The sequence below is a fragment of the Bordetella tumulicola genome (assembly GCF_965138755.1).
Taxonomy (GTDB): Bacteria; Pseudomonadota; Gammaproteobacteria; order Burkholderiales; family Burkholderiaceae_B; genus Bordetella_A; species Bordetella_A tumulicola.
The window spans coordinates 137,521-195,191 of the sequence record NZ_CBCSFP010000005.1 but is presented as its reverse complement, the minus strand read 5'-3'; the positions used below and the strand labels follow the sequence as shown (position 1 = coordinate 195,191).

49 protein-coding genes, 1 other RNA gene and 3 pseudogenes are annotated in these 57,671 nt (G+C 58.8%); 15 read left to right on the top strand and 38 right to left on the bottom strand.

All coding sequences use genetic code 11. The annotated features are described in order from the left end of the window. The first annotated feature begins 236 nt into the window (after window positions 1-236). On the top strand, window positions 237-2,357 hold the full coding sequence (locus tag ACNAZS_RS15080) for an NHL repeat-containing protein (RefSeq protein ID WP_415790676.1): 2,121 nt from the start codon (window positions 237-239) through the stop codon (window positions 2,355-2,357). Between the two features lie 75 nt (window positions 2,358-2,432). Here ACNAZS_RS15080 and ACNAZS_RS15075 read toward each other — a convergent pair whose 3' ends face one another. The 8 genes from ACNAZS_RS15075 to ACNAZS_RS15040 form a co-directional block, all read right to left on the bottom strand. After that, a complete protein-coding gene (locus ACNAZS_RS15075) occupies window positions 2,433-2,687 on the bottom strand; it encodes a hypothetical protein (protein WP_415790674.1) in 255 nt (84 codons plus the stop codon). Window positions 2,688-2,870: 183 nt separating this feature from the next. Then, window positions 2,871-3,521, bottom strand: coding sequence for a 3-oxoacid CoA-transferase subunit B (locus ACNAZS_RS15070; RefSeq protein ID WP_415790672.1), 651 nt, complete (start codon window positions 3,519-3,521; stop codon window positions 2,871-2,873). Window positions 3,522-3,528: 7 nt separating this feature from the next. After that, on the bottom strand, window positions 3,529-4,209 hold the full coding sequence (locus ACNAZS_RS15065; RefSeq protein ID WP_415790670.1) for a 3-oxoacid CoA-transferase subunit A: 681 nt from the start codon (window positions 4,207-4,209) through the stop codon (window positions 3,529-3,531). A 39-nt stretch (window positions 4,210-4,248) separates the two neighbouring features. After that, a complete protein-coding gene (locus ACNAZS_RS15060; RefSeq protein ID WP_415790668.1) occupies window positions 4,249-5,031 on the bottom strand; it encodes an SDR family oxidoreductase in 783 nt (260 codons plus the stop codon). Between the two features lie 19 nt (window positions 5,032-5,050). Further along, window positions 5,051-6,229, bottom strand: coding sequence for an acetyl-CoA C-acyltransferase (locus tag ACNAZS_RS15055; RefSeq protein WP_415790666.1), 1,179 nt, complete (start codon window positions 6,227-6,229; stop codon window positions 5,051-5,053). A gap of 26 nt (window positions 6,230-6,255) precedes the next feature. Further along, window positions 6,256-8,343: a 3-hydroxyacyl-CoA dehydrogenase NAD-binding domain-containing protein gene (locus tag ACNAZS_RS15050; protein WP_415790664.1), complete on the bottom strand. Its 2,088-nt coding sequence runs from the start codon at window positions 8,341-8,343 to the stop codon at window positions 6,256-6,258. 79 nt (window positions 8,344-8,422) lie between these two features. Further along, entirely contained in the window at window positions 8,423-9,235 is an 813-nt protein-coding gene (locus tag ACNAZS_RS15045) for an IclR family transcriptional regulator (RefSeq protein WP_415790662.1), read from the bottom strand. An 18-nt stretch (window positions 9,236-9,253) separates the two neighbouring features. Then, window positions 9,254-10,210, bottom strand: a complete 957-nt coding sequence (locus ACNAZS_RS15040) for a tripartite tricarboxylate transporter substrate binding protein (protein WP_415790660.1) — start codon at window positions 10,208-10,210, stop codon at window positions 9,254-9,256. Between the two features lie 229 nt (window positions 10,211-10,439). Between ACNAZS_RS15040 and ACNAZS_RS15035 the strand changes: the two genes are divergently transcribed. Next, a complete protein-coding gene (locus tag ACNAZS_RS15035; protein WP_415790658.1) occupies window positions 10,440-12,245 on the top strand; it encodes an acyl-CoA dehydrogenase in 1,806 nt (601 codons plus the stop codon). 100 nt (window positions 12,246-12,345) lie between these two features. On the opposite strand, the gene ssrA is transcribed toward ACNAZS_RS15035, so the two are convergent. Both ssrA and ACNAZS_RS15025 read right to left on the bottom strand, forming a co-directional pair. Next, window positions 12,346-12,733, bottom strand: a transfer-messenger RNA (tmRNA) gene (gene ssrA, locus ACNAZS_RS15030). A gap of 42 nt (window positions 12,734-12,775) precedes the next feature. Beyond that, a complete protein-coding gene (locus tag ACNAZS_RS15025; RefSeq protein ID WP_415790656.1) occupies window positions 12,776-13,771 on the bottom strand; it encodes a LysR substrate-binding domain-containing protein in 996 nt (331 codons plus the stop codon). A 284-nt stretch (window positions 13,772-14,055) separates the two neighbouring features. On the opposite strand from ACNAZS_RS15025, the gene ACNAZS_RS15020 reads away from it, so the two are divergent. The 3 genes from ACNAZS_RS15020 (at window position 14,056) to ACNAZS_RS15010 (ending at window position 17,447) form a co-directional block, all read left to right on the top strand. Continuing rightward, window positions 14,056-15,894 (top strand): gamma-glutamyltransferase family protein, encoded by a 1,839-nt coding sequence (locus ACNAZS_RS15020; RefSeq protein WP_415790654.1) that lies wholly within the window; start codon window positions 14,056-14,058, stop codon window positions 15,892-15,894. 87 nt (window positions 15,895-15,981) lie between these two features. After that, window positions 15,982-16,953 (top strand): Bug family tripartite tricarboxylate transporter substrate binding protein, encoded by a 972-nt coding sequence (locus tag ACNAZS_RS15015; protein ID WP_415790652.1) that lies wholly within the window; start codon window positions 15,982-15,984, stop codon window positions 16,951-16,953. Beyond that, the gene (locus tag ACNAZS_RS15010) at window positions 16,950-17,447 is read left to right on the top strand and encodes a GAF domain-containing protein (RefSeq protein WP_415790650.1); all 498 of its coding nucleotides are present in this window, start codon (window positions 16,950-16,952) and stop codon (window positions 17,445-17,447) included. Before ACNAZS_RS15015 ends, ACNAZS_RS15010 begins: the two co-directional genes overlap by 4 nt. Window positions 17,448-17,522: 75 nt before the next feature. On the opposite strand, the gene ACNAZS_RS15005 is transcribed toward ACNAZS_RS15010, so the two are convergent. The 8 genes from ACNAZS_RS15005 to ACNAZS_RS14970 form a co-directional block, all read right to left on the bottom strand. After that, window positions 17,523-18,233: an SDR family NAD(P)-dependent oxidoreductase gene (locus ACNAZS_RS15005; protein WP_415790648.1), complete on the bottom strand. Its 711-nt coding sequence runs from the start codon at window positions 18,231-18,233 to the stop codon at window positions 17,523-17,525. Window positions 18,234-18,235: 2 nt separating this feature from the next. Next, on the bottom strand, window positions 18,236-19,270 hold the full coding sequence (locus ACNAZS_RS15000) for a histone deacetylase family protein (protein WP_415790646.1): 1,035 nt from the start codon (window positions 19,268-19,270) through the stop codon (window positions 18,236-18,238). A 35-nt stretch (window positions 19,271-19,305) separates the two neighbouring features. Next, window positions 19,306-20,949 carry a dipeptide ABC transporter ATP-binding protein gene (locus ACNAZS_RS14995; protein ID WP_415790644.1) on the bottom strand — a complete coding sequence of 548 codons (1,644 nt, stop codon included), beginning with the start codon at window positions 20,947-20,949 and terminating at the stop codon, window positions 19,306-19,308. Next, entirely contained in the window at window positions 20,912-21,748 is an 837-nt protein-coding gene (locus ACNAZS_RS14990) for an ABC transporter permease (RefSeq protein ID WP_415790642.1), read from the bottom strand. Before ACNAZS_RS14990 ends, ACNAZS_RS14995 begins: the two co-directional genes overlap by 38 nt. After that, entirely contained in the window at window positions 21,745-22,722 is a 978-nt protein-coding gene (locus ACNAZS_RS14985) for an ABC transporter permease (RefSeq protein WP_415790640.1), read from the bottom strand. The genes ACNAZS_RS14990 and ACNAZS_RS14985 overlap by 4 nt, the downstream gene beginning before the upstream one ends. Before the next feature lie 10 nt (window positions 22,723-22,732). Then, window positions 22,733-24,328: an ABC transporter substrate-binding protein gene (locus tag ACNAZS_RS14980; RefSeq protein WP_415790638.1), complete on the bottom strand. Its 1,596-nt coding sequence runs from the start codon at window positions 24,326-24,328 to the stop codon at window positions 22,733-22,735. 50 nt (window positions 24,329-24,378) lie between these two features. Next, window positions 24,379-25,674, bottom strand: a complete 1,296-nt coding sequence (locus ACNAZS_RS14975) for an aspartate aminotransferase family protein (protein WP_415790636.1) — start codon at window positions 25,672-25,674, stop codon at window positions 24,379-24,381. 65 nt (window positions 25,675-25,739) lie between these two features. Continuing rightward, window positions 25,740-26,801, bottom strand: a complete 1,062-nt coding sequence (locus ACNAZS_RS14970) for a phosphotransferase (protein ID WP_415790634.1) — start codon at window positions 26,799-26,801, stop codon at window positions 25,740-25,742. 299 nt (window positions 26,802-27,100) lie between these two features. Between ACNAZS_RS14970 and ACNAZS_RS14965 the strand changes: the two genes are divergently transcribed. Both ACNAZS_RS14965 and ACNAZS_RS14960 read left to right on the top strand, forming a co-directional pair. Further along, complete coding sequence (locus ACNAZS_RS14965; protein ID WP_415790632.1) at window positions 27,101-27,784, top strand: GntR family transcriptional regulator; 684 nt, start codon at window positions 27,101-27,103, stop codon at window positions 27,782-27,784. Window positions 27,785-27,880: 96 nt separating this feature from the next. Continuing rightward, window positions 27,881-28,789 carry a D-hexose-6-phosphate mutarotase gene (locus ACNAZS_RS14960; RefSeq protein ID WP_415790630.1) on the top strand — a complete coding sequence of 303 codons (909 nt, stop codon included), beginning with the start codon at window positions 27,881-27,883 and terminating at the stop codon, window positions 28,787-28,789. Window positions 28,790-28,799: 10 nt separating this feature from the next. Here ACNAZS_RS14960 and ACNAZS_RS14955 read toward each other — a convergent pair whose 3' ends face one another. The 3 genes from ACNAZS_RS14955 to ACNAZS_RS14945 all read right to left on the bottom strand — a co-directional run bounded on the left by ACNAZS_RS14955 (window position 28,800) and on the right by ACNAZS_RS14945 (window position 32,418). Continuing rightward, on the bottom strand, window positions 28,800-30,074 hold the full coding sequence (locus ACNAZS_RS14955; RefSeq protein WP_415790926.1) for a lytic murein transglycosylase: 1,275 nt from the start codon (window positions 30,072-30,074) through the stop codon (window positions 28,800-28,802). A gap of 94 nt (window positions 30,075-30,168) precedes the next feature. Then, window positions 30,169-31,152, bottom strand: a complete 984-nt coding sequence (locus ACNAZS_RS14950) for a Bug family tripartite tricarboxylate transporter substrate binding protein (RefSeq protein WP_415790628.1) — start codon at window positions 31,150-31,152, stop codon at window positions 30,169-30,171. A 63-nt stretch (window positions 31,153-31,215) separates the two neighbouring features. Then, complete coding sequence (locus ACNAZS_RS14945) at window positions 31,216-32,418, bottom strand: pyridoxal phosphate-dependent aminotransferase (protein WP_415790626.1); 1,203 nt, start codon at window positions 32,416-32,418, stop codon at window positions 31,216-31,218. 172 nt (window positions 32,419-32,590) lie between these two features. Here ACNAZS_RS14945 and ACNAZS_RS14940 point away from each other — a divergent pair, with 172 nt between their 5' ends. Further along, a complete protein-coding gene (locus ACNAZS_RS14940) occupies window positions 32,591-33,535 on the top strand; it encodes a LysR family transcriptional regulator (protein ID WP_415790624.1) in 945 nt (314 codons plus the stop codon). Between the two features lie 33 nt (window positions 33,536-33,568). Here the strand turns inward: ACNAZS_RS14940 and ACNAZS_RS14935 are convergent. Then, a pseudogene (locus tag ACNAZS_RS14935) lies at window positions 33,569-34,213 on the bottom strand (ferritin-like domain-containing protein); the annotation flags it as partial. Window position 34,214: 1 nt separating this feature from the next. Beyond that, window positions 34,215-34,348 (bottom strand): annotated as a pseudogene (locus tag ACNAZS_RS14930) (DUF455 domain-containing protein); the annotation flags it as partial. A 111-nt stretch (window positions 34,349-34,459) separates the two neighbouring features. Between ACNAZS_RS14930 and ACNAZS_RS14925 the strand changes: the two are divergent. From ACNAZS_RS14925 to ACNAZS_RS14910, 4 genes and pseudogenes are all read left to right on the top strand, one after another. Next, complete coding sequence (locus tag ACNAZS_RS14925) at window positions 34,460-35,593, top strand: GNAT family N-acetyltransferase (protein WP_415790622.1); 1,134 nt, start codon at window positions 34,460-34,462, stop codon at window positions 35,591-35,593. 191 nt (window positions 35,594-35,784) lie between these two features. Next, the gene (locus tag ACNAZS_RS14920) at window positions 35,785-35,985 is read left to right on the top strand and encodes a CsbD family protein (protein WP_415790620.1); all 201 of its coding nucleotides are present in this window, start codon (window positions 35,785-35,787) and stop codon (window positions 35,983-35,985) included. Between the two features lie 43 nt (window positions 35,986-36,028). After that, complete coding sequence (locus tag ACNAZS_RS14915; RefSeq protein ID WP_415790618.1) at window positions 36,029-36,193, top strand: DUF1328 domain-containing protein; 165 nt, start codon at window positions 36,029-36,031, stop codon at window positions 36,191-36,193. A gap of 72 nt (window positions 36,194-36,265) precedes the next feature. Beyond that, window positions 36,266-36,604, top strand: a pseudogene (locus ACNAZS_RS14910) (BON domain-containing protein); the annotation flags it as partial. 238 nt (window positions 36,605-36,842) lie between these two features. Here ACNAZS_RS14910 and ACNAZS_RS14905 read toward each other — a convergent pair. The 9 genes from ACNAZS_RS14905 to ACNAZS_RS14865 all read right to left on the bottom strand — a co-directional run bounded on the left by ACNAZS_RS14905 (window position 36,843) and on the right by ACNAZS_RS14865 (window position 45,144). Continuing rightward, window positions 36,843-38,222, bottom strand: coding sequence for a 4Fe-4S binding protein (locus ACNAZS_RS14905; RefSeq protein WP_415790616.1), 1,380 nt, complete (start codon window positions 38,220-38,222; stop codon window positions 36,843-36,845). Between the two features lie 58 nt (window positions 38,223-38,280). Further along, window positions 38,281-39,117 (bottom strand): FTR1 family iron permease, encoded by an 837-nt coding sequence (locus tag ACNAZS_RS14900; RefSeq protein ID WP_415790614.1) that lies wholly within the window; start codon window positions 39,115-39,117, stop codon window positions 38,281-38,283. 12 nt (window positions 39,118-39,129) lie between these two features. Then, on the bottom strand, window positions 39,130-39,489 hold the full coding sequence (locus ACNAZS_RS14895) for a cupredoxin domain-containing protein (protein WP_415790612.1): 360 nt from the start codon (window positions 39,487-39,489) through the stop codon (window positions 39,130-39,132). Next, window positions 39,489-40,025, bottom strand: a complete 537-nt coding sequence (locus tag ACNAZS_RS14890) for an iron transporter (protein ID WP_415790610.1) — start codon at window positions 40,023-40,025, stop codon at window positions 39,489-39,491. Before ACNAZS_RS14890 ends, ACNAZS_RS14895 begins: the two co-directional genes overlap by 1 nt. Window positions 40,026-40,148: 123 nt before the next feature. Next, window positions 40,149-40,721: a polyhydroxyalkanoate synthesis repressor PhaR gene (gene phaR / locus ACNAZS_RS14885; RefSeq protein ID WP_415790608.1), complete on the bottom strand. Its 573-nt coding sequence runs from the start codon at window positions 40,719-40,721 to the stop codon at window positions 40,149-40,151. 98 nt (window positions 40,722-40,819) lie between these two features. Then, a complete protein-coding gene (gene phbB, locus ACNAZS_RS14880) occupies window positions 40,820-41,557 on the bottom strand; it encodes an acetoacetyl-CoA reductase (RefSeq protein WP_415790606.1) in 738 nt (245 codons plus the stop codon). A gap of 74 nt (window positions 41,558-41,631) precedes the next feature. Beyond that, window positions 41,632-43,254, bottom strand: coding sequence for a class I poly(R)-hydroxyalkanoic acid synthase (phaC, locus tag ACNAZS_RS14875; RefSeq protein ID WP_415790604.1), 1,623 nt, complete (start codon window positions 43,252-43,254; stop codon window positions 41,632-41,634). Between the two features lie 142 nt (window positions 43,255-43,396). Beyond that, the gene (pgeF, locus tag ACNAZS_RS14870; protein WP_415790602.1) at window positions 43,397-44,182 is read right to left on the bottom strand and encodes a peptidoglycan editing factor PgeF; all 786 of its coding nucleotides are present in this window, start codon (window positions 44,180-44,182) and stop codon (window positions 43,397-43,399) included. Next, window positions 44,170-45,144 carry an RluA family pseudouridine synthase gene (locus tag ACNAZS_RS14865; protein WP_415790600.1) on the bottom strand — a complete coding sequence of 325 codons (975 nt, stop codon included), beginning with the start codon at window positions 45,142-45,144 and terminating at the stop codon, window positions 44,170-44,172. The genes pgeF and ACNAZS_RS14865 overlap by 13 nt, the downstream gene beginning before the upstream one ends. Before the next feature lie 102 nt (window positions 45,145-45,246). On the opposite strand from ACNAZS_RS14865, the gene ACNAZS_RS14860 reads away from it, so the two are divergent. Further along, window positions 45,247-46,047: an outer membrane protein assembly factor BamD gene (locus ACNAZS_RS14860; RefSeq protein WP_415790924.1), complete on the top strand. Its 801-nt coding sequence runs from the start codon at window positions 45,247-45,249 to the stop codon at window positions 46,045-46,047. A 54-nt stretch (window positions 46,048-46,101) separates the two neighbouring features. Here the strand turns inward: ACNAZS_RS14860 and ACNAZS_RS14855 are convergent, their stop codons facing one another. Next, on the bottom strand, window positions 46,102-48,222 hold the full coding sequence (locus ACNAZS_RS14855; protein WP_415790598.1) for an ATP-dependent DNA helicase: 2,121 nt from the start codon (window positions 48,220-48,222) through the stop codon (window positions 46,102-46,104). Window positions 48,223-48,363: 141 nt separating this feature from the next. On the opposite strand from ACNAZS_RS14855, the gene tex reads away from it, so the two are divergent. Together tex and ACNAZS_RS14845 are read left to right on the top strand one after the other, a co-directional pair. Beyond that, the gene (gene tex, locus ACNAZS_RS14850) at window positions 48,364-50,757 is read left to right on the top strand and encodes an RNA-binding transcriptional accessory protein Tex (RefSeq protein ID WP_415790596.1); all 2,394 of its coding nucleotides are present in this window, start codon (window positions 48,364-48,366) and stop codon (window positions 50,755-50,757) included. Between the two features lie 65 nt (window positions 50,758-50,822). Continuing rightward, window positions 50,823-52,172 carry a tryptophan--tRNA ligase gene (locus ACNAZS_RS14845; protein ID WP_415790594.1) on the top strand — a complete coding sequence of 450 codons (1,350 nt, stop codon included), beginning with the start codon at window positions 50,823-50,825 and terminating at the stop codon, window positions 52,170-52,172. A gap of 122 nt (window positions 52,173-52,294) precedes the next feature. Here the strand turns inward: ACNAZS_RS14845 and ACNAZS_RS14840 are convergent, their stop codons facing one another. The 5 genes from ACNAZS_RS14840 to lpdA all read right to left on the bottom strand — a co-directional run bounded on the left by ACNAZS_RS14840 (window position 52,295) and on the right by lpdA (window position 57,312). Further along, window positions 52,295-52,618: a DUF3325 domain-containing protein gene (locus ACNAZS_RS14840; protein ID WP_415790592.1), complete on the bottom strand. Its 324-nt coding sequence runs from the start codon at window positions 52,616-52,618 to the stop codon at window positions 52,295-52,297. Beyond that, window positions 52,618-54,303, bottom strand: coding sequence for a PepSY-associated TM helix domain-containing protein (locus tag ACNAZS_RS14835; RefSeq protein WP_415790590.1), 1,686 nt, complete (start codon window positions 54,301-54,303; stop codon window positions 52,618-52,620). Before ACNAZS_RS14835 ends, ACNAZS_RS14840 begins: the two co-directional genes overlap by 1 nt. After that, the gene (locus ACNAZS_RS14830; RefSeq protein WP_415790588.1) at window positions 54,300-54,605 is read right to left on the bottom strand and encodes a DUF3649 domain-containing protein; all 306 of its coding nucleotides are present in this window, start codon (window positions 54,603-54,605) and stop codon (window positions 54,300-54,302) included. The genes ACNAZS_RS14835 and ACNAZS_RS14830 overlap by 4 nt, the downstream gene beginning before the upstream one ends. A 105-nt stretch (window positions 54,606-54,710) precedes the next feature. Continuing rightward, a complete protein-coding gene (zapE, locus tag ACNAZS_RS14825; RefSeq protein ID WP_415790586.1) occupies window positions 54,711-55,802 on the bottom strand; it encodes a cell division protein ZapE in 1,092 nt (363 codons plus the stop codon). A gap of 82 nt (window positions 55,803-55,884) precedes the next feature. Beyond that, entirely contained in the window at window positions 55,885-57,312 is a 1,428-nt protein-coding gene (lpdA, locus tag ACNAZS_RS14820; RefSeq protein ID WP_415790584.1) for a dihydrolipoyl dehydrogenase, read from the bottom strand. Window positions 57,313-57,671: the final 359 nt, after the last annotated feature.

Here is a 57,671-nt window from a genome sequence, read left to right as displayed (position 1 = left end):
CACCGGCAAAATAATCATCTATTTTATAAAAATAATAAATTGATGAAAATCTAGCGTTTCCCCGTCGTTGCGCAGACACCAAAGAGAAAATCGGGCAAATAAAATTTAGGCCTATCATTTCGTCGATTCCATATGCATTTTCGTCGAAAAAAACTGGATAAATCGGTGCCGTTCAAGTAGCTTTCTTGCATTCCTCCAAACATCTCAATACATGTAGTCCGACGATGAGAGTAAGCATGAAACAGCTAACGAGCACCCAGCATTCCGCCCTAGGCAGAGGATGGCGGGCCATCGCACTGTCGGCCACCCTGATATTCACCTTGGCGGCATGCTCGGATGGAGGCTCGTCGTCTAAAGACGAAGAGAAACACCTGAAACTTTCGGGTCACGTCGAGAGCAACTCGACGGGGCTCGCGGATTACAACGTCAAGCTATATGCCAGCTTTTCCGGCGATGGCGGGTCGTGGGTGCCACTGGGTTCGGGATCGACCAACCGTGGCGGTGAGTTCACCATCAGGTACGCGCTATCCGAATCGCAGCAGGCTCAGCAGGCGGTCCTGTTCGTCGAAGCAACACGGGGCTCGGCCATGCTGGCCAGCGCGATCGGCAGCGACAACAGCAGAATCGACACCCCTATTGTGGTAAACGACCATACGACGGTCGCCACGGGTAATGCCTTCGCGCAGTTCATCAGCGCGTCGGGTATCGCGGGCGACGCTATCGGTATGTACAACGCGTCGCAGATGGCCACCAATTTGGCCGATCCCATTTCCGGATCCGTCGGGGCCGCACTGGCCTCCTCTCCCAATGGTGATGAAACGTCGACACTAGCGACCTTCAATTCATTGGCCAACGTCGTCGCGGCCTGCGTCGCGGAGGAAAGCGATTGTGCCGAGCTGTTCGCAGCGGCAACCCCTCCCGGCGGTACGCCAGCTAGCAATGTGCTAGAAGCGCTGTCCAATATCGTGAAATACCCGTCGTACCCCGGCTATCCGGATGATGCGGCTGATCCGATATTCGGCTTGTCAAAAGGCTCGCCAGCCCACTATCTGGGACTGGCTGCGCGCCCAACCAACTGGCTGTTATTTCTGAAAGTCACTGGCGGCGCCTACAGCGACCAGAGTCCGAGCAACTTGGTCAACGCCGTGGGCAACATCGCTTTCGACGCACTGGGCTACGCATGGGCGAACGACAACTATGAGCCGCAATACCCCGGTCAGCCGGCGTGCGCCGGCTTGCGCCTGATCAAGTTCTCGCCCTCGGCACAGGTCGTGCCTGGTTCGCCCTACTTTGGCGGCGGCCTCAGTGGCGCCGGCTTTGGCATTACGCTGGATCCCGTCGGGAACATCTGGACGGGGAATTTCGGTTTCGAGGACCCGCCCTGCATCGGCACGCCACAAGAGGCACCCCACAACAGCGTATCGGTATTTCAGCCCGATGGCACGCCAATTTCCCCAAGCACCGGCTTCACCCAAGGCAACATTTCATGGCCACAAGGCACGTCGTCCGATCGAGCGGGCAACATCTGGGTGGCCAACTGCGGCAATGATTCCGTCACCAAGATTCCAAATGGAGATCCGACGCAGGCGATCAATTTTCCATTGGGCCCGCTCGCACCCGGTGAACTGCCAAAACTCAAACCGTTCAGCACGGTGGTGGATCTGGACGGCAATGTCTGGGTCACCATGAACCGGGGCGACAGTATGATGATTATTGCGCCCGACGGCGCGATCCTGAAAACGCTGACCGCGGGTAGCGACCCGGCGCGCCCGCTGATTAACCACCCCATTGGTAACGCCGCCGACAGCAAGGGCAATGTCTGGATCGCCAATTCGAATTGGCTGGACGCCCCGTGTCCCGCCAGTCTGCGCGAAGGCCCGGCCACGAATCCGTCGATCACGCTGTATCAGGGAGATACGCACGAACCGTATCCGGGATCCCCCTTTACCGGCGGAGGCCTCACCGTACCATGGGGTATTTCGGTAGACGGCAATGATACGGTGTGGGTGTTCAACTTCGGGCCGGATGGCATCGAGGCCACGCCAACGACGGCATTAACCGGCATCAGCCGATTCTGCGGCGCGGACACGAGCAAGTGCCCGCCAGGAATGAAGGTAGGCGATCCCATCTCGCCCGCGACCGGTTATATGAGTGACGCCCTGGAACGCATCACCGGCGGCCAGATCGATCGATCCGGAAACGTGTGGGTAATGAACAACTGGAAGCAAAATCCCAATCCCGACCTCAACCCCGGCGGTAACTCGATCGTCATTCTGATCGGAGCGGCCGCACCGCTGAACACCCCGGTGATCGGCCCGCCGGTTCCGTTGGCTGCCGTGGCGGCTGGGAAGCGCTAAGCGGGAAATGGGTGCCCTTGTCTGGCACGTGCACCCACGTCCACACGAAAAACTACAGAAAGGTGACGTACACCATCACGATCTGATGCGTCCCCAAAGGTAGGCAACCGCGGCCACCACCGCGACGGACGCAAGAGGATTCGCGCGAATGCAATCCTTGGCGCAGGTCAAAGCTCCTTCGAGCGCGTCCTGCCCCTCATGCAGCGCATCCTCGGCCGCCGCTTTGGTCGAAGCGGCTCGCCTGGACACGGCGCCGACGGCCGCCTTTGCTTTCGCGGCCCCTTCGTCGATCAATTCTTCAGCCTTGTCTTCTGCCTGGGACGTTGCCATGATTTTCTCTCCAAGAGTGGGTTCGCTCCATACCAGTATTCACCAACTCGCCACGTATTGTCGATCGCTTGGTAACGAGATTTTCCGATTGACGTCGAGACAGCACGCTAGCGGGCCACTGACGATCCCGACTTTGGTCACATGGCGGTCATTGCGCAAGGTCGCGAACGAAGGCGCTTTCGTTCAGCCTTGCTGATGCGTGAACCGCAACGTTGCTCCCGTCTGCGCCTGCAACGCCTCGTCGCTGATATCAACCAGCTTGTCTAATACCAGAAACCCTTGAGGCGTGATTTCCACGACGGCCAAATCGGTGTACACGCGATGCACCACGCCCAAACCCGTCAACGGCAACGTGCATTTCTCCACTAATTTCGGCGTGCCGTCCTTGGCATTGTGTTCCATCAGAATGAAGACGCGCTTGGTTCCCACGGAGAGATCCATGGCCCCGCCTACTGCTGGTGGCTCGCCCTTGCGTCCCAGTGACCAATTCGCCAAGTCGCCCATGGGTGTCACTTGCATACCGCCCATGATGCACAGGTCAAGGTGGCCGCCGCGCATGATGGCGAATGAATCCACATGCTCGACGAAAGCGCCGCCGGTCAATAAGGTGACGGGATGCTTGCCGGCGTTGACCAGCTCCAGGTCTTCCTCTGCCTGGTTTGCGGCAGGCCCCATGCCAACGATCCCGTTTTCGCTGTGCAGCAAAATCTCGTCGGCCGGATCCAGATGGTTGGCGACCAGTTCTGGCATGCCGATGCCGATATTGACATAGCTGCCAGGCAATATATCCCTGGCCAGGCGAGCCGCCATCTGATTGCGCGTCAGTCGTTGCATGTCGCGCTCAACTGGAAAATTGTGGGTCGGAGACTTCGACCACGCGATCAACGAAGATGCCGGGCGTGATAATGGCCTCGGGATCGAGGTCTCCCAGCTCGACCTTTTGCTTGACTTGCACGACGGTCGTCTTAGCCGCCTGGCACATCACCGGCCCGAAATTACGGGCGGTTTTGTTGTAGACGAGATTGCCCCAACGATCGCCCTTCTGCGCCAGGACCAACGCAAAATCCGCATGCATCGGATATTCAAACACATAGTGATGGCCATTGATCTCGCGAACTTCTTTACCCGCGGCCAACTCGGTGCCATAGCTGGTGCGCGTATAGAACCCACCCAGGCCCGCACCCGCCGCGTGCAGACGTTCGGCTATCGTGCCTTGTGGAACGCATTCCAGCTCGATGCGCCCTTCGGCATAAAACTGGTTAAAGACATAAGAATGGCTGCCTCGCGGAAAGGAGCAGATCATTTTCTTGACTCGCTCGGCCTTGATCAGCGCCGCCAGCCCTACCTCGTGGTTGCCGGAGTTGTTGCTGACCATGGTCAGGTTACGCGCCCCCTGCTCCAGAAGCGCATGCAATAACTCAGTGGGGTGGCCTGCTCCACCAAACCCACCGACCAGCACGATGGCGCCGTCGTGGATGTCCGCCACCGCCTCGTGCACACTGCCCACGAATTTGTTGATCATGTTCTGTCTCGCCTCTATTGTCTTGTGTAAGCTCGCGCATCACGCGCCGACACTGGCACCGCCATCGACCAAAATCGCCTGACCGGTAATGTGGCGCGAGGCCTCGCTGGCGAGGAACACCGCGATGCCTTTCAAGTCATCTTCGTTGCCCACTCGTCCCAGGGGGATACGGTCCAGGAGCCCTTGACCCATACGCTGAATCTGCACATCAGCCATGCGCGACGAAAAATAGCCCGGGCAGATCGCATTGACATTGATATTGTGTGGCCCCCACTCACAAGCCAGGGCCCGCGTGAAATTCACGGCGGCCCCTTTTGAGGTGTTGTACGCAATCGTGGTCACGCCCTTTGCGGTGCCGCGCATGCCAGCCGCCGAGGCCACATTGATGATCTTGCCGCTGCCACGAGGAATCATCACCCGGCGGCCGATTTCGCGTGACAGATAGAACACCGCATTGATGTTCAGATCCATGACTTTGTGCCACGCGTCGTCGGGATAGGACTCGGCTGGCGCCCCCCATGTCGTACCGGCATTGTTGACCAGAATATCAATAGTGCCAAAACGCGCCAGCACCTGATCGACCAAGCCCGCTATGCCATCGAACTGCGACAGGTTGCCAGACACCGCCAGGACATCAACACCCTGGGCCTGCAGATGCTGATGCGCGGCGTCCAACTCTGACTGTTTTCGAGCGGTAATCGCGATTTTGCACCCCATCTCGCCTAATGCTTCGGCGATCTGCAGGCCCAAGCCGCGCGATCCCCCCGTAATCAGGGCGACCTTGCCCTCCAACTGAAACAATGCTCTGACGCTGGTGCTCATGGCTTTTCCTCGGGACCGATCAGACCACTTCGAACAAGCCGGCGGCACCTTGCCCACCGCCGACGCACATAGTCACGACCACATATCGCGCGCCACGCCGTTTGCCTTCGATGAGCGCATGGCCGGTTAGACGCGATCCCGACACGCCATAGGGATGTCCCACGGCAATGGCTCCGCCGTTCACATTGAGGCGATCATCCGGAATACCCAGCTTATCCCGGCAATACAGCACCTGGCAGGCAAAAGCCTCGTTCAATTCCCACAATCCGATGTCCGATACTTTCAGGCCGGCGCGCTCCAATAAGCGAGGCACGGCAACCACGGGGCCAATGCCCATTTCGTCCGGCTCGCAACCCGCGATGGCAAAGCCACGAAAGATGCCCAGTGGCTCGATGCCGCGACGCTCAGCCAGTTTCGCGTCCATCACGAGACAAGCCGAGGCACCATCCGAAAACTGACTGGCATTACCCGCCGTGACGACACCACCGGGCAACGCGGGACGCAGGCGCGATACGCCTTCGAGCGTCGTATCCGCGCGTATGCCTTCGTCAGCGGAAATCGTGATTTCGCGACGAGACAAGCGGCCAGTGACCTTGTCCTGTACCGCCATGACTGTCGTCATGGGAACGATCTCGTCATTGAACAATCCGGCAGTCTGCGCAGCGGCAGCACGCTGCTGGCTGCGCACGCCATAGGCATCCTGAGCCTCTTTGCCAATGTTGTAGCGCTTGGCCACGTTTTCGGCCGTCTGCAGCATACTCATGTATAGCGCAGGCTTGTGCTCAAGCAGCCACGGGTCGCGACGCATATGTTGATTGGCTTCATTCTGCGTGCAGGAAATGCTTTCCACACCGCCGGCCACGATCATCGGTGCGCCTTCGACCATCACGCGTTGTGCCGCGATGGCGATGCTCTGCAGGCCCGTCGAACAAAAACGGTTGATACTCATGCCGGCCGTCGTGACCGGCAAACCCGCACGCAACGCAATGCCGCGTGCAATATTGCCTCCGGTGGTGCCCTCGAGATAAGTCCCCCCCATGACGCAATCCTCGACTTCGGCCGGGTCCACGTCAGCGCGCGCCACGGCATGCCGCACCGCGTGCGCTCCGAGCGTAGCGCCGTAAGTCATATTGAATGCCCCGCGCCAGGATTTAGCCAAACCGGTGCGGGCCGTGGAAACAATGACAGCTTCTTTCATAATATCCTCGAGACGCGATACTGGAATTATTTAAGGGCTTCGCCAGACTCGGCGCACTGGACCAATAGATCAGCGGGCTGCCAAAATTCCGCGGCCTTGTCCGACTGGCGAGCAAACCGTCTCATCGCCCGCACGACGTTATACAGACCAAGCTGCTGGGCGTAATGCATGGGGCCGCCGCGATGCAACGGAAAACCGTAGCCGTTGAGGTAAACCACGTCGATGTCAGAAGCCCGCAGCGCAATACCCTCCTCCAGGATGTGCGCCCCCTCGTTGACCAAACCAAAGACGCAGCGCTCGACGATTTCTTTTGGCGAGAACTGACGAGGCTCAATACCTTTTTCCTTGCGATAGTCGGCCAGTATCTGTGTCACCACGGGGTCTTCCAACGCCTGCCGGTTGCCCGTCTCGTAGCGATACCAGCCTGCGCCGGTTTTTTGGCCGTAACGTCCGGCCTCGCAAATGCGATCGGCCACGGACGAAAAATCCAGATGGGGATTCTCTGCTTGGCGACGCTTGCGAACAGCCCAGCCGATATCCAGTCCCGCCAGATCTCCCATACGGTACGGGCCCATGGCAAAACCGAAGTCTTCGAGCGCGTGGTCGATCTGCGCCGGCGAGGCACCATGCAGCAGCAGCTCTTCGCCCGCCGCGCGATAGCCATTCAACATGCGGTTGCCGATAAAGCCATCGCATACACCGGACACCACGGGCTGTTTGCCGATGGTTTTGGCCAACGCCAGTGAAGTTGCCAATACCTCGGGCGAGGTCTGGTCCGCGCGCACGATCTCCAGCAGTTTCATCACATTGGCTGGGCTGAAAAAGTGCAGACCGACCACATCCTGTGGCCGATTGACAAAGCCCGCGATCGTGTTGACGTCCAATGTAGAGGTGTTGGTCGCCAAGATCGCGCCAGGCTTTAGTACCGCGTCCAGCGTACGGAAGACGTTTTCCTTCACGCCCATGTCTTCAAACACGGCCTCGATGACCAAATCCGCGCTGCTTAGATCGTCGTACTTGAGCGTCGTGCTCAATAGGCTCATCCGGTCATCCACCTGAGCCTGGGTCAAACGCCCCTTTTTCATGGTGTTTTCGTAGTTGCGGCGGATGATGCCTACGCCACGCTCCAGCGCGACCTGCTCGGCCTCCAGCAACGTCACGGGGATCCCGGCGTTCAGAAAATTCATACTGATGCCACCGCCCATAGTCCCCGCGCCGATCACACCCACGCGACGAATATCGCGTTTGACGGTAGCAGACGTGATACCCGGCACTTTCAACGCAGCCCGCTCGGCGGCAAATACATGACGCAGCGCGGCCGACTCGGGCGAGTTCATCAACTGCATGAATAACACGCGCTCTTGTTTTAAACCCTCGTCAAACGGCAGCAAGCAACCGGCCACCGCCTCCACGCATAAGGAGGGAGCAGGAAAGTGCTTGCTGGCAGCAGCCACGTTACGGCGGGCCACCTGCAGCAAGGCCTGCGCATCAGGCTCGGCGATCTTTATGTCACGAGTCCGTCTGAGGACGCTGCCGGCGCTCACGCATTCTCGTGCGTATGCGATAGCCGCCTCCTGCAAGGGCGTATCCACCACGCGATCAACCAATAGCGTGCCAGCCAGTTTGCCGGCCTCGACTTTGAGACCGTTGACGATCATATCCAGACCACGCTCCAGGCCCACTAAACGCGGCAGCCGTTGCGTACCACCGCCTCCTGGCAACAACCCGAGCTTTACTTCGGGCAGGCCCAACATGGCACGCTCGGTAGCAACCCGATAATGTGCCGCCATGGCCAGCTCCAACCCACCCCCTAGGCATACCCCATCAATGGCGGCAATCACGGGCTTGGTGTATTCATCCAGCGCCGTGATGACATCGCGCAATGTTGGATGCCAAGCTGCTTTGGGCGTACCGAATTCGGTGATATCTGCGCCGCCGGAAAACGCCCGGTCAGATCCTGTCATCACCACGACCTGCACCTCTGGTGCCGCCTCGGCCTGATCCAGCGCCTGCAGGATGGCCACGCGCAAACCGTGGCCCAGGCTGTTAACAGGGGGATTCTGAAAAACGATGCAAGCTACACCGTCTACCACTGCATAATTCACGTAGTTCATGGTATTTGAGAGTTCGTGTTTGACGTAATAGGTTTTCGGCTTCGATGTCGACAGGTTCGGTGCCGAGCAGACAGCGGGATCAGGTGCCTCCGGCCATTTTTTTGATTTCCGTGGCCAGATCAAGTAATCGAGGACGGACTTCGTTCATCAGGTATTCCGGTGACATGCGGAATGCCGGGCCGCCAAAGTTCAAAGCCATCATCGGAAAATTTCCTCCGAGGCGCAGCGCGACGCCGATGCTGTGCACATCAGGATTCCAATCCCCAAAGCAGCAGGTGCATCCTAGTGCGGCGTAGTCCTCCAATGCTTTGTCCAGGCCACGCACAATGGCTTGACCCGCACGCTCGTCCAGCTCGCCAGCTCGCTCAATGATTTCCTGCCGCTCGATCTGACCGGCCTCGACCAAATAGGCGCGTCCCATTGCGGTCACGGCAATGGGTACATGCGATCCCACGTTGAGGTTCAACGTCAGGGCGTCATGGCCCCGGCATGCCTCCAAATACAGCATGGAAAATCGGTCACGCACGCCCAGGGCGACCATCCCCTGGCACGTATCGGCCAAACGCTGCATACCCGGTTTGGCAATTTGCCGTATGTCTAGCTTGGCCAGCATGCCAGCGCCCAGGGCCAATGTGGCAACGCCTAGCCGGTATTTGCCGGTCTCCTCGCTCAAGGTCAGGTAATTCAGCTTGGCCAACGTCGCCGTCAAGCGCGAGACCGTAGACTTGGGCAAGCCGCAAGCCCGTGCAATCTCCTGGTTGCCAAGCGTGACATCACCGCCCTGAAAGCTGGCGAGAACCTCCAGGCCACGAGCGAGCGCGGTCACGAAATGGCGATCCTCGGGCTCTTTGCTTTTTTTAACGGACGTCGACGGAGATTGCACGGTGTTCATAGCTTCCAATAACGGGCCTTATAGGCCCAGGTTAGTAATCAGGTCTTTTTCGCTCGCGTAGTCTTTTTTCGCAAACGCGGCGTAGTCGTCGTGATCGAGATAATACGTACGCACCCCGAAGTTTTCCGCCACTCGCTTGACCTCAGGGTCTTCCAGCGCGACCTTGATGGCTTGATCGAGTTTGTCGACGATAGGTGCTGGCAAGCCCGCCGGGCCCGCTATCCCCAAGGGCGAAGGCACCACAACGTCGTAGCCCAATTCTTTGAGCGTCGGAACATCCGTGAAATAAGGGTTGCGTTCGGCGTCAGCCGTCGCCAACACGCGCACGGCTCCGGACTTGAAGTGAGGCAAAATGCTGTTAGTGACGACAGCGGCTTTTACGTGCTGGCCCAACAGCGCAGTTGTCGCATCAGCGTCCCCTTTGTAGGGGATGTGGGTGAAATCGACGTTCTGGTTTTTGCCCAGCGAAGCCATCACGACTTGGTTGCCGGTATATCTGCCAGGCGAGCTGTAGTCGATATCACCTGGGTGTTTCTTCGCGTAGTCGACCAGTTCCTGCACTGTTTTGAACGGCGAATCTGCCTTGACCGTGACGGCAAAATCATAGCTCAGCACCGTTGCGATGAAAGTCAGATCTCGGATGGGATCATAGGGTACAGACTGTAGATGCGGCTCGCGAAAAATCCCCATGGGCGCCATCGTCAGCATGTAACCGTCAGGCGCCGATGATTTCATCTGAATCACCCCCATGGCACCCGCCACGCCGGGCTTGTTTTCGACGACCACCGTCTGTTTAAGCTGACGCGACAGACTGCTGGCCAAGGCACGGGTCATCACATCGGTCGTGCCGCCAGGACCATAAGGCACGATGATCGTAATGGGCTTGCTGGGATAGTCCGCCTGCGCGAGCGCTGTCAGGGGCATAAGAGCCGCAACGCTAGCGATGGCCAGGATTCTGCCGAATTTTGATTTCATAGATGTCTCCTCCGTTTATAGAGAAAAGGCGATTACCCGTCTTGGGATGATTGCTCAAGCGGAGCGCGCGCCTATGTTTTTTGGATTATTTTTTTGGAATTCTATCCCGTTTTCAACGGAATTCAATTGAAATTTAGTGCTAGCATGACTTAAATAGACCGCTATGCAGTTTTTTGTTCTGCATTGCAGAACAAAAGTTGATGCACATCAACTCAAAAGAGACAACACCATGACGACCGATCTCCTTATCCATCGCGAGGACCTGGATTTCCTGCTCTACGACGTGCTCGATAGCGCAGCACTGGCGCAACGCCCACGCTACGCCGATCACAATCGAGCAACCTTCGATGCCGCCATCGACGCCGCGCACCGGTTGGCCAGTCAGTACTTCGCGCCTCACAACCGGATTTCGGACGAAAACGAACCACAGTTCGACGGCCAGACCGTCAAGACACTGCCCGCGGTAGGCGAGGCCGTACGGGCTTTCGCGCAAGGCGGTTTCCTGGCGGCGACCCACGACTACGAACTGGGCGGCATGCAGTTGCCGGTAACGATTTCACAATCGTGCCTGGCCCTATTCCGCGCCGCCAATGTGGGCAGTTCGGCCTATTGTTTTCTGACCGCCGCCAACGCCAACCTGATCCGCGCCTTTGGCAGCGACGAACAGAAATGGCGTTTTTTACCCCCCTTGCTGGACGGCCGATGGCTGGGCACGATGGCATTGACCGAGCCGGATGCGGGATCATCCGTGCCCGACCTGCGCTCGACCGCGATGCCGCTGCCAGACGGCCGCTATGCCATCAAGGGCCAGAAAATTTTTATCTCGGGAGGCGACCACGACATCAGTGAGAACATCGTTCATCTGGTGCTGGCCAAGACGCCCAGCGCGCCCGCCGGCGCCAAAGGGCTATCCCTGTTCATCGTCCCCAAGCGGCGAGTCGACATGGACGGCAAAGTCACGGACTCGAACGACGTGGCGTTGGCAGGACTGATTCACAAAATGGGTTATCGCGGTACGACATCCACCATGCTCAGTTTCGGTGAGAACGACGCGTGCATAGGTGAACTCGTTGGGGAAACCGGACAAGGCTTGCGTTATATGTTCCACATGATGAATGAGGCACGCATCGGCGTCGGCATGGGCGCCACGATGCTGGCTTACACCGGTTATCGCCACGCCTTGGCATATGCAAAAGAGCGTCGACAAGGGCGTCTGCCCGGTAATGGCGACCCGTCGAGCCCTCCTGTGACGATCATCGAACATGCTGACGTGCGGCGAATGCTGCTTACGCAGAAATGCTATGCAGAAGGTGCTTTGTCGCTCTGTCTATACGCAGCTCGCCTGGTCGACGATGAAAAGACCCATCCCGACGCCGCTCAGCGCGAACAAACTGCACAGCTGCTCGCGCTCCTCATTCCCATCGTCAAGTCTTGGCCCGCGCGTTATGGGCTGGCAGCCAACGATCTGGCCATCCAGGTGCATGGAGGCTATGGGTATACGCGCGAATACCCTGTAGAGCAGTTTTACCGTGACAACCGCCTCAATGCGATTCATGAGGGTACGCATGGCATCCAGGCGCTAGACTTGCTTAACCGCAAAGCGGGTATGAAGGAAGGACAAGCATTTGCCCGCTTGCACCAGCGCGTATTGGATACCGTCGGGCGAGCCAAGCACAGCGGCAATCCCGACTTGGCCGAGAACGCCACGAAATTGGAACACGCCTGGCAAGAGTTGCATGAAACGACCCAGACCTTGCTGCGCGCCGTTCGGGTAGATCCGATTTCAGGCAGTGCCAATGCGGCCTATTATCTGGATCTGTTTGGCCACCACGTCGTTGCTTGGCTATGGCTGTGGCAGGCCACGGCGGCTGACGCACAATTGGCAAAGCGCCCGCACTTGGGCGATTTTTACCGAGGAAAGTTGGCGGCGTGCGATTGGTTTTTCAGTACGGAACTGGCGCTGACGTCCCCTGTACATGTGTTGTTGCGCCAGGGTGAGCAGCACGCTTTGCGGACCGAGGTTGAATGGCTCTGACGGGCAATTGTCCTGCCATGAAATGGGACATTGACGGACAAAAAAAAGCCGGAAACCCTTGAAGGTTCCCGGCGTTCTGCGTACTTCAGCGGATAATAAGTGGTGGAGCCGGGGGGAATTGAACCCCCGTCCGCAAGCCCTCTGCAATCAGTTCTACATGCGTAGTCGGCCTATTTCGTTTTAACCCTGGACTTAGCCAACCGACAGGCCGGACCAAGGCGATTCACGTAATTTAAGCCTGAACCGTGTGACCCCAGTGCAGACCGATTCCTTGTGAATGTCACTGCTGCGGTTCGGGGTTGCCCCCTAGGAAGTTGCCTTCCTCCGCCTGACCCAAGGACAGATCAGTGCAGCGGCTCACCGCTTAAGCGGCGAGAGCGAAACGCTCGTCGTTGGCGTTTGTAGTGTTTCCAGTGGATTAACGAGCGAACTGGTGCTCGGCATGCCCTGAGTTGTTTCGCGACCCACGTCGAATCCGGATCGGCCCCAATAATGTTAATTGTACTCTAATTGGCCCCCTTCAGTTGGCGCTACGCCCCCTGCTCCGGCTGCATCAACGCGGCGCACACTTCGCGCACGATGTGCGCAAAACTTTCCTCGACATCCAGCGGCAGATCACGCACTTGGCGGATCAGGCTGACCGGTGGCAATTCCCAGTTCCAGTCCCATTTCACGCGCGCGACGCCCCCGGCTGACGCCATGTCGATCGCGATGTCTTCGGGCACGATAGACAGCAGGTTTTGGTTGTTGCGCAGCATGCCGGCGATCACGTCGATCGAATAGGTTTCCACGCGCGCGACAGGTGGGCGGACTTGTTCGCGCGTGAAGAGTTCGGTGACCATGTTGCCGATGGGTGTGGCGGACGATGGCAGTATCCAATCGACATTGGCCAATAGGCGCCAGTCAGGTTTGGTGCGTGCCATGCGCTTGGCGAGCGCGGGGTGGGCAATCAGGGCGGGACGCTGCGTGTAAAGCACTTCGTGCCACATATCGTTCATGCCAACGGCGGCCGCGGCTCGGCCGATCACGCAATCGATCTCGTGGCCGCGCAAGGCCTTTAGTAGCTGATCGGTGGTGGCGCGGTACAGGACTACGTTGATGCCCTGGGCGCACAGGCGTTCTAACGTGGGCGTCAGTACGCGTTCGGAGACAAAAGGGATCACGCCGACGCGCAGTTGGGCCGCCCGTCCGGATCGCACGGCCTCCATTTCCTGCCCCCAATGATCCAGGTCGAGCATCATGCGTTCGGCGCGCACGAGAGCCAGTTTGCCTAGGGGCGTGGGCTCCAGGCCCTGTCGCGAGCGGACAAACAAGGGGGCCTCAAAGATGTCTTCGATTTCGGCCAGGGCCTTGGTGGCCGCGGGCTGGCTGATGCCCATGGTGTCAGCGGCGCGCGTCAGGGAGCGTAGTCGTCCCAACCGCGTCAGCAGTGTCAGATGCCGCAGTTTGAGACGAGAAAGCAGCCGTGTGCCGGGACGACGAGCGGTGGGATCCACGGTAGAAGCGCGGGCAGCGGAAATGGGCATGATGAGAGATGAGCAAAGGGCCGAATGAGCAGCCGGGAACGGACGACCGGTGATCGCAATCTGCAACAGCAACAGCTACCAGCCGTCAGCAGCGAACAGCTGGCAATCAGCAACCAGTAACCAGTAACCAGTAACCAGTAACCAGTAATCAGTAATCAGTAATCAGTAATCCAACATTTTACATAACCAATTGGTTATGCATCTATCATAAATCCGCAGATTATCGTTATTCATAGCTTTTATACTGAAGATCACTCCTTAGCGCCCTCTTCTGGTATTCGTCTATGTCCACCCCCAGCTTTACGACTCGCCCGGAAATTCGCGGCACGTTTGGCGTTGCATCGTCTACGCATTGGCTCGCCACACAGGTCGCGATGAGCGTGCTGGAGCGAGGGGGCAATGCCTTTGATGCGGCCGTTGCGGGCGGCTTTACGCTGCAAATCGTCGAACCGCATTTGAACGGCCCAGGCGGCGAGGTCCCCATTCTGTTTTGGAACGAGAATGACCCCCGCGTGCAATCGATATGCGGTCAGGGCACGGCCCCGCAGTTGGCCACGCCGGCGTATTTTCGGAAGTTGGGTGTCGACCTGGTCCCGGGCGTCGGATTGTTGCCCGCGACCGTACCCGGTGCTTTTGGGGCCTGGCTGACCCTGCTGCGCGATCATGGCACGTGGGAGTTGGCGGACGTGCTGCAGCCGGCGATTGAGTATGCCCGCAACGGTTTCCCGTTGGTGCCGCGCATTGTGCAGGCGATTTATGCGGTGCAGGATCTGTTTCGCCAGGAATGGCATAGCTCGGCCCAGGTCTGGCTGCCCGATGGCAAAGTGCCGCACCCCGAGCATCTGATGCGCACACCTGTCATCGCGGATACGTACACCCGCATCGTCACGGAGGCCAACAACAAGGGCAGTGATCGTCGCGCCCGTATCGATGCCGCGCTGGAAATCTGGTATCGCGGTTTTGTTGCCGAGGCCATTGATGCCGCCTACCGTACGCCCATGCGCGACTGCACGGGCGAGCGCAATGCCGGTCTGCTGCGTCGCGAGGATATGGCGGACTGGCAGGCCACGTATGAGACGCCCGCGACGGTGGACTTTGGCAATTACACGGTGGCGAAATGCGGCGTGTGGTCGCAGGGGCCAGTATTCCTGCAGCAACTCGCCATGGCACGGCACCTGCAATTAGAGGGCCTGGCAGCGGACTCGCCCACGTTCGCGCACAAGATTGCCGAGGCGGCAAAACTGGCGTTTGCGGATCGCTTGGCTTGGTACGGGGACCCTCGCGTGACCGATGTTCCCTTGGCGGACCTGCTATCGGATGATTACGCGCGTGCACGGGCCGCGCTGATTAATGACCAGGCCTCGCGCGAGCTTCGTCCGGGGTCGCCGGCAGGGCGCACTGCCCTTTTGCCGGATCTGGATGCCGCGCGGCGCGCGCTAGCACAGGCCGATACGCGCTTTGGGGTTGGGGAGCCGACCTTCGCGCAACTGCCGCCCGTCGAGCAGTGGCTGGAACGCGAGCTATTCGTGGGTGATACCTGCCATATCGATGTCATCGACAAGGACGGCAATATGGTGGCGGCGACGCCGTCAGGCGGATGGTTGTCCTCCAGCCCCGCGGTGCCGGGGTTGGGATTCTCGATCACGACGCGCCTGCAGATGACGTGGCTGGACGACGATCTGCCCGGGCAGTTGCGCCCGGGTGCACGGCCATGCACCACGCTATCGCCGGGCATGGCCCTGCGTGACGGTCAACCTTATATGGCATTTGGGACGCCAGGCGGCGATCAGCAGGATCAATGGACGGTCTCGTTTTTCTTGCGTCATGCCTTATGTGGGATGAATCTGCAGGAAGCCATCGACGCCCCTTCTTGGCACATTGATCATTTTCCCGGTTCGTTCTGGCCGCGCACGACGACGCTGAATCGCATCACCATAGAGTCACGCATGCCCGAGAGCACGCTGGAGGCCCTGCGCAGCGCAGGTCATGACGTCAAAGTCGGTCCGCCCTGGTCCGAAGGTCGCATCAGTGTCTGCACTCGAGAGCCGGCGGGCAATGGCGTGCGACTGTTGCGCGCGGGCGCCAATCCGCGGGGGATGCAGAGTTACGCGGCGGGACGCTAGATCATCAGACGATTAACGACGGATCCCGCCCAAGCGGGACCACCATTCTGTATCGCGACGCCTGTCGCACATAACAAGGGGTTTCCTATGAAATTTTCTTTTCGCAGCGCATTACGCGCTCTTGTCTTGGCAGCCGGCATCGTGCCCGCTGTCGTGATGGCCGCGTGGCCCGAGAAGCCGATCACGCTGATCGTGCCGTGGGCCGCAGGCGGCTCGACCGATATTCTGGCGCGCATGCTGTCAGAACATATGACAAAAACGTATGGTCAGTCGGTGATCGTGGAAAACCGCTCGGGCGCCTCCGGCAACATCGGCTCGGCCTTGGTGGCCCGCGCTAAACCCGACGGCTACACGCTGCTGATCGGCTCGATGAGCACACACACCATGAACGACGCGCTGTACGACAACATGCCGTTCGATGGCGTCAAAAGCTTTACTCCTATCGCGGAACTGGCCCTGGTGACCAACACCATGGTGGTGAACCCGGCATTGCCAGTTAACAGCGTCGAAGAGTTCATTGCCTACGCCAAAGAGCGTCCGGAAGAAATCGCTTATGCATCGGCAGGCACGGGGTCGACCAACCACCTGAGCGCGGCCATGCTCGAGAAGGCTACGGGGATCAAGATGATCCACGTCCCCTATCGCGGCGGCGCGCCTGCCGTGCTGGACACGGTGGCCAATCGCACGCAAGTGCTGTTCAGTGCCGGCACGCAAACCCTGCCGCATGTGCAAACCGACAAGCTGAAGTTATTGGCCGTGACTGAGACGTCGCGTTCGCCCTTGCTGTCGGAAATCCCGATCGTCGGCGAAACCGTACCCGGCTATTCGATGGAAGTCTGGTACGGGGCGTTTGGCCCTGCGGGGATGGATCCTGCGCTGGTCGCGAACCTGAATGCGGAGATCAACCGTATTCTCGCGCTGCCTGACGTCAAGAAGCGAATGGGCGACATGGGCGTGCTGGTCATGCAGACGACGCCTGAGGAGTTTGCCAAGACGCTGGAGGCCGATGCCAAAAAATACAGCGCCATCGTGCGCGATCTGGGAATCAAAGCGGAATGACGGAACTTGATGCACGCATTGCAGGAGCCGTCAGCAACAATGTAGACGTCGCCAATGCCCTTGCCGGCCTCGACCGCCTTGCGGTCTTTGCGGCCATCGATACCTGGGCTCGCCCCGTACTGCAACAGGCGTTGTGCACCGTCAACCGTTTTGATGCCGAAAATATGGCGGTGATCCGACTGTATAGTTCAGACCCCGTGTCGTATCCTCCCGGCGGTTCAAAACAGAAACGGGGCATGCCCTGGGGCGAACACGTGCTGGTGCAGCGGCGCATCTACGTGGGCGAAGGCGCTGACGCGATTCGTACCTCATTTGACGACCATACCGCGATTTTGGGATTGGGCCTGCAATCCGTTATCAATGTGCCCGTGGTCGTGGGCGATGTGTGCCTGGGCACTGTCAACTTTCTGATGCGTGAACCCCGTATCCAGGATGCCCACGTCAATTTTGCACGTTTGGCCGCGTATATGGCCGCGCCGGGGTTTCTGGCTTGAACGTATGCCGCGGCAGTGTTGATGGTTGTGCCGCCCGCAGAGTACTGAGCAGGCCTAATCTCATTAAAGGCCCAGTCAGTACTCTGCCTCTACTTTCCAACTGACGGGAATCTCGGCAACGCTAGCGGACGCAGGCAGCTCTAATGCCATCCGCACGATTGTTGCGATCTCTTTGGGCTGAGTCAGTTGGGCTTTGATGCCCTCCTCCACCCCATCTGCCATATCTGTCGCAACAAAACCTGGGCAGACAGCGGTACAGCGTATGCCGTCGACATCGCCGGCATGACGTAGGCTATGCGCAAGCATCAGCGCCGCTGCCTTGCTCATGGAATACAACCCTCCTTCCGCCGCGCGCACGCGTTTGCCCGCTAGCGAGGCCACCACAATGACCTTGCCATTCTGCACCGCTTTCAGGTGAGGCCATGCGCATTGCGTCAAGCGCATCGGCGATTTGACATTGACTTCGAAAATTTCATCGAATTCCTGCGAGGTCGCGTCAATGACGGACTGACGGCTAAGAATGCCCGCGTTGTGCACCATCGCATCAATCTGACCGAAATGCGCACTGGCGGCTTGCACCCAGGCGGACTCCGTCGCAGGATCAAACGCATCGAAACGGGCCCAGTGATACCGATCGCTGGATTGGCCGGCAAGAGCCTCGATAGGCCCGCGCGTTCCGGCGCTGACGCGCCACCCATGCTCGAGGAGTTCTCGCGCGATCGCCAACCCTATTCCTCGGCTAGCACCACTGACGAGCGCCACTCGGGAAGACGTAGAGGTTTTCATGTTCAGCGCCCCAAGAAGCCTTCGAGTAACGCGCACACATTGCTGCGCAACGTATCTACCTTGTATCCGCCTTCTTGGACAAACAACGTGGGCAACTTAAGTTGAGCAATGCGATCCCCCAACACACGATAGTCTGCCGTGTCGATGCATATATTGCCAAAGGGATCATGGCGAAAGGTGTCGTAGCCTGTCGCGATAACCAGCGCGTTCGGCGCAAAATCCTGAATGCGTTGCAGGGCTTTGTCGAAATCCTTGAGGTACACGCTCAACTCGGTGCCGGGTTCCAGAGGGAGGTTCAGGTTAAAGCCCTCTCCTGCTCCCGTCCCCAACTCGTCGGCATAACCGGAAAGGAATGGGAACAACACCTCGGGTTTACCGTGTAGCGATATCGTCAGTACATCATCACGATCATAGAAAATCTGCTGCGACCCGTTTCCATGGTGCACGTCAATATCGAGAACGGCGACGCGACCCAGTTGCCTGCTTAAGCGTTGCACCGCAATCGCCGTATTGGCGATAAGACATCCTCCCAACCCCATATCGCGCATGGCGTGGTGACCTGCCGGGCGCAACAGAGCGTACGCGCTTTCAGCACCCTCGATGAGGGCCTGCGCAGCCTCGATGGCCGTATCCACACTCCCCGCCATATTGGACCAGGCGTCCTTGACGATGGGAGTGCCCCCGTCTCCCAGATAATGGCCTGCCATCACGACCGGCGTGCGTGTCCTGAGGTCAGGAAAATAGCGATTAACCGCGATATAAGGGCGAATCTCGAACGAAGCATCCGGTGCTTGTGACCATGCTTCCCACGCCGTCTCCAAGTATTGAAGATAGTCGGGGGCATGGACTTCAAGCATTTCTGACGGCCGTTGGGCAGCCCGCTGGACGTTGATGCAATCCAACTTCAGGTCATCCCGCAGGGCAGCAAGAATTTCGATACTGCGCTCAGCGCGATCATGATGGGGCTTGAGCACGCCGCGAATCATGGCATTGCCTGTCCAGACTGCATCGTGCGTAGGGGAGATGTACGCTTTCATAGCACAACCCTTTGTGTTTGGTAGGTAAAATCGATTTACTTCCAGTGGCGCCCGGGCACCGCGTCGATCAACTGACGCGTGTAGGCATGCGCTGGATCTTGCAAAATCCTGGCGGCAGGCCCTTGCTCAACGATCTGACCGTGTTTCAGCACGATGATGCGCTCGCACAACTGCGCGGCTACACGCAAATCGTGAGTAATAAAAAGCATGGATAGCTGAAGCTCTCGCCTGAGATCCTTGAGCATCTCCAGCACTTGATCTTGCACGGACACATCCAACGCGGATACCGGCTCGTCGGCCACGATGAACTCGGGTCGGACGGCGATCGCACGAGCGAAGCCTAAGCGCTGACGTTGCCCACCAGAAAACTCATGAGGATACCGATCCAGTGCAGAAGCATCCAACTGCACCAAACGCATCAGTTCACGTGCACGCGCCATCGCGGCGTCCTGCGTCATCCCGCTAAGCCGCATACCTCCAGTAAGAATTCTGGCCACGGTATGACGAGGATTAAGCGAGCCGTAGGGATCCTGAAAAATCATCTGCACGGATCGACGTGTGCCGGCGTCGTCGAAGGCGCCGGGCGCCAGGATATTCTTGGACTTCAACATGACCTTGCCGGCATCGGCATCAACCAGGCCGGCAAGAATACGGCCAATGGTAGATTTACCCGATCCGGACTCTCCGACCAATCCGACGATTTCTCCGCGACGAACGTCAAAGCTTACGTCCTGCACGGCAGGAAATGTCTGAGCCGATCCAAACAACTTGGCCTTGCGCACGTATGTCTTTTTCAGGCTGCTTACCGAAATCAAAGGCGTCGTCTGTTCAACCCCCGAAGACAGCGGCGGTGTAAAAGACGGTACAGCGGCCAACAAGCCTTTGGTGTATTCAGCCTGGGGCTGTTGCAGTACCTGCTCGGCCGAGCCGCATTCAACGACACGGCCTCCTTTCATGACCACAATACGATTCGCGATCTCGGACACCACGCCGAAGTCATGCGTAATGAACAGGACGGCCAAGCCTTTACGCTGCTGAATGTCTCGGACTAGTGCCAAAATCTGAGCTTGTGTGGTGACATCCAATGCCGTCGTAGGCTCGTCAGCGATGAGGACTTCCGGCTCTAGCGCCAACGCCATCGCGATCATCACACGTTGACGCTGGCCACCCGACAGTTGGTACGGATACGAATCGGCAATACGCTGATGATCCGGCAAACCCACCGATACCAACAGATCGCCAACCCGCTCATTGATCGAGCGAGACGCGTCCACACCGTGAGCACGCAATACCTCGTCGATCTGTTGTCCACAACGCATCAATGGGTTAAGGGCACTCAGCGGCTCCTGAAAGACCATGGCAATACGCTTGCCACGAATCTTACGCAGTCCAGCCAAAGGCAAATTGACCAGATCCTGATCATCGAACAGAATTTTTCCGTTCGCGACATTCAGACCGCGCGGCAACAAACCCAGCACGGCATGTGCCAACGTGGACTTACCCGAGCCGGATTCACCGACCACGCAGACGATCTCGTTGCGATTCAACGTCAGGCTGACATCATCCACGGCGAGCGCACGATCGCCTCCCGTCGGCAAGGCGACAGACAGGTTCTTGATATCCAGTAATGCCGTCATGACCTCAGCCTTTTCGATGCAAACGCGGGTTGAGCGCATCATTCAACCCCTCGCCTAACAGGTTGACCGCCAGCACCGTCACAAAAATAGCGAGCCCTGGAAATAGACACATCCACCAAGCCAGACGCAGGAACGTGCGGGAGTTCCCCACCATATATCCCCACGTCATGAGATTGGGATCACCCAGACTCAGAAAACTAATGGCGCTCTCAAGCAAGATGGCATTGGCGATCATCAAGGACGCCATGACAATCAGTGGAGAGATGCAGTTCGGCAAAATTTCCTGAAAGACTATGTGCCACCGAGAAAACCCTTGCACCCGTGCAGCCTCGACGAATTCGCTGGACTTGACCCGCATGAATTCAGCGCGAACCAGACGCGCAATCGGCGGCCAACTGACCAGCGCCACGGCCGTAATCACTGAGCCAAAAGAAGGTTGGAAAATGGCGACCAACACGATGGCGAAAAAGAAACTGGGGATCGTCTGAAAAATTTCTGTGAAACGCATCAACAGGCCGTCGCAGCGTCCGCCCAAGAATCCTGCGGGCACGCCAACCACCAGGCCGATAATCACGGCAACCAGCGTCGCCACGATGCCTACCTCCAGCGAGGCACGCGCTCCGTGGACAATACCCGCAGCGATATCACGGCCTAACGAGTCCGAGCCAAGCCACGCCTGACTGTCTTGAAATGGCTTGAGAAATGGCGCGACGGTGGGGTCCCAAGGGTTTCCCGGATAGACCCAATTTGCCGTGATAGCCATCACGACGATGATAACGAGAATACCCAGGCCCCATAGGGCTCCGGCGTTCTTGACGAATCGTTTCGTAAATTGATTCATACCTGACTCTGCATACGAGGATCCACAAGGCGATACACCAAGTCGGTCAACAAATTAAAGACAACCACGACAACCGAAGTGCAAAAGAACACGCCCAACAGAACCTGATAATCGCGTTGGAGCAATGCATCGAAGGCCAGTCGGCCAATGCCCGGCCAAGCGAAGACGGTCTCGACCAGCACCGACCCGCCGATTAATTGACCGGCCTGCATACCTGCCAGCGTAATCACCGGTAGCACCGCGTTACGCAACTGATGGACCCAGACCACACGGCCCGCACCCAACCCCTTTGCCCAGGCAGTTTTTACAAAGTCAGCTCCCTGAACCTCGTTCATGGAAGCGCGCGTCATCCGTGCATACACCGCCAGATTGAATCCTGCCAAGGTCACCACAGGCAACAAGGCATGCACGGCAATGTCCTTGATACGCGCCAGACCGGTCAGATCGGATCCCATCTTCTCGTAGCCAAACGGCGGCAGCCACCCCAATGTGACGGAGAACAACAACACCAGCAGCAGTCCTACCCAGAAGATGGGTGTTGCATAGAATGCCATCGAGCCTGCCGTAATGAGGGAATCCCACACCGAGTTTCGATGGCGGCTCGCCAACGCTCCCAGCAGGATTCCTCCCAATAGGGAGATGACGAAAGCAGGAATAGCCAGAACCAACGTGGCGGGCAACCGATCTGCAATCAAATCCCAAACCGGTTGTTGCTGGCGATAGCTATACCCCAGGTCTAGCTGAGCAATCGACTTCAGATAACTAGCCAATTGCACCCACACAGGCTGGTCTAGTTTGAACTCTTTGCGCAATTGTTCGACGAATTTTTGATCCGAAACGCCCGCCTCACCGGCCAATACACTGACCGGATCCCCAGGCGTCATCCGCACCAACGCAAAGTTGATGATGGCAACTGCGATCAGCACCGTGATCGACTTGCCCAGCACGGAGAAAAAAGATCGCAGTAGCCTCATCACACTATCCTCATTTTTCGATATAGGTCGTGGCAAAGCTTTCCGCGACACCAATTGCCGAGGTCGTCACGTTTTTGACCTTTTTATTGGTAATCGTCGGGAAAGCCAGTTCGACCAACCAAGCCGTCGGGGCGTCGTTGGCGACCTGGGTATAGGCTTGCGAGTACAACTGCTTGCGCTTGGCGGGATCGTTCTCGAGTTCGGCTGCACGTAGTGTCGCGTCAACATCCTTGTTGACGTAGCCCGACACGTTGGTACCATAGCCGCCTTGGTGAATATTGGTGGACAAATAAGTACGGTCCACGCCCAAGGCAGGATCGGAGTACTGATATAGGTACTCCACCACCGAGTCGAACTCCCAGTTCGAGAAGCGACGTGCCCAACTTCCCGCATCGGTGTTCTCTAGTACGACATCAACGCCTACCTTGGACAAGGCATTCTTCACGTATTCGGACACCTTGGTCCAAGTATCGCCGTACGGCAGACCCAACAACTTGATACTGGCACGTTTGCCGTTGGCATCGGGCTTCAAACCCATTTCATCCAACAGCGCGATCGCTTTTTTGGGATCGTAGTCATACTTGGGCAGGTTGGGATCATAGAATCGCGTGACCGAAGAGACCGGCCCCGTCGCTGGACGGGCTGCGCCAAAGAAGATACGTTCCGCGATGAACTTACGATCGATCGCATATTGAATAGCTTGGCGGAACCGCACATCATCCAGCGGCTTGACACGATGGTTCAGTTCGATCGCGGCATGCGGACCTGCAAACTCATAGCCCTTGGTCGTGACCTCGAGCTCGGGATTCGCTCTGACCTGTGGCAGGAAGGCAAAATCAATGTCGCCAAAGCTGGCGACCTGCACCGAACCATTCTCCAATGCCACCAATCGCGAATTGGCATCGGGAATCACCTGAAAGTAGATCTTGTCCAGATAAGGAAGATTGGGACGCCAGTATTTGTCATTGCGCTCCAGCAAGACATAGCGACCGCGTTGCCATTCCTTGAACTTGAAGGGCCCCGTACCAATGGGCGTCTGGTTGGCCGGGTTAGTGCGAAAGTCCGTTCCACGATAGAGGTGGGCAGGCACCATCGGCGCCGACGACATCTCGAACGCGTTGATGAACGGCGCGTAGGGTTCCTTGAGCTTGATGACAATCGTGCTCGGACTGGTGGCTTCGATACTGCTGACGTGGCTTAGGTTGTTGCGCGCGCGGGCGTGTACTTCGGGCAAGTACTCCTTGAGCGAAAACAGGACGTCGTCCGCCGTGAAGGGCTTGCCGTCATGCCAGGTCACGCCTTCTTGCAGCTCAAAGGTATAGGTCAGACCATCAGGAGAAACCGACCAGGATTTGGCCAGACTGGGTTGAGGATTCAGATCAAAATCATAGGTCAACAGACCTTCGTAGATTTTCCCGCCCACAATCTGTGTAGGCGTTTGCTGGTTAATACCCACCATCAGAACGGGCGGCTCTGGATTCAATATCACATTCAGCGTGCCGCCGCGCACTTGCGCCTGAACAGGGCTGGCAGCCAGAGCCATCAGACTGGCGCTCGCCAGCAGGACATTGAGTAAGGATTGTCTGAACAACAGGGAGATACGCATGGCTATTCCTTGCGAAAAATCGATTAGAAAACAGGACTGACGTCCGGTATTCACAAAACGGAAGTCAAGACAGCCTGGCACTGCCGGGCCAAGGCGGACAGGAGGAGGTCCACATGCTCCACCTGAAAAGTCAGAGGGGGTCGAATCTTCAGCGCATTCCCCTGGCGGCCAGACACACCAATCAATACGCCTTCCTGGCGCAGCCCATTCGAAATGGCCTGAGCAAGTCGCGCATGGCGAGAGGCATTTCCGTCGGGATCACGAATATCCACTCCCCAATACAACCCCTGCCCTCGCACGGTGCCAATGCAAGGAGCGGTTTGAGCCAAATGCGACAAGCCCTGCGCCATCACTTGGCCAACGCGTGCAACCTGTGCGGGTGCATCCATCCGCTCGAGTTCATTCAAAACGGCCAGGCCCACCGCCGCGGAAACGGTATTACCACCAAACGTGTTGAAGTAACGACAGTTCTTGCCAAAGGCTTCGACTAACGGCGCCTGCAGGACGAGGCCTGCCATGGGATGCCCATTGCCCATCGGCTTGCCTAACGACACCATGTCGGGCACCACGTTGTCGCGCCCGAAGGCCCACCAATGGTGGCCGATGCGGCTAAAGCCACCCTGCACTTCGTCCGCAATGAATATTCCGCCGTGTTGACGCACTTGAGCGGCGGCACGGGACAGCACGTCATCAACACCGATGTAAATGCCATCGCTGGCAAATACCGTATCCACCATCAAAGCCGCGACGGGCGTACCTGCCCGAGCCAGATCGCGCGCGGCCTCATCCACGAGCGCCGCGAATTGCGCAGCCACCTGATCGGGTGTGCCGACCAATTTACAAGGGGCTTCAATGGTGCGCACATGCGCGGCAACGGGCCGCAAAGAGGGAGATACATCGGCCAGGGCCTGCGTTACACCATGGTAGGCGTTACGCGTGACGATGATTCCTCGACGACCGGTGGCTTCGAATGCAATGCGCAGCGCCAGATCGTTGGCCTCGCTCCCCGTGCAAGTGAACATCACGGTATCGAGTGCTGAGGGGAAATGTTCCAGTAAGCGTTCTGCATACTCGACCACGCCTTCGTGCAGATATCGGGTATGCGTATTGAGTACCGATGCCTGACGTGCCAGGGCGTCGACGACAGCAGGATTGGCATGCCCCACCACAGGCACGTTGTTGTAGGCGTCCAGATACCGCTTGCCGGCAGCATCAAACAGCCAGACATCTTCACCGCGTACCGGATGAACAGGCTCGTCGTAAAACAAACGATAGGCCGGACCTAACACCCGACGACGCGCCAGCAAGTCGGAAACATCGGCAGCCGCATTAGGAGTTGAAGACATAGGAAATACCTCGTCGTTCAGAATGTGAAAAATTCAATGCAAAGCGGTGCGCAGGACACATGTCGTTATCGCGATATCTGCGCGGTTTTCCAATCTGCGTACAGATGATTGAACAAGGCCGTCGCGGTGGCATGACTACGCAGGATGTAAGCTCGATTGTCCGGAAAGCGCGCGGCCCGCCATGAGGTAATGACCATGCGCTGCGCCAGGCGTGCAAGGACCAGGTCCAGCACGTGCAGACGTTCTATCGAAGTCAGGGGCAAGACTTCGGTATAACCATCCAGCACACATGCCAGCACCGTCAGCGGATCGGATGAATACGTCATCAAATAAGACGCCGCGATAGCGACCTCGGCAATACGTGGGGCGTACACCATGTCACCAAAGTCAAGGATCCCGACTAAGTCCAAGCCATCGCTATCGATCAGAATATTGCTAGGTGACAGATCGTTATGAATGACTTGTTTGGGCAGCGAATCCAGGACTGGCACCACCTGACGCTCGAACAGCGTCAAAAACTCGGCAATCATCTGCCGTTCGGTATCGCTTTCCACGGCGCCCAAGAGCGGCTGTAAGTCCAGGACCTGGCAGGCATCCCAGAGAAATTTTCGATGTGCGGCGGGGTGATCAAACTGCAACAACTCTCGGTTCAGTGCGGCCGCGGCACGGCCAACCGCCGTCCAGGCGCGCGGATCCGCCTTCAGACCCGTACCGGGAGCCCCTTGCAGATAACCGTAAGCACGCACACGTATTGGTTCGCCGCCGGACAAGGGAATGTATTGAATCCAGTCTCTTGTTGAACCCGTATCCGTTTGGCCGACCTGCGCATCCGACAAGGCTGCCAAGCCTGCCGTATCGACAGTCTGGTGATGAGAGGCCTGCACGGACATGGCGCCCTGCAAATGCTTGAGTACCGCGACCTGCATCTCGGTCTCGGCCAATTGCTCCGCCGAATTGATGAATTTGAGCGTCAGAACCGAGCCGTCAACCCGCGTCACTCGAAAATTGACATCGCGTTCGCCGGTCAGGGGCGCGCAGGCCACACTGCCAGGAAAACAGGCGCGGGCCACCCGCTCGGCGTCCGCCAATAGGATCAGCGGCGGCGAAGTCGTAAACAACGTACCCACATCTTCCGAAACTCGTTTCCCTGCAGCGCCCTGAAATACCACCACACAACCTCGAATTTTGATGTTTGATGCATTATAAATATCCGAGGAAAAACTTCGTATTAGTACATTCCCTTGAATGGCCGTATAGAGCGCTCCCTGCAGTGGACGCATCTGCCTATGAAAACATACAATGGCCAGTACAAAATAGCGGGTTGACCTCTTGGATAATTTGCGCCCAGCGAGCAGCCCTCTCACGGAGACTATCCGTCTTGATGCATCATATTTAGCCTCTATCCACAACAGACCTAATAGAATCAATGACGCCTGAGCCTGAAATCGATGAGTCCCGTTTTTCCACAGTGCAGTACGAAAGCATGGGAGACCGGGTTTATACCCAGATAGCCACCGCCCTAATCGAAGGCAAGCTCAAACCGGGAGACCGGCTTCGCATTCGTGAACTCGCCGCCGAACTTGGCACGAGTGTCACGCCGGTACGTGACGCTATTTTGAGACTGGTGCAGGACGGTGCACTGGTCATGCGCAGTGCTCGTGACATCGGTGTGGCAAAAGTCAGCCTTGCGCAATACCTCGAAATTCGCGATATCCGCCTTGAGCTCGAGGGGATGGCCGCGGCCCGCGCGGCGATCACGGCGACGGACGAGGACGTCGCTCGCATCGAGGCGTTGATTGCCGAGAATGAGCGAGCCCTGGAAGCGGGCGACGTGAACAGCGCGATCGGACTGAACCAGCGCTTTCATTTCGAATACTGCCATATTGCCAATATGCCCGTTCTGTTGGACATCTTGGAGCGCCTCTGGCTTAAGATGGGTCCACTCATCGCCCAATCTTATGTACAAGGCGGCCGCGACATGATCGACGGCCACTACGCGCTACTGCGCGCGATGCGTCAACGTGATGGTCAGGCTGCCCGCATTGCGGTGCAAACAGACATCTTGCATGGAGGTCAAGCCATCTTGGAGCTAAAAAAACAAGAAACGTAAAAGTGCACGCTCAGCACATGCCTCTGCTTTCGTCAACGCAGGCTTGTGAATCACTCGCAACGCCAGTTAGCATGACATTTTTTCCAGGCATGGCTCATGACTCTGCACTCACGCATCGAACCCAGCGCGATCGGCGCGCTCTCAGGCTGGCGCATCAGCACGCCCTACGGCAGCGCCCTCATCGCCCAACAGGGGGCACAATTGCTGAGCTACACCCCGAACGGCGGCCGCCCGCTTGTCTGGCTGTCCGAGCAGGCGGAGTTCAAGCGCGGCGCACCGGTGCGCGGGGGAATCCCCATTTGTTGGCCGTGGTTTGGGGTTTACGAACGCAATCCGGCATCTGTGCGCGATAGCGTACAGGCACAAGGCAAAGCGTCGTCACACGGCTGGGTGCGTCAGGCCGACTGGGCGTTGACGGAACAACGCGTCGAACCCGAATCGGTTGAACTGCTCTTTGCTTTCACGGCCCCGCGCGACTATGCCGCAGGCTGGGCACATCACGCGCAGTTAACGCTGCGGATGCGATTCGGCAAGCGCATCGAACTGAGCCTGGCGGTTCATAATCAGGGGCAGGCCCCACTGACGACGGCCCTGGCGCTGCATACCTATTTGGCCGTGTCTGACAGTCGCCATGTCACCCTCCAGGGACTGGAGGGTCGCCAATATCTGGATACGACGCAAGACTGGACGCCGCATCAGCAGCGCGGCCCCGTCACGCTGAACGGTGAAACCGACAGGATCTACCTGGACACCACGGCCCCCGTCACCCTGCAGGATCCGGGTTGGCAACGCCATATCCGTTTGCAATCGCCCGACTCGCGATCGACGGTCGTGTGGAACCCTGGCCCTACGAAAGCCGCACACTTGAGCGATATGGCCGATGACGAATGGCTGCGCATGGTCTGCATCGAAACCGCGCGCGTACTGGACGATGCGCTTACGGTGGCGCCTGGCGACACTGAGACGGTGTCCTTGTCTATCAGTTGGAACGCGGCAGGCGCCTGACCCTGACGCGTTACTGCTGAGGGGCAGGTCTCGTCGCAGTGACGGGTTGCGCCGAGGTGTTCTGCCGCAGCCACTGCAAGGACTTCATTCCAGCGCGGCCATTTTCCGGGAATCCCGCCTCGCGCTGGATGTCTTGCAGGGCTTTGCGGGTGCGCGAGCCTATGATGCCGTCGGGCTCACCGATGTCGAACCCGCGCGCAATCAACAACGACTGCAATTCTCGTCGCTCGGCGCGCGAGATACCCGGATCATCGGTAGGCCAAGCCTGGACAAAAGGTCCACCACCACGCAAACGATCTGACAAGTGGGCAATCGCCAAGCCATAACTCTCGGCCGCGTTGTACGAGTACAGCGCATCGAAATTACGGGTCACCAAAAAGGCCGGGCCCGAGGCGCCCGCCGGCAACAGCAGCCCGACTTGCGTGTTGCCCGAGGGCAATGGACTGCCATCGGCCCGGGTGACGCCTTTTGCCGCCCAGGCCGACATGGCTTGCTTGTTGCGACGTCCTGCACCCTCGGTATTCATGCCATCAGGCAGGCGGACTTCGAAGCCCCAAGGCAGATCGGCTTTCCACCCGGCGCGCTTGAGAAAGTTGGCCGTGGATCCCAATGCGTCGGGCACACTGTCCACGAGATCACGACGCCCGTCACCATCGAAATCCACCGCGAGTCGCATATACGTCGAGGGCATGAACTGGGTTTGACCAAACGCGCCGGCCCAAGAGCCATTCAGCCGTTCGGGACCCAAGTGATCTTGCTGGATGATTTTCAGCGTGGCAAAGAACTCGCCACGAAAGTAGGTTTGTCGCCGTCCCATGCACGAGAGAGTCGACAAGGACGTCAACAAGGGACGGCCGCCGAGATTTTTGCCGAAATTACTTTCTACGCCCCACACCGCGACGACGGTGGCGGGGTCTACGCCAAACTGCGATTGCGCCCGGGTCAGCTCAGATTGCCATTGCTGCATGGCGAGCTTGCCATCGGCGACACGTTCGTTGTCGACCAACGCGGCGAGATAATCCCAGATCGGCGTTTTGAACTCGGGCTGTGCGTCCAGCAAAGGTAGGATGCTCAGGTCGGGCTCGAGCCCCTGGGTGTAGGTATCGAACGTGCTGGCCGATACGCCTTGCTTGATGGCCTGCCCGCGCAGTTGCGACAGGCATTGCGCGAAATCTGCAGAGGAGTCGGCCGTCGCGCCTGGCGCGGGCTCTGCCGCATAGGCAGCGCCCGCCCAGAGCGCGAGGGAAAGTACGGGCAAGGAGTATCGTGGTTTCATGCCCACGATTTTATAGGCAGGTGCGCCACATGCCGAGCGGCAATGTGCGTTCGTGGTATCGCGCTGTAACGAACCGTGCCATCCTGCCCTTACCCAGCCCCGGTCAAGTCGGAGGAATACCTGCGTTTTCCGCAGCACGCTTCCAGCGTGCACGATCCTCTTGCAGGAAGGTAGCGAATTCAGCCGACGTATTCCCCACGAGTTCCACCCCGTCACCGCTCAAACGCTTGGCAATCTCGGGTTTGGCCAGGACTTTGGTTACGGCCTGCTGCACCTTGTCGATGGCTTCCTGGGGCGTGCCCTTGGGCGCACACAAACCCGTCCAGGGGACTAAATCAAAGTTGGGCAGCGATGATGATTCCGATATGGAGGGGATATCCGGGAAAGCGGCCAGACGTTTGGGATTGACCGCCGCCAAGGCGCGCAATTGTCCGCTTTTCACGTACTGATAAGAACTGATGGGTTGGTCAAAAATCATTTTGACTTCACCCGACACCAGATCGGCCAGCGCCTGGCCCGTGCCCTTGTAGGGGATATGCAGAAACTCGACACCCGCCAGATGCTGCACGGCCTCGCCAACCAAATGCCCCGCCGCGCCGACACCAGAGGATGCATAGCTCAATTCACCGGGATGTTTCTTGGCATAGTCGATCAACTCTTGCATGGAATTAACCGGCACGCTGGCATTCACCAACGCGAGATACGGGGTCATTCCAATCAGGGTCACGGGCAAAATGTCCGTTGCCGGCTTGACCCGCAGACTGGGATACAAATACGGCTGGACCGACATGAACCCTGACGTGCAGATCAACAGAGTGTGCCCATCGGGCGTAGCCTTTAGCAACGCATCCGCGGCGATGTTGCCATTGGCGCCGGGCTTGTTCTCGATAACAATCTGCTGGCCCAGTTCTTTACTGAGTTCGGGTGCGATCAAGCGAGCAACCAGGTCATTAGAGCCACCCGGTGAAAAGCCAATCAGAATGTGTAAAGGCTGGCTGGGAAAGTCCGCTGCGAACGCGTTTACCGTCACCATGGACAGTGCTGCCACGAGTCCTTTGATACGCGGCAGTCTACGTTTTGTTTTCATGTAATCCCCTGGCTATCAACTATCAATGCGGTTATTGATCAACCGCGTGTAATCCAATTAACACTACGAAAGCGAAGCACGTGCCCGCGCGACACGGCTGCACCCTTGCAGCAATTGCTCTTCGCTTGCGGCAAAGGACAAACGGAAGTGCGACGGAATCCCGTAAGCACTGCCTTGCAGTACCGCGAGATTTTCCGAATCGAGCAAATGCATCACCCAATCGTCACTACTCTTAATGACGTGCCCATCGGGCGTCTTTAGGCCAAACAGCGCATCGCACGCGGCAAAAATATAGAACGCACCTTCCGGCCGATACGCGTGGATGCCGTCGATGCGATTCAGGGTTTCGACCACGAGATCGCGTCGCGTCTGAAAACTGTGACGGCTGGTCTGAATAAAGTCCTGCGGGCCATTCAAGGCCGCGACCGCCGCCGCCTGCGCCACCGAGTTCGGATTCGAGGTGCTTTGCGACTGCAGCTTGGTCATGGCTTTGCACAACTCGGCCGGTGCTGCCCCATAGCCAATGCGCCAGCCGGTCATGGCATACGATTTGGATACGCCGTTAATGGTCAACGTGCGTTCTTTCAGCTCGGGCACCGCCTGGGCGATCGTGACGAACTCTCGTCCGTCATAAATCAGATGTTCATAGATGTCATCGGTCATCACCCAAACGTGAGGATGGCGCTTGAGCACTTCGCCCAACGCGACCAGTTCTTCGCGGGTATAGGTGGCGCCACTAGGATTGTTGGGCGAGTTCAGCAGCAGCCAGCGGGTGCGTGGGGTGATCGCCTGCTCCAGATCGTCAGGCTGAAGCTTGAAGCCGTGTTCAGGCAAACCCGTCACCATCACAGGCTTGCCGTCGGCCAGCAAGGTGATGTCTGGATACGACACCCAGTAAGGCGCCGGAATGATGACTTCGTCGCCCGGCTCAAGCGTGCACATCAAAGCGTTGAACACGATTTGCTTGGCCCCGGTACCGGCGACGATCTCGTTAACGGCGTAGTCCAGCGCGTTTTCACGCAGGAATTTTTGGCGGATCGCCTCGCGCAACTCAAGTGTGCCACCCACATCGGTGTAGCGGGTCTTGCCCTGCTGCATTGCCTGCCAGGCGGCCTCCTGGATGTGCTGGGGCGTATCGAAGTCAGGTTCACCAGCAGTCAGGCCGACGATGTCACGCCCTTGGGCCCGGAGTTCTCTGGCGCGTGCCCCAGCCATGGAGCTCGGTGAAGGCTTGATACGTTGTAAACGAGAAGAAATAGCAATCATGGCCGAGCCACCGTCCGCTGTCATAAGAATGACTTGGATTATCTGGCACTGGCCGTCACGGATATAGCGAATAATCGGAACACCGGGGTATTCCTTTTTTTCTTGCCACATTCGATAATGGCTTGCGTCAAATTCGCCCCATTCGCCTAAGCCGGCCCTTCGGTTCGCCCCCATGAATCCTACTTTCAAGCAACTCGAAGCGTTTCATTTCAGCCTCAAACTGGGCAGCTTCAACGCCGCGGCGACCCGTCTGTACACCACTCAATCGGCGATTTCCAAGCGCGTCAGCGAGCTTGAAACCATGCTGGGGGGACGTTTGCTGCACCGACGCCCGACCGGCCTGAGCACCACGGGCCTGGGCCAACGTTTAGTGCCTGTCGCCGCCGAGGCGATGCAATTGCGTGCCCGCATTGAGAATCTGGCGAGCACACAGCACGAAATTCGAGGTGTGCTGCGCATTGGTGTCACGGAGCTGATCGCGCTGACCTGGTTTACCGATTTGATCCAGCAACTCCATAACAGCCACCCGGAATTGCGGCTCGAGCCCTTGGTGGAGTCGGGCATTACGCTGTTTCGCAACGTGGAATTGGGACGGCTCGACGTCGCGATGATGGCCGGCACCTATTGGAAAAATGGCTACACCACTGTCCCTGTCGGCAAGACGGAAGACTGCTGGGTGGTAGGCGCCCACGTTCCGATTCCCGACCGTCCATTGCAACCAGCGGAGTTCGCGGCCTATCCCGTGCTGGAACAAGTCGAGGACTCGGCCAAAACACGTTATTACTCCGACTGGCGCGCGGAAAGCGGCTTTGTATTTGGCCCGGTATTTACGACCAACAGTCTGGTGGTACGTCGTGAAATGGTCGCTTGCGGGGTCGGCATCAGTCAGATGCCATTTGATTATGTGAAACAGGATATCGACGACGGCCTGCTGAAAATCGTGCGCAGCGATCCCATGCCACCGACCGCGATCTATAGCGCAGTGTTCCACGAAGACAACCGGACGCCCGTCTTGGATCTGGTGATCAACAAGGCCATCGAGGTCTGCGATTTTTCTAGCCGCCCCACATTTCCCACGGCCGATAGTGCACTGAATCCGACGATTCCTTTAGATTAACGACGACCTGCCAAGGCCGCGATGAGCGCCGGCCTACGAGGGGGGCCGCTGCAATGCTTCCAGTTCCGCCTCGTCAAAACCTGCCTGACGGCGCGCCTCGAGGTTGAATGGCCCGCGCAGTCGTGGGGCGTTGTAGCGCTGCGCCAACTCGGCGTAGCAGGCGACCGGATCCAGGCTGCGCTGGGTGCACAAATGACGGTACCAGTGGTTGCCGATCGCCACATGACCGATCTCGTCGCGCAGGATAATGTCCAGGATGGCTCCACCCGCTTTGTCGCCCGCGCCGATCAGTTTGTCCCGAATCAGGGGCGAGGCATCCAGGCCCCGGGCCTCAAGGGTGCGCGGGACCAGTGCCAGTCGGGCCAGCAAGTCGTCCCGGGTTTTTTCTGCCATTTCCCACAAGCCGTTATGCGCCGGAAAATCACCGTAAGCATGGCCCAGGGTGCCCAGATGCGTATTAAGCAACTCAAAATGGTAGGCCTCTTCGCGCGCCACGCGCAGCCAATCGCGATAAAACGCCTCGGGCATACCGGCATAACGCCACACCGCATCCAGTGCCAGGTTCACCGCATTGAACTCAATATGTGCCAAGGCGTGCAGGAGCACCGCACGCCCCTCCGGCGATTGGACCGAGCGTTGCTTGACTTGCTGAGGTGGCACCAGTTCGGGCGCGTCCGGNCGCCCGGGTATCCGGGCGGGCTCCTGCAGGTTGGCATCCACCGCGATCATCGTATCGTCATCAATGGCTCGCACGGCGGCCAGTTTGTCCGGCCAGGCGCGGGCGGCCAACGCGGCGAGCGCCTGACGGCGCATCTCGATATGGGTTGCGGGGGAAAACGCGGAGTCGGTCATTGAGAAACAATCAGGGTGTAAAACACAACATCGTTGCAGGCAGCCTGCCAGCCAGACTTTATCATTACGCCCATGACCTCCTCTGCGCAGCTTGGCGTTGCACCCTCGTTATCCCAAATCGATCCGTCCGAGTGGAATGCTCTGGCGGGTGATCAACCTTTTGTACGCCACGAATTTCTGTCGGCGCTGCATGAGACCGGCTGTGCCGCCCCGGAGACGGGCTGGACGCCGTATTACCTGGTACTGCGGCGTGCGGGCCAATTGGTCGGCGGCGTGCCGCTGTATCTGAAGGCGCATTCGCGTGGAGAATACGTGTTCGACTACGCATGGGCCGATGCCTTTGAACGGCACGGACTGCGCTATTACCCAAAGCTGTTGACATCGATACCTTTTACACCGGTCAGCGGACCCAGACTGCTGGCCGGCAACGCGGCGGACCGATTGACGTTGGCGCGCGGTTTGATCGAACTGGCGCAAGGCCTGAAAGTCTCGTCACTGCATGTGCTGTTTCCTACCGACGACGATTTAGCCGCCCTGCACGAGGCGGGCTATATGGTGCGCGAAGGCATACAGTTTCACTGGTGCAATGCGGACTATGCCAATCTGGACGTATTCCTGGCGGCCCTGAATCACGACAAGCGCAAGAAGATTCGCCAGGACCGCAAAAAAGTACAGGCTGCCGGTATTCACTATCGCTGGCTGCGCGGTGCGCAGATTGATGCGCAATCGTTGTCGTTCTTTTATCGCTGCTACGAGCAAACCTATTTTGCGCACGGCAATGCGCCTTATCTAAGCGCCGAGTTTTTTGAACGTTTGCATCGAGAATTAAACGATTCCATGGTCCTGATTGTGGCGTTGCGCGGCGCAGAGCCCATAGCCGCCGCGTTAAACATGCTGGGAGGTCAAACCCTGTATGGACGATATTGGGGTGCCCTGGATTTTGTGCCGGGCCTGCATTTCGAGACCTGCTATTTACAATCTATTGACTACTGCATTCAGCACGGGCTAACGCGTTTTGAAGGCGGTGCCCAAGGTGAACACAAAATGGCGCGCGGCCTGCTGCCCACCCCTACATGGTCGGCGCACTGGATTTCCGATGCGCGATTTTCCGCCGCCATTGAGGATTATCTGCAACGAGAGACCCAGGCAATAGATGGCTATCTGGACGAACTGGAAACGCATACGCCGTTTCGCCGCGTGATGTAAATCGCCGTTACGATTGATTGTCTGAACGTTTCTTGACACTACTCAACCGTAACTAACCGAACAGGTATCACGCCCGCCTCTCTGCTGTAAACAAATCAAGACCTCAGTCGTTACATTTGTCTACAGCATCGTTTGACACTGTCCACGACCGCCCGTACGGTGATAACAGGCTCATCAACAAGGAGGTTCACATGAACAACGACATCGTTGCAGGAAAGTGGAAACAGTTGACGGGTAAAGCCAAGGCAGCGTGGGGCGAGCTGACCGATGATGAACTGACACGCGTTGAAGGTAACGCGGAACGTTTGACGGGCTTGATCCAAGAGCGTTACGGTAAGACACGAGAAGAGGCCGAAAAGGAAGTGCGTACTTTTTTCGACTCCAATCGCTAATCCTCGACTCCAATCGCTCATCGCGTAAAAGGAGGGATCCGAAATGCTGTACTACGCTGTTGTGTTTTTCGTCATCGCCATCATTGCTGCCGTATTAGGTTTCGGTGGTATCGCCGCCGGCGCGGCAGGGATCGCCAAGATTCTGTTCTTTGTATTCCTGATTCTGGCATTGCTGTCGATATTTAGTGGTGTATTCAGGAAGAAATAATCCGGGCGGCCCGTCACGGCGCCGCACGCCACCTAACCCACCGCGTCATCGCAACGTAGAAGGAGAATCTCTATGAACATGCGTAAACTGATCATTGCCACGGCCATCAGCACCGGTACCGTGCTCGGTACCGTCGGCACCGTGACGTACGCGGCTGAAACGGATACCAACAAGCAGTCCGTAGGCGAGTACGCATCGGATGCCATGATTACGACCAAAGTAAAAGCGGCATTCGTGGCAGACACCTCGCTCAGCGCGCTGGATATTTCGGTCGAAACACAAGACGGCAACGTTACGCTGACGGGTACGGTGGGCACTGATGCCGAAGTCAAGCAAGCGGCTGACACCGCGGGCGGTGTCGAGGGCGTCAAACAGGTGCAGAACAATCTCACCGTCGATCCGGCCAAGGCTGAACCAGCCAAGACCGATTCGACAACGACCGAGCCCATGACGAGCGAACCCGCCCCAACCCAAGCAAAGTAACGCGTATTAGCGCATTAAGTCAGTCTCAGTAAGTCAGTCTCAGTAAGTCAGTCTCNGNNCGCGGAAATGGCATATTTCCGCGNCCCGCTTTGATTGTGTCGCCACGAGCGTACATCGCACCGGGCTCAAGACCCGCCCCCGCACGAGTCGATCATCAAGCGCTTGATCACCACACCGCAAAAAACAGTACCCATGCGACGCAGAACGGTATCAAACCACTCGCCATCAACACCCACGCGACCAACTTGCGTAGCCCGGACACCGTACGTTGCGCCAGCAGCCGCCATCCCAAGCGCATCGACCAGCCGACGGCCAAGGTCAGCAAGGTAAAGCGCACGGGATCGGCCCAGCTCGTATTCAACCCCTCGTGTCCCAGCAAGGTAATCGTCGTGGCGGACAGGCCAAGAAATACGCCGATGCCTGCAGCGGGAATGAAGGCTTGCGCCAGTTTATGCACGCCAGCGAAACGTCCTCCCGACAGCTTGGCCGGCGCAACGAGATCGGCCAACCATAATCCGATCAGCGCCACACCGCCCACGCATACCGTACTGCCAACCACAAACAACAAAATACCTGCGCCATCCAACCACGAAAAGCTGTCGTTGAGTTCAGGGTAGTGGGTCAGGATGAACCACGGCGCGTTGTCCATCAACGGCCATAAGATGTCGCGTTCAACCAGCCACACAGCCGCCCATTGTTTTACCGTCACGAACCAGGGGCTGGCACTCCAGAGAAAAGCGCCGATCGCGATGCCCATCAAGCCAAAACAGATCAGCGCGGTTTGCCACGCATCACCGGTGGCCACGCGCACAATTTCTTCCTCGGGCGAACGAGGTGTCAAGGCAATCGCCCCCCGATAGCCGCTGCAACGTCCGCAGGCATGGCAATCGCCCGCGCCCTGCATATGACGCAGCGGTACCAGCGGCGCGCAGTTTATGGATTCGATACGAATGACGGGACGCCGCCAGGCCTCTTCGTCGACCTTGAAATGCCACGGCGCCAACTTGGCCAACAAATTGAACACACCATTGACCGGGCAAAGATATTTGCACCAGACGCGCTTGCTGCGACCATAACGCCAGCCAACGATCATGGCCGCGACGGTCGATCCCCCCAGCACGACCAGTACCGCCAAGGGATATTGATATACGCTGACCAGTTGGCCGTAAATGGTGGTCAAGCCAAATGCCACAAAGGGCCAACCGCCCCAACGCATCCATTTCGGGATGGCACGGCCCTGCCCATGTTCACTGGCCCATTCGGTCAACATGCCTTCCGGGCACAACCAGCCACACCAGGCTCGTCCCAACAACGGCATGGACACCAGCACGAAAGGCCACCATACGCCCCAGAACGCGAACTGCGCCACGATGGTTAAGTTGTTGAAGACGGACGCGGCATTGTCGGGAAGCGGCAACAAGACCGGCACAATCAACAGGAACGCATAAGCGCCGACAATGCCCCATTGCAGCTTGCGCAGCAGCGATGCGTGATCACGCAGAAAATCAGCGAAGCGAGTGGTATAGCGCCCGAGTGCGGCGGCCATGAATGAACCTTTAGTGCCATGGCCGGCATCAGCACCGACCCGTGTTGCTTGTTTCAGATCAGGCAGGAATGGGGGCTGGCTTGCGAGGCTGGTCTGCCCTGCGTAGCAAGGCCCACACCACGATCCAGTAGGCGACCCATAGCAAGACAGAGGTCAACGCCGGGTAAGCACGATAGCCGGCAAAATCCGCAAGTACTTTGCCCAGACCACTGCTATCGTCCAACAATGCGGAACTGTCCCAAACCGGATCAACCAGCGTCGGCAACACGCCCAGCGAAATCAGGCGATCCAGTCCGCCCACCAACAAAGCACTAGCCAGTAACAACAGCAAAATTTCAGTCAATCGGAAAAAGCGGCGCCAGGTAATCAGCTTGCCGCCCAGTTGCAACAGCCCAAACGTCAACAGCGCAATCGCAAAACCCGCGCTACCGGCCAGGGTGAGTTTCCAGATGTCGGCGCCCTGCACGGCGGACACGGTGCCATACAGAAACACGACGGTTTCACTGCCCTCGCGGGCGACGGCAATCATGACCAATATCAGCAGGCCCCACCAATTGTTGTCCGCTAAGGATGCGTTGGCCCCCGACTGCAACTCACTCTTGAGCGTACGGCCATGCGTCTTCATCCATACAATCATTTGCACGACCAGCGCGCACGCGGCCAATGACATGATGGCCTGGAACCACTCCTGGCCTTCGTCGCTCAGCCAGGACGAGACGCCCAACAACACCAGGGCGAGTGCCACCGCCAACGCCAAACCAGCGACAACGCCACCCCACAAGTAAGGCAGGCCGCGACGCCCTTCGGGCGCAGCACGCAGCCATGAATACAAAATGCCCACGACCAACAGGGCTTCGACGCTTTCACGCCAGACGATGAAAAGTACCTGTTCCATAAATATGCCGGATCAGTCCTTGGGAACGACCACCAGCGTGCCGCGCACGTCTTGATGGAAATCATCAAAGAACGGATATTCGCCCGGCCGCGAAATGGTGATGACAACGAAAGAGCTGACGCCTGGCCCCATGACTTTTTCTTTGCGCAAGGGGATGCTCTCGAACTCGACGGGTTCGTTGCTTTGATTAACGAGCTCGATCTTGAACCGCCCGGCAGGCACCTCAAGACGCGTAGGCTCAAAGGTGCCGTCTGATTTAAAGATCAGCTTGAAAACGGGCAGATCGGCCGCGCGCGTCATACCTGGCATGATGGCGGACAGACTGAGGCACAATGCCAGCGCCGTGGCCCCGACCGTACGGCCACGCACCATCAGTACCCACCCTTTTTACCGGTGCCGGCATAGACGAACTCGTAATCCAGTTCGAAGGGCTCGAACCACGGACCCACGCCGGTTTCCTTATCGATGTGGCGGCCGAAATGTGCGTCATGACCAGCCGTGGGCGGCAAGATGTTGTACTTCAGTTTGTACTTGCCGGGGCCTTCGAGCTTGACGTTGTCGCCATAGTGCGGGCCATCGTTGGCGACCATAGGCATAAAGGTGCCTTTTTGCACGTGCTCGCTGCCGACTTTCTGGATCTCGTAATTGACGACCAGATAGGGCACCCATTCGCCCTCGGGAAAACCGGTCTTGTTGTCAGCCATCGCGTGGATATCGGCCTCGAGGTGCACGTCGGAATCCTGTGCGGGCCGCATCATGCCGGCCGGGTCCATCTCGATGGGCTGCAGATACACTGCGCCGATCTCCATCCCCCCTTTTTCGGCTGGTTTACCGATGGGGTATTCGACGGCGATTGCCGAACCCGACAGTGCCAGGCCAGCGGCCAGCACCAAGACTTTTTTAAGCATGTGGCATCCCAAGTACAGTAAAAAACAAAACGGTTCTGTTAAACAAGAACCGTTTTCATTACTGTATCGTGGGTGCGCTGACAGAGGCCTGACGACTCTCTGACACGAACCTGAAGCAATCGGCTATTTGCGGCCGCTGCCACCCTGCCCGGGACCACCCGGCGTGAAAGGAAACGTGGAGAACATCGCGCGCGTTTGATCCTGCATCTGATCTTGCATCTGCACAAACAGATTTTTGCTTTGGTCAATATAGTTGTTCATCATGTTCTGCAGCATGGGGGTCTGGACATCCATAAACTGCGTCCAGGCCTCGGGGCCGAACTGACTGCCATACAGGCCTTTGGATTGCTCGGCCATGCGTTGCTGGATCTCCATGAACGCCTGGATGTTTTTTTCCAGGTACGAGCCCATGATGCCCTGCATGGCATGTCCATAAAAGCGAATGATCTGCGAGAGCATGTTCGACGAGAACATCGGCATGCCCCCGCTTTCTTCTTCGAGAATAATCTGCAGCAGGATACTGCGCGTCAAATCGTCGCCGCTCTTGGCGTCAATGACTTGAAATTCTTCGGTGGCCAACACCAGTTGTTTGACGTCAGCCAATGTAATGTAGGTACTGGTCTGCGTATCGTACAAACGACGGTTGGGGTACTTTTTAATCAGGCGCAGACTGGCGCCAGTTTGAGCTTGCGTCATGGTTGTCCCCGAGATCGGCTGATCTCTTTTAACTTTAAAGTATTCCTAGTGTAAGCCCGCCGGCCGAAAAGTCCGCAGACGTTCCGGCCGATCTGTCTTCAGCCCATGTGCAGGCCGCCATTGAGCGAAAAATCCGCCCCCGTCGAAAACCCCGATTCGTCAGAGGCCAGCCACGAGGTCATCGATGCGATTTCTTCGGGCGTACCGAGGCGGCGCACCGGAATCGTGGCGACGATTTTTTCCAGGACGTCGGGCCGGATGGCGCGGACCATGTCCGTGCCAATATAACCTGGCGAAATGGTGTTGACCGTCACGCCTTTGCTGGCGACCTCTTGGGCCAGGGCCATGGTAAAGCCGTGGATGCCGGCCTTCGCGGTCGAGTAGTTGGTCTGCCCGAACTGCCCTTTTTGCCCATTGACCGAGCTGATGTTGATAATGCGACCCCATTGGCGCTGGACCATGCCCTCGATGACTTGCTTGGTCACGTTGAACAAGCTGTTCAGGTTGGTATCGATCACGGCACGCCAATCATCGGCCGACATTTTGCGAAAGAGGCCATCGCGGGTAATCCCCGCATTGTTGACCAGCACGTCAACGGGCCCCAGCTCGTTGACGACGCGTTCAAACGCGTCCACCGTCGAATCCCAGTCGGACACATTGCCGACCGATGCATGGAAGGTATAGCCCTGAGCTGCCTGTTCGTCTATCCATTGTTGATAGTTGCGGCTGGGGCCGCAACCGGCGACCACGCGAAATCCGTCTTTAGCCAGCCGGCGGCAGATTGACGTGCCAATGCCGCCCATGCCACCCGTAACGTATGCCAGTTTCCCGCTCATTTGCCTTCCTCCTGCGCGCTGGGCGCGTCAATAACTGCGGCTGCTTGTTGCTTCATATTTGCAGGACTGTCTACTCAATCTGCCCGGACTTTTACATAGCTGCCCGGTGCCGGTTCGATAGGAGCATAGCGGGTATTACCGACGGACGTGCGTGCCTTGCGTTTTGCGCCAGCATGCCCGGCCAGCCAACGTGACCAATCAGGCCACCAACTTCCTGCGTGCTCTTGCGCATTCGCCAACCAGACACCAGGATCCCCCGGCAAGGCCGGATCCTCATTGACCCAGTAATTCCGTTTGCCTGCCTGCGGCGGATTGATCACGCCCGCAATGTGTCCCGACGCACCCAACACGAAACGCTGCGGCCCGCGCAGCAATTGCGTCGACGCATACGCGGACGTCCAGGGCACGATGTGATCATCACGCGAACCATATAGGTACGCGGGCATCTTCAGGCGTGTCAAATCCAGCGCGGTATCCCCGGCGCGTGCGCGACCGGGCACCTTGAGATTGTTTTCGAGATAGGTATTACGGAAATACCAGGTAAAGAAAGGTCCGGGTAAATTGGTGCTGTCGCCATTCCAGAATAAAAGATCAAACGCGGACGGCATTTGACCTTTGAGGTAGTTGCCGACGACGTAATTCCAGACGAGCTCATTGGGCCGCAAAAAAGAAAATGTCGTGGACAGGTCGCGACCGGGCATCAGCCCGCCCTGCCCGATTTGCTGGTCCCGCAGCAAGGCATGGGCCTCGTCGACAAAGACTTGCAGCACGCCGGTATCGTGAAAATCGAGAAGCGTCGTCAGCAGCGTCAATGACGCCACAGGTGTTTCGCCGCGCGCCTGCGCTAACGCCAGTGCCGACGCCAACATGGTGCCCCCGACGCAAAAACCCAAGGCGTTGACCTGAGGTTGATTGCTGATATCGCTGGCGATCTGCAAGGCCTTGAGGACACCCTCATCCAGATACTGGACCCAATTCGCCTGTTGCACGCCGTCCTGATCCGTGGAAAGCGGATTGCGCCACGACACCATGAAAACTGTCTGCCCTTGTTCGACCACATAGCGCACGAACGAGTTGGCGGGCTGCAAATCCAGAATGTAGTACTTGTTGATATTGGGCGGCACGATCACCAGCGGGCGCTCGTGCACGGTCGCCGTTTGCGGCGTGTACTGAATCAACTGGAATAGCGAATTCTGAAAAACAACCTGCCCAGGTGTGGTGGCAACGTTAGCGCCGATTTCAAACTGGCTGTCGTCGGTCTGGCTGATCCGGCCTTTGCGTATGTCGTTGGCCAGATTGGCCAGGCCATCGCTGAGCGCGCGACCCGCGGAATCGATCACGGCTTGTTGCGCGTCGGGATTGAAAGCCAGGAAATTAGAGGGCGATAGCGCATCGACCCATTGCATGATGGAAAAACGCAGACGATTGCGCAAGGGCTCGCCGACTTGGGCAGCATCGACCATCCGCGACAACACGCGGGCCGACAGCAGATAAGCATGCGCCATCAGCAGATGCTGAGGGCTGGCGGCCCAAGCCGCACCACGGAAACGGCGATCGGCTGGCGGCGCCAGTGTGCCGCGTTGGGCTTCGTCGCAGATGCGCTGCCACTCGCGCAAAAAGTCGGCCTGAATGTCTGCCAGCGCGTCCGGCGCCACGCTAACCGGAACAGGCCAAGCAGCGGAAATAGGGGCGTTCACTTCGACACCTTGTTATGGACAAAAGCAGGGGCATCATCATGGATATACCCTGCGGATTAACGGCGTGACATTACCGATGTTGCATTGCCCCCTGGTGACTGTCAATGCGGGTATACAAGGACTCGCGTTTATACGGAAAAACCTAGTCCCGCCACGCCAGCAGCGCCATACGACCGGTCGTGCCATCGCGCCGGTACGAAAAAAACCGCGCCGGATCAGAGACCGTGCACAGGCCGCAAGCATGGGCGTCCTCGACCCCCGCCCGACGCAGCCGCAACAGCGCCAGCGCAGGCAGATCGGCCAACCATTTACCGGAATGCTGCGGGCGCGGCGTAAAACACGCCAGCGCCGCCGGACCGTCTGCGGCAAAGGCGGCGAGCACGTCCTCTCCGACTTCAAAGTGATCCGGACCAATACCCGGGCCGATCCAGGCACGCCAGCCGCGCGCGGCGGGTGCTTTGGCGCGCAACTGCTGCAATGTGTTCTCCAGCACACCTCCCGCCAGTCCGCGCCAGCCCGCGTGCGCGGCGCCAACGACGGTGCCATCCAGATCGGTCATGATGACCGGTAAACAATCGGCCACCATAATGGCAAGCACCCGACTGCGCATCGCCGTCACGCTCGCGTCGACAGCCGGTTCAACCGGAAGTCCGTCCTGCGCCCCGGCAGAGAGGCTGCCCACACGATCGGCGTCAACTACCTCGGCGCCATGCACCTGGCGCAGCCATAAGGGATCGGCCGGCACCGCCGCACGTACGCGACGGCGATTTTCCCGCACTGTCTCGGGCACGTCATCCGCTCGTAGGCCCAGATTGAGCGTGTCATGCGGCGCAACGCCCACGCCGCCCGCACGCGTTGTACAAAAATACTGAACACCCGGCCATTGCGGGCCTGTGATGACGGGCAATCCGCCGATCAGTTGTTCCATTGTGTGGCTTCCTGCGCCTGGCGCATGTCGTTCGGCGGATCGGCACGAAAAGTGGCCTGCCCCCTGCCGCCCGGATCGTCAAAATGCAAGACGCGCGCATGCAGCATTTGCCGTGATGCGCCCGAGGCCGTCCGTCCGCCGTACAGCGTATCGGCGAGCAGTGGATGCCCCAGACTAGCCAGGTGCACGCGAATCTGATGCGTGCGGCCCGTTTCCAGGCGGCAAATGACTTCGGTGACGGGTTCGCCTGCCGGCGCGCGTCCCTGCCTCGAAGGAGAATAATGAGTAACAGCAGGTTTCGGCGCAATCGGGCGCTCGACGCTCATGCGCACGGGTACACGCGGGTCCCGGCCAATGGCGCGATCGACCGTGCCGGCGGCGGTGAACCAGCCGTGGGCCAACGCGATATATTCACGGCCCATGCTGCGTGCCTGCAATTGCCGCACCAAGTGCGTCTGCGCCAGGTCGTTGCGCGCGACGACCATCAGACCCGAGGTGTCCTTGTCCAGACGATGAACAATGCCGGCGCGTGCTACCCGGGAGAGCTCCGGATAGCGGTGCAATAGCCCATTGAGCAAGGTGCCGTGCCAATTGCCCGCGCCAGGATGGGTCACCAGCCCCGCGGGCTTGTTCACGACAATCCAGTCGGGGCTTTCGTCGACAACGCCGAATTCGACGGGCTCCGGGGTAAACGCCAGGCTTTCGGGCGCGGGCTGCTCCCAGACTGTCAGTACGTCACCCGGGCCTACGACCTGGCGGATCTTGGCGGCGCCGCCGTTGACCTGCACCCAGCCAGCCTCGATCCAGCCCTGCAGGCGGTTGCGGGAATGCCCGTCGAGCAGCGCCGCCAGGACCTTATCCAGGCGGTCGGCGCGCGTGCCGGGCGGTACAGTAATACACTGAGGTTCGTCATCCGCTGAAAGGTCAGCGCCATCAACGGCAGGGGCGTCTATATGGGACATGAAGCAAAATCATATAATTCAGCGTGCCATCCTAACACCAAGGAATTGAATCTCGTGATTTTCCGCACTGCAGCCCTCTCAAACCGTCTCAGTCTGCGCGCCCTGCTCCTGCGCTTGGCCGTGGCGTTGTCTGTCACTCTGGCTGTCGCAGGTTGCAGCGGCACCGACACAAAATACGACAAGACCGCTGGTTGGAGCGCCGAACAGTTGTACTCCGACGCCAAGGCCGAAATGGATGCCGGCGGGTGGGGCGACGCCCGCGATCGCCTCACCGCGATTGAAAGTCGCTACCCGTTTGGCGTGTACGCCCAGCAAGCGCTGATCGACCTGGCCTACGTCAACTGGAAAGACGGCGAAAACGAACAGGCGTTGGCGGCGATCGACCGTTTTCAGCAGATGTACCCCAACCACCCGGGAACCGATTACATGCTGTACCTGGAAGGGTTGATCAACTTTACCCCTGCCAGTGCCTTCATGAGCAATCTGACGGGCCAGGATCCGGCTGAACGCGATCCCAAGGGTCTGCGCGCGTCCTACGAAGCGTTCAATGAGTTGATTAAACGTTTCCCCGAGAGCAAATACACCCCCGACGCCCAGCAGCGTCTGACGTGGCTGGTCAATGCAATTGCGATGAACGAAGTCCACGTCGCGCGCTACTACTACGAGCGTGGCGCCTATGTGGCGGCGGTGAACCGCGCACAGACCGTGATTACTGACTTCGAAGGCGCCCCCGCCGCGGAAAACGCCCTGGTCATCATGTCCGCCTCGTATGACAAGCTCGGCATGGCCGACCTCAAGAACGACGCTGATCGAGTGCTGAAGACCAACTATCCCGACGGCACTGTCACCGAAAACGAATTGCTGACCGATAAGAGCTGGTGGAATCCGTTCTCGTGGAAGTAAGGCCGTTGTCCCGGACTTAAACGATGTGCCGCCCACTGGGCGGCACATTGCATTTCAGCCCTCGCCTTGTTCGCGACGGGCGTAAAACGCCAGCACTTCGTTCAGATCCCGGGTGCGGGAAAAGGGAGGCAATCCGCGCCACAGACGCTTGCCATAGGGCTTCTCGACCAGGCGCGCATCACCCACCATCAATACGCCCCAATCGCGCTCGGTACGAATCAGGCGCCCGGCCCCCTGCTTCAGGGAGATCGCCGCCTCGGGCAATTGGTATTCGGCAAAGGGGTTCCCGCCCCGTGAGCGGCAGGCACGCAACCGGGCTTCGATCACGGGATCATCAGGTGGCGCAAAAGGCAGCTTGTCGATGGCCACGAGGGTGAGCACATCGCCGGGCAAATCGATCCCCTCCCAGAACGTCGCACTCCCCACGAGGACGGGATGATCGAGTTTGCAAAAACGGTCCAGCAAATCGCCTCGCGTCGCATCGCCCTGCTTGAGCAGGGGCCATTCATAGCCCTGATCTTCAAACGCCTCGGCCAGCAAGGTGGCGACGCGATCAACGGCACGCAAGGTCGTGCACAAGACCAGCGCCCCCCCTGGGCTGGCCGCCAGCAAGGGGATCAACGTCTGTACAAAGCGTTCGACAAAGCGCGGCGACTGCGGCTCGGGCATATCGCGCGGGACAAACAGCAGCCCGTGCTGGGTGTAATCGAACGGGGATTCCCAGCGCCCGGTACGCGCGTCATCCAACCCCAACTGGCGGGTGTAGTACTCGAAGTCGGCCTGCACCGACAACGTCGCCGACGTGAGGATCCAGGCTTGTCCGGGTTTGCGGAACCGGGAAAAGGCCTGCGCGACAGATAACGGGGCTGAATGCAGCCGTATGTGATGCAGCCCGTGCTCTACCCAGCGCACCGCGGGCCCGGTGAACAAACTCGCCGCAGCGGCGCCTTGTAGCAGCGCCTGCGCGGTTGAGGGACCATCATCGGCATCCTGGACGGACGCGTCATCTGCGGTCCCTGCCAGGGCGTGCGTGTCTTTTCCCCAACCCTCTTCCGTCAGTGCCTTGACACGATCCGACCCGTCTCGTCCGGGCGTTGCCCAGCGCGCGAGACGCAGTGCGATGTCGGCGCCACTGCGAGCGACTGCGGCCAGGTCAGGGTGTTTTTCCGCCACGCCGGCCAAGGCCCGCGTCGCCGCCTCGATCGCCTCACGCAGGGCAGCCAGCGCGATGTCGAATTGCTCGGCGTCGGGCATGGCCTCAAAGGTCGCCTTGCGTCCCGGTAGTTGATCCAGCGCCGCACAGGATAAGCGCAACTCGCGAGCGGCGGTCTCCACGTGCCGGCTGACGTCGGCCCATTTGGCCGCCTCGCGCGCGTAGGCCAGGCCGGCGACCTCGAGGGCACGGCCAAAATCCAGCAACTGATGGGTTGACACGCTGCTGCCTAAAAAGCGCGTCGCAGTGTCGGGCAACTGATGCGCCTCGTCAAAGATCACCGTGTCGGCCTCGGGGAGCAAGTCGGTTACGCCTTCTTCGCGCAGCACCAGATCCGCCATGAACAGGGCGTGATTGACCACCACCACGTCGGCATCCTGGGCCTGTCGCCGGGCTTTGATCACAAAGCAATCCCGAATACGGGGACACTCTTGGCCCAGGCAATTTTCACGGGTGGACGTGACGCGCTGCCAGATATCGGCGTCCTCGGGGATTTTGCCCAGATCGGCACGGTCGCCTGTTTTGGAGATCCCGGCAAAGATCTGAATCTGGCGCAGTTGGGATATTTCGCTGCGGGACTTCAGCGCGCGCTCGTCGCCCTGCAGGCGATCCAGGTGATAGTGACAGACATAATTGCTACGTCCCTTGAGCAAGGCAGCAGTGACGGGCGCGGCCAGGGCGGCGCGCACGCGTGGCAAATCGCGGGCAAACAACTGGTCCTGCAGGGTACGCGTGCCCGTCGATATGACGACTTTTCCGCCTGCCACCATCGCCGGGACGAGATACGCCCAGGTTTTACCGATGCCGGTCCCGGCCTCGGCCACCAGGGTGGCGCGATCGGTAATGGCTTGGCCAATCGCCTGCGCCAACTCGACCTGGGCCGGGCGAGGGGTATAGCCCGGCAACGCCGTGGCCAAAGGGCCGTCAGCGGCGAAAAACTCGGAAATATCCAGATCTAGCATCAATGAAGTCAGGCGGTAAATTGGCCCAAATGATACCCCGAGCACCCTGGGGCGCGTGCTCGAAATAGCCCAGTCAACAACAGCGTGTCGCCACCTTGTGGCAAAATCCGCCCCTTGATTTCCCTTTGCAGCCGTATCGAGATGCCTGAAACTTCTGCCACCACGAGTACTGCGCCCAGCGTCGACCAAGCCCGTATCCTTGCCCAGCTTGCTACCGAACTGAATAGTCGCCCTTCCCAAATCGCCGCCGCGATTGATCTGCTGGATGACGGCGCCACCGTGCCGTTTATCGCACGCTATCGCAAAGAAGCCACCGGAGGCCTGGACGATACGGTGTTGCGTAATCTGGAAGTCCGGTTGGGCTATCTGCGCGAGCTCGAAGAGCGACGCGGCGCCATTCTGGAATCCATCACGCAACAGGGCAAGCTCACGCCCGAGTTGCAACAGGAAATTTCCACCGCCGAGACGAAACAGCGTCTGGAAGACTTGTACGCCCCGTACAAGCCCAAGCGCCGCACGCGCGCCCAGATCGCACGCGAAGCCGGCCTGGAACCCCTGGCGGATGCCATCTTGGCCGATCAGGCCTGCGATCCTGCCGTTCTAGCCGAGCAATACCTCAATCCCGAAGCCTCGATCAACGATACCAAGGCCGCCCTGGATGGCGCTCGCGACATTCTGGCCGAACGCTTTGCCGAAAATGCCGACTTGCTGGCGGACATGCGCGAGCATTTGTGGTCCACGGGCCTGCTGTACGCCAAGGTCGCCGAAGGCAAGGAAACCGAAGGCGCCAATTTCCGCGACTGGTTCGATTTCAACGAACCGCTGCGCACCCTGCCCTCACATCGCATTCTGGCGCTGCTGCGCGGTCGCCAACAGGGTATCCTGGAACTGCGCCTCGGCATCGACACCGAACTGGAAGCCCAGACTCCGCATCCCTGCGTCGCACGCATCGCCGGCTTTTTGAAACTGGGCAATGGCTTGTTTGCGCTGGATGCGTCGCCACGTGCCCGTTGGCTGGGCGAGGTTTGCCGCTGGACGTGGCGCGTCAAGCTCTTGACCGCCTTCGAAAGCGAATTGATTAGCCGTCTGCGCGAGGCCGGCGAAACCGAAGCCATCCGCGTCTTTGCTGCCAACCTGAAGGACTTGTTGCTGGCGGCGCCGGCAGGCCCCAAAAACGTGCTGGGGCTCGATCCGGGCATTCGTACCGGCTGCAAGGTCGCCGTCATCGACAGCACCGGTAAGGTCGTTGATACGACGACCGTGTACCCCTTCGAGCCGCGTCGCGACCGCGAAGGCACGATCGCTACGCTGGCCGCGCTGGTCGCGCGTCACAATGTCGAACTGATAGCCATCGGTAACGGTACCGCTTCACGCGAAAGCGAAAAGCTGGTGGGCGATATGATGACCCAGTTCCCCGACCTGAAAGTCACGCGCGTGGTAGTCTCCGAAGCCGGAGCCTCGGTGTATTCCGCCTCCGAAACCGCCGCTCTGGAGTTCCCCGACCTGGATGTCACGTTGCGCGGCGCGGTCTCGATTGCACGCCGCCTTCAGGACCCGCTGGCCGAGTTGGTCAAGATCGACGCCAAAGCCATTGGCGTGGGCCAGTACCAACACGATGTCAACCAGCGCGAGCTGGCGCGGTCGCTGGACGCCGTCGTCGAGGATTGCGTGAACGCCGTGGGCGTCGATGTCAACACTGCCTCGGCCGCCCTGTTGGCGCGGGTATCCGGGCTGAACTCGCTACTGGCCAAAAACATCGTGTCCTGGCGCGACGAAAACGGGGCCTTCCCCACGCGCGAACTGCTGCGCAAGGTGCCCCGTTTCGGTGACAAGGCCTTCGAACAGGCCGCCGGCTTTCTGCGCATTCCCCAGGGCGACAACCCGCTGGATGCCTCTGCGGTGCACCCCGAGGCCTACCCCGTGGTCGAGCGCATCGTGGCCAAGATCAAGGCCGACGTCCAGCAAATCATCGGTCAACGCGATGCCCTGAAAGGCATTTCGCCCGCTGACTTTACCGACGAGCGTTTCGGTTTGCCGACCGTGCGAGACATTTTCGCCGAGCTGGAAAAACCGGGCCGTGATCCGCGTCCGGAGTTCAAAACCGCCCAGTTCAAAGAAGGCGTCGAAACACTCAACGATCTGTACCCCGGCATGGTGCTTGAGGGTGTCGTGACCAACGTGGCCAATTTTGGCGCGTTTGTGGACATCGGCGTGCACCAGGATGGCCTGGTGCATATTTCGGCATTGGCCGAAAAATTCGTCAAAGATCCGCGCGACGTCGTACGCGTGGGCCAAACCGTCAGCGTGAAAGTGCTCGAGGTCGATGCGGCACGCAAGCGCGTTGCCTTGACGATGCGTTTGAATGACACAGCTCAAGCCGCCCAACCGTCCCGTCGTACCGGCAGCGAGGCGCCTCGTAGTGGTGGTGGTGCACGCGGCACAGGTGGTGGTCGTCGCCCTCAAGGCGATGCTGGCCGCAATAGCGAACCGCGCAACAGCGCCATGGCCGACGCGTTCTCCAAGCTCAAGCGCTGACGTTTAACGCCAGCGCGCTACACTGGACCCCTTCCAAAAACGCTTTTTTGCCCTCGCCCCCGCTCATGAGTACCCGCGTCCTTACCGGCATCACCACGACTGGCACCCCTCACCTTGGCAACTATGCCGGGGCTATCCGGCCCGCCATTGCGACCAGCACCCAGTCGAACACCGATGCGTTCTACTTCATGGCGGACTATCACGCACTGATCAAGTGCGACGATCCGGCCCGCGTTGCGCGCTCACGACTTGAGATCGCGGCGACGTGGCTGGCGGGCGGTCTGGACCCCGAGCGCGCGACCTTCTACCGACAGTCGGACATCCCCGAGATCCCCGAGCTGTGCTGGATACTGACCTGCGTCACGGCCAAAGGCCTGATGAACCGGGCACATGCCTACAAAGCCTCGGTCGACCAAAATACTGCCAAAGGCGTCGAGCCCGACGACGGCATCACGATGGGTTTGTTTTCCTATCCCGTGTTGATGGCGGCCGATATCCTGATGTTCAACGCCAACAAAGTGCCTGTGGGGCGCGACCAGGTCCAGCACCTGGAAATGGCGCGAGATATCGCACAGCGGTTTAACCATCTGTACGGGCGCGAGTACTTTGTGCTTCCCGAAGTCGTGATCGAGGAATCGGTCGCCACCCTGCCGGGTCTGGACGGGCGCAAGATGTCCAAGAGCTACAACAACACCATTCCCCTCTTCGAGGGCGATGCCGCCTCGCTGCGCGCGGCAGTCATGCGCATCGTGACGGACTCACGTCAGCCGGGCGAGCCCAAAGACCCGGATAGCTCGCACCTGTATACCCTGTATCGCGCCTTTGCCGCACCTGAGGAGGCCGCGGCGTTCCGCGAGCAACTCGAGGCCGGTATCGGCTGGGGTGATGCCAAGCAAGCCCTCTATGAGCGCCTGGAACGCGATATCGCTCCGATGCGTGAGCACTATCAAGCCCTGATGGCCCATCCCGAACGCATCGAAGACATTCTGCAGGCAGGCGCACAAAAGGCCCGTACGCTCGCAACACCGTTTATGGCGGAATTGCGCGACGCCGTCGGGCTGCGTCGACAAGTCGCCGTGCCAGCCACCACCAAGGCGTCGGGCAAAAAACCAGGCAAGGCAGCGCGCTTTGTCAGTTTTCGCGATGATGACGGTAAATTCCGTTTCCGTCTGCTGGGCACGGATGGCCAAGAGCTCTTGCTATCACGCAGCTTTGACAATCCGAAAGAGGCCGGTGCGCTCATGCAACGCCTGCAATCCGGCAGCGGCCTGGACGGCCTCCAAATCGACGGCCTGAGCTACAACATCGTGGTAGATGGACAAACCGTTGCTCAAGGCCCAACCAGTACCGATGACATGCAACGGGACACGCTGGTGGCACAAGTTCGCCAGGGATTGACTGCCCTCGCGGGATAACGGCCATACCGGCGCGATACGCCAGCGCGTTGCAATGCCGTTGGCAACGCGCCTGCAACGCCTGCACGACCCGTCACAACACAACGGACTTTACGCAAAGGCTCCCAAAACAGGAGCCTTTGTCACACCCACGCGAGCACGGGCGCCGCGACTGCGCATAGGCCGCCGGCCGCGAGCGCCGGCGCCGGTCGATAGCTCACAAACCAGATCAGCGTCAGGCCGGCCAGGGTGAGAATGCCGATCCATTCCACCGTTCCGTAGGACCATCCCCACACGTTCGCCGAAGCGAATAGCGACAGCGCCAGGGCGACCCAACCGAACACCCGCAAGGGGGTTCGATGCTGCCTTGGCAATTCCCGGTCGAACACCGCCTCATAGTGGCGGTCCATACCAAGACACAGCGCGGCAAAACCTGCGTAAGCCAGACAAAAAGCGGCAATACCCATCACGAAGTGACCTCCTTGATTGAACAGCTGCCGTTCATGGATTCCACGACCGGTTTACGAATCGTATCGACGGCTTGGTATCTGGACGGTTGACGGTCAGCCGGTGTCGAACGCGTCAACGCCGTTATGCTTTTTCGATAGGCCTTGTGCGCCTTGTGTGCCATCCAGGCCATCAACACGCCCCAGGCCAGGGCCGTCAGATCAAATCCGGCCATGATCCAATCTCCCGCCGGCAAAGACACCCCCAAATGACGCGTCGTCGTCACTGCATTGAGCACCGGCAACGCCAGTGCCAGTGCGGTTGCCAAGGACAGCAAATCACGCCACATCCTTGCGCGAAACGCGAAGGCATACAGGAAACTTAGCCCCCACGCGATGAAGAACGCCCGCGTCTCCCAAGTCGCGCGGCCCGCCAACTCAGCCGGCACCAGTCTGTTTGCCCAAAAGTACACACCGATGGCGACACACAGGCCCGCGATGGCACCGGCATTCAACGCGTCGACCAAGCGCAGCGAGAACTTTTCTTGTGCGGCGTTCCCGGCCTTTTGCCGGCGTTTGGCAACCCACAGCATCAACCCCGTGCCCACCATGGCCGTACCGGCCAGACTCACGAGGAAGTACAACCAACGCAGCATCGGCTCCGCAAAGAAACCCAGGTGCAAACCAATGATCGTATTGGCCGTCGTCACAGCGGCGCCATCGCCATCATGCCGCGACAGCAACGCGCCATCTGCGCCGTTGAATTGAATACTCGGCCCGCCGCGAGCATACGACACCCGTTCGCTCGGATCACGCTGCACTGACACCATGGCGCCTTCTTTGCCTGGCTTGATCACCGTCACCCCACCGGCTGTGCCACCTTGCCACAGGGCTTCAGCCTGCGTGACCAGGCTGCCCAACGGCAGTAACGGCGCCGACTCCGTACCGGCTGCCGCCTGTGTCAACGACGGAAAGCGCTCATTAAAATAGCTCTGTGGATTGTCATACGCCGCCGAAATGCCCGCAGGCAACACCATGGCCACGAAGAGCAGCACACCACTAAATGTGATCATCAAATGAAACGGTAAACCCAACACCGACAGCGCGTTGTGCCCGTCCATCCAGGCGCGTTGCCCGCCTTTGGCGGGGCGAAATGTAAAGAAATCCTTGAAGATTTTCTTGTGTGTGATGATGCCGCTGATAATCGCCACCAGCATGAACATCCCCGCGATAGTAGCCAGCCATCGTCCCCAGGGGTTCGCGATCTCCAGTTCGAAGTGAAAGCGATAAAGAAAATCGCCACCCCGCGTTTCACGAGCCTGGACAGCCTGTCCCGTCGCGGGATCTAACATAACCCGCTTAAAAGGTCGGGTACCTGGAGCCGGCTTGGCAACGCGGTAAATCAACCTCACATACGGCTCACGTGCAGTCGGTAGAGTGATGAACCAACGCTCGGAGTCCGATGCATGCTTAGCCAAATAACGCTGTGCCATATCGGCGGCTTGCGCCGAGGACAACACCTGCGGCTGTGCAGGTAGCTCGGGGCGCATCCAACTCGTGATCTCGGGCCGAAAAAACGCCAACGTACCTGTCAGAAACATGGCAAACAACACCCAGCCCAGCACCAGCCCGGACCAAGTATGCAACCAGGACATCGCCTGCCGCAAGCCCTCGCCCTGCGTCTGGGAAGATTGGGCCGCCTTCATGCCAGCCCCGCCAGTTTGCCCATGCCGTACAGGCCTGCTAACACGGTGGTCGGTATCACGATACCGAACCAGGCTCTCCAGGTATTGCGTGCCGCAAACACCCACATGACACCCACCGCATAGATCACAAACGCCAACATGCTGGCCATGACAACGGCCTCCACACGTGCCATGGGCAGCCAAATCGCCAAGCAGGCGGCCGTCGCCGAGGCTAGCGCATACCCGCCAAATATCGCTGCAACAGAGCGGGAAGCCACCGCCCATCGATAGCGCGTCAAGCCGGCACCCGGAATAGGTTTCACTGCTAATCCTGAAAATTCTAGTAATGCGAATTATAAGCATTACTAGAATAAATTATCTATCGAGGCGATAGGTAATTCATCTGTCCACGCGGTACGGTGCCCGCCCTACAGGCCCACTGTCATGCGTCGCTCGGACTCCAGGTACTCTCGCGACTGCATTTCCAGAATACGCGACACCGTCCGATGGAACTCGTTGGCTAGCGCGCCCTGGGTATAGAGCTCCTCGGGCGCACACTCAGCCGACATGATCAGCTTGATCTTGTGGTCATAAAACACGTCGATCAACCACGTAAAGCGACGCGCCTCGGAGGCCTGCCGCGGCCCCATGCGCGGCACGTCCGACAAAATTACCGCATGAAATCGGCTCGCCAGTTCCAGATAATCGTTTTGCGAACGCGGGCCGCCACAAAGCGTCGCGAAATCAAACCACACCACCGATCCCGCCAACTGCTGCGCGCGAATTTCACGATGTTCGATATGCAAAACAGGCTCTTGAGGGGGCGTATCGGCCAGTCGATCAAACGCATCCTGCAACGCCGTCTTGGCCACCTCATCAAGCGGCGAGTGATAACACTGCACCTGCTCCAACGAACGGCGCCGATAGTCGATCCCCGCATCAACGTTCAGGACATCCATGCGCTTTTGAATCAGATCAATCGCCGGCAAGATCCGATCACGATGCAAGCCATCCGGATACAGCGTCGACGGCTCATAGTTGGACGTCATGACAAACGACGTCCCATACTCAAATAACTTCAGCAGCAGCCGATACAAAATCATCGCATCGGCTACGTCGGACACGTGAAACTCATCAAAGCAAATCAAGCGATAGCGCTTGGCCACACGGCGCGCCACCTCATCCAGCGGATCTTGCATCCCCTTGACGTTTTCCAACTCGCGGTGCACACCGCGAATGAACTCATGAAAATGCAAACGCGTTTTGCGCACCACCGGCACCGTGGCATAAAACGCATCCATCAAAAAACTCTTGCCACGTCCCACCCCGCCCCACAGGTACACGCCGCGAGGCACATCGGGCCGATTCAACAGCTTCTTTAGCGCATTCGAACGCAAAGACCTGAAACGCACCCAATCATCGTAATAAGCCTGCAATCGATCAATAGCCTGCTTTTGCGCCACGTCAGGTTGATAACCCCGTTCCGCCAGGGATTGTTCGTAATATTCACGGACGTTCATGTCGCACCAGCAAACCTAAAATAGAAAAAAGACGGGCGCCAGGCATCTACATACCTGGCGCCCGTCGGCGTCTCGCTCAGAATCAGAAATTCAGCGCGCGCTTGTCAACGGCCAACGCCGCCTCTTTCACCGCCTCGGACAAGGTCGGATGAGCGTGGCAAATACGCGCAATATCCTCGGCCGCACCACGGAACTCCATGATCGTCACGGCTTCGGAAATCAGCTCCGATGCCATCGGGCCAACAATATGCACGCCCAAGACCTCATCCGTCTTGGCGTCCGCAATCACCTTGGCAAAGCCCGTCGTATCACCCAACGCACGTGCACGGCCGTTCGCCATGAACGGGAAGCTGCCCGCCTTGTACTCGCGGCCTTCGGCCTTGAGTTGCTGTTCGGTCTTGCCGACCCAGGCAATTTCCGGCGAGGTATAGATCACCCACGGAATCGTCGCAAAATTCACATGGCCATGCTGACCCGCAATACGCTCGGCCACCGCCACACCTTCCTCTTCGGCCTTGTGCGCCAACATCGGGCCACGCACCACATCACCCACCGCCCACACATTCGGCAAATTGGTCTTGCAGTCGCCGTCAACCTCGACAAAGCCGCGCTCATCCAGCTTCAGGCCCACGCCATCGGCATTCAGACCACCGGTGTAGGGCACACGACCGATCGACACAATCAGCTTGTCCACCACCAGCTTTTGCTCGCCGCCCTTGGCATCCACATAAGGCACCGTCACCGACTTCGCCGTCGCCTTGATCTCGCCGATCTTCACGCCCATCTGGACATCCAGGCCCTGCTTCGTGAAGGCCTTCAGCGCTTCCTTGGCCACCTGCTGATCCGCCGCGGCCAGGAACTCGGGCATGGCTTCCAAAATCGTGACTTCCGCACCCAGACGACGCCACACGCTGCCCATTTCCAGGCCAATCACCCCTGCGCCAATCACGCCGAGCTTCTTCGGCACAGCAGCGATATTCAGTGCGCCATCATTGGACAACACGACCTTTTCATCAAACGGCAGACCCGGCAACTCACGCGCCGACGAACCCGTCGCCACCACAACATGCTTGGCGACCAGATCTTCTTCGGACGTGCCGCTGACCTTGATCCCATAACCCCCCTCCACCTGGCCAGCAAACGCGCCCGTGCCATGGAAGAAAGTGACCTTGTTCTTCTTGAACAAATACAAAATACCGTCGTTATTCTGCTTAACCACCGTATTCTTGCGGCCAACCAGCGTATCGAGCTTCAGGCTCACACCCTTGAGCTCAATACCATGCTCGGCAAAATGGTGATTAGCCTGCTCAAAATGTTCTGACGACTGCAGCAACGCCTTGGACGGAATGCAACCCACGTTCGTGCAAGTGCCACCAGGCGCAGGGCCACCCTGGCCGTTCTGCCAAGCGTCAACGCAAGCCACCGACAACCCCAGCTGCGCAGCGCGAATAGCCGCGATGTACCCGCCTGGGCCGGCACCGATGACGACGACGTCAAATTGTTTAGACATAATGATCTCGAAAATTGGGATTTAAAGAAGCGCCAGCCGACGCAAAGATGTCTGATCTAAGCAAACCATCGGAACGACCCCACGATAAGGCACAAAAAACACCCTGCACCTTCGACGTACCCGCGCCAACGTACTGTGATCGTGAAACGACGCCTCAACAGCAAAGCGAACGTCGTCACGGCAAGGCACGAGCGCCAGCGATGTGCCNGGGTCAAAGGGCTTCGGTGTGGCGGGCCCGTTGAGGCCGCCGAGGGCTACCGAAGGATGGCGGGGGGCAGTCGGCTGGGCATGTTTGAGCGTAGCGTAGCGAAGCGAGTTTGCCCAGCCGCCTCGCCTGACGAGGTAGGCAACGGGAAGTG

Bases quoted from the DNA above. Each gene is read 5' to 3' on its own strand.
- ACNAZS_RS15080 (WP_415790676.1), top strand. From the start codon at position 237: ATGAAACAGCTAACGAGCACCCAGCATTCCGCCCTAGGCAGAGGATGG.
- ACNAZS_RS15075 (WP_415790674.1), bottom strand. From the start codon at position 2,687: ATGGCAACGTCCCAGGCAGAAGACAAGGCTGAAGAATTGATCGACGAA.
- ACNAZS_RS15070 (WP_415790672.1), bottom strand. From the start codon at position 3,521: ATGCAACGACTGACGCGCAATCAGATGGCGGCTCGCCTGGCCAGGGAT.
- ACNAZS_RS15065 (WP_415790670.1), bottom strand. From the start codon at position 4,209: ATGATCAACAAATTCGTGGGCAGTGTGCACGAGGCGGTGGCGGACATC.
- ACNAZS_RS15060 (WP_415790668.1), bottom strand. From the start codon at position 5,031: ATGAGCACCAGCGTCAGAGCATTGTTTCAGTTGGAGGGCAAGGTCGCC.
- ACNAZS_RS15055 (WP_415790666.1), bottom strand. From the start codon at position 6,229: ATGAAAGAAGCTGTCATTGTTTCCACGGCCCGCACCGGTTTGGCTAAA.
- ACNAZS_RS15050 (WP_415790664.1), bottom strand. From the start codon at position 8,343: ATGAACTACGTGAATTATGCAGTGGTAGACGGTGTAGCTTGCATCGTT.
- ACNAZS_RS15045 (WP_415790662.1), bottom strand. From the start codon at position 9,235: ATGAACACCGTGCAATCTCCGTCGACGTCCGTTAAAAAAAGCAAAGAG.
- ACNAZS_RS15040 (WP_415790660.1), bottom strand. From the start codon at position 10,210: ATGAAATCAAAATTCGGCAGAATCCTGGCCATCGCTAGCGTTGCGGCT.
- ACNAZS_RS15035 (WP_415790658.1), top strand. From the start codon at position 10,440: ATGACGACCGATCTCCTTATCCATCGCGAGGACCTGGATTTCCTGCTC.
- ACNAZS_RS15025 (WP_415790656.1), bottom strand. From the start codon at position 13,771: ATGCCCATTTCCGCTGCCCGCGCTTCTACCGTGGATCCCACCGCTCGT.
- ACNAZS_RS15020 (WP_415790654.1), top strand. From the start codon at position 14,056: ATGTCCACCCCCAGCTTTACGACTCGCCCGGAAATTCGCGGCACGTTT.
- ACNAZS_RS15015 (WP_415790652.1), top strand. From the start codon at position 15,982: ATGAAATTTTCTTTTCGCAGCGCATTACGCGCTCTTGTCTTGGCAGCC.
- ACNAZS_RS15010 (WP_415790650.1), top strand. From the start codon at position 16,950: ATGACGGAACTTGATGCACGCATTGCAGGAGCCGTCAGCAACAATGTA.
- ACNAZS_RS15005 (WP_415790648.1), bottom strand. From the start codon at position 18,233: ATGAAAACCTCTACGTCTTCCCGAGTGGCGCTCGTCAGTGGTGCTAGC.
- ACNAZS_RS15000 (WP_415790646.1), bottom strand. From the start codon at position 19,270: ATGAAAGCGTACATCTCCCCTACGCACGATGCAGTCTGGACAGGCAAT.
- ACNAZS_RS14995 (WP_415790644.1), bottom strand. From the start codon at position 20,949: ATGATGCGCTCAACCCGCGTTTGCATCGAAAAGGCTGAGGTCATGACG.
- ACNAZS_RS14990 (WP_415790642.1), bottom strand. From the start codon at position 21,748: ATGAATCAATTTACGAAACGATTCGTCAAGAACGCCGGAGCCCTATGG.
- ACNAZS_RS14985 (WP_415790640.1), bottom strand. From the start codon at position 22,722: ATGAGGCTACTGCGATCTTTTTTCTCCGTGCTGGGCAAGTCGATCACG.
- ACNAZS_RS14980 (WP_415790638.1), bottom strand. From the start codon at position 24,328: ATGCGTATCTCCCTGTTGTTCAGACAATCCTTACTCAATGTCCTGCTG.
- ACNAZS_RS14975 (WP_415790636.1), bottom strand. From the start codon at position 25,674: ATGTCTTCAACTCCTAATGCGGCTGCCGATGTTTCCGACTTGCTGGCG.
- ACNAZS_RS14965 (WP_415790632.1), top strand. From the start codon at position 27,101: ATGACGCCTGAGCCTGAAATCGATGAGTCCCGTTTTTCCACAGTGCAG.
- ACNAZS_RS14960 (WP_415790630.1), top strand. From the start codon at position 27,881: ATGACTCTGCACTCACGCATCGAACCCAGCGCGATCGGCGCGCTCTCA.
- ACNAZS_RS14950 (WP_415790628.1), bottom strand. From the start codon at position 31,152: ATGAAAACAAAACGTAGACTGCCGCGTATCAAAGGACTCGTGGCAGCA.
- ACNAZS_RS14945 (WP_415790626.1), bottom strand. From the start codon at position 32,418: ATGATTGCTATTTCTTCTCGTTTACAACGTATCAAGCCTTCACCGAGC.
- ACNAZS_RS14940 (WP_415790624.1), top strand. From the start codon at position 32,591: ATGAATCCTACTTTCAAGCAACTCGAAGCGTTTCATTTCAGCCTCAAA.
- ACNAZS_RS14925 (WP_415790622.1), top strand. From the start codon at position 34,460: ATGACCTCCTCTGCGCAGCTTGGCGTTGCACCCTCGTTATCCCAAATC.
- ACNAZS_RS14920 (WP_415790620.1), top strand. From the start codon at position 35,785: ATGAACAACGACATCGTTGCAGGAAAGTGGAAACAGTTGACGGGTAAA.
- ACNAZS_RS14915 (WP_415790618.1), top strand. From the start codon at position 36,029: ATGCTGTACTACGCTGTTGTGTTTTTCGTCATCGCCATCATTGCTGCC.
- ACNAZS_RS14905 (WP_415790616.1), bottom strand. From the start codon at position 38,222: ATGGCCGCCGCACTCGGGCGCTATACCACTCGCTTCGCTGATTTTCTG.
- ACNAZS_RS14900 (WP_415790614.1), bottom strand. From the start codon at position 39,117: ATGGAACAGGTACTTTTCATCGTCTGGCGTGAAAGCGTCGAAGCCCTG.
- ACNAZS_RS14895 (WP_415790612.1), bottom strand. From the start codon at position 39,489: ATGGTGCGTGGCCGTACGGTCGGGGCCACGGCGCTGGCATTGTGCCTC.
- ACNAZS_RS14890 (WP_415790610.1), bottom strand. From the start codon at position 40,025: ATGCTTAAAAAAGTCTTGGTGCTGGCCGCTGGCCTGGCACTGTCGGGT.
- phaR (WP_415790608.1), bottom strand. From the start codon at position 40,721: ATGACGCAAGCTCAAACTGGCGCCAGTCTGCGCCTGATTAAAAAGTAC.
- phbB (WP_415790606.1), bottom strand. From the start codon at position 41,557: ATGAGCGGGAAACTGGCATACGTTACGGGTGGCATGGGCGGCATTGGC.
- pgeF (WP_415790602.1), bottom strand. From the start codon at position 44,182: ATGGAACAACTGATCGGCGGATTGCCCGTCATCACAGGCCCGCAATGG.
- ACNAZS_RS14865 (WP_415790600.1), bottom strand. From the start codon at position 45,144: ATGTCCCATATAGACGCCCCTGCCGTTGATGGCGCTGACCTTTCAGCG.
- ACNAZS_RS14855 (WP_415790598.1), bottom strand. From the start codon at position 48,222: ATGCTAGATCTGGATATTTCCGAGTTTTTCGCCGCTGACGGCCCTTTG.
- tex (WP_415790596.1), top strand. From the start codon at position 48,364: ATGCCTGAAACTTCTGCCACCACGAGTACTGCGCCCAGCGTCGACCAA.
- ACNAZS_RS14845 (WP_415790594.1), top strand. From the start codon at position 50,823: ATGAGTACCCGCGTCCTTACCGGCATCACCACGACTGGCACCCCTCAC.
- ACNAZS_RS14840 (WP_415790592.1), bottom strand. From the start codon at position 52,618: ATGGGTATTGCCGCTTTTTGTCTGGCTTACGCAGGTTTTGCCGCGCTG.
- ACNAZS_RS14835 (WP_415790590.1), bottom strand. From the start codon at position 54,303: ATGAAGGCGGCCCAATCTTCCCAGACGCAGGGCGAGGGCTTGCGGCAG.
- zapE (WP_415790586.1), bottom strand. From the start codon at position 55,802: ATGAACGTCCGTGAATATTACGAACAATCCCTGGCGGAACGGGGTTAT.
- lpdA (WP_415790584.1), bottom strand. From the start codon at position 57,312: ATGTCTAAACAATTTGACGTCGTCGTCATCGGTGCCGGCCCAGGCGGG.